Origin of the sequence: Rhizobium sp. AB2/73 (assembly GCF_020871915.1) — a bacterium.
Taxonomy (GTDB): Bacteria; Pseudomonadota; Alphaproteobacteria; order Rhizobiales; family Rhizobiaceae; genus Rhizobium; species Rhizobium dioscoreae.
The window spans coordinates 115,344-173,014 of sequence record NZ_CP067074.1 but is presented as its reverse complement, the minus strand read 5'-3'; the positions used below and the strand labels follow the sequence as shown (position 1 = coordinate 173,014).

The window sequence follows — 57,671 nt, the reverse complement described above, 5'->3', positions numbered from 1 at the left end:
TCGGCAAAGCCCCCGTGTTGCATGAAGCCAAGGCTACGGCTACCTATTGCACAAATATTGTCACGACCGTTGAGGCAATCGTTGCATTTCCCACAACCAAGCCATGGGTAGACAATTACCTGATCGCCTATCTTTACGCCCTGTGCGTCCGGTCCAAGGGCGGAAACCTTGCCCACGATTTCATGGCCCATGGCAATAGGGGTTTCAGGCTGCGGTCGCTGCAGAACGCCACGGCTTCCGTAGTCAGTCACTCCTTGCCAAGTATGGAGGTCCGAATGGCAAACTGCGCAGTGCGTCACATCAACGACGACCTGTGTCCCGGTCGCGTCAGGGGTTGCGATCTCGACGGCTTCCAACCTGCTGTGATGCGTTTTGTTCAGCCAGGCCCTCATCTCTTCCTCCGTAGTTTCCTATGGTGATTGCCGCGTGTCGAACCTGGCGGCCTTCTCACGCAATACCTTTGCCCGACAGAGCGACCGGCCTGCGCAGACGGTTGAGTCAGCCGCTCAAGTCGAAAGAGCGACCTCACAGGAGGTCACCTCAGCGCCGAAATCCTCAAAATCCGCCGTCTCGGTGACAAGCGGGCAAAGAGAAATGGAGCCATTGAACTGAAAGCCCGGGTCGAGCTTGGTTCTGCGCGTCCTTACGCTGCGGTTTGATGTTCACGCGAGTTCCCTCGTATCCTCTAACTGGAGTGATGTGGAAATTTCGACAAGACTGTTGAACAACGGCTTGAAGCCTCTGACAGGCAGTTGATCAAGTGCTACCAGGATCCGGGCGCGCCGCTCTTCGTCCAGCACCTGCGAACCGAGCTGTTCGAATTTCTCTTTCACCTGCTCGTAGGACATTGGATTGGCAACATCACCGAGCGGGTGGAGAACAGTGAGTGCTTCTTTGCCATGGCCCTGATCCATGATGACTCGACAAGGCGTTCCTTTGGGAAAGCTTGACGCGAAATCCGGATGGGCCTGCAAAACAGTACGTGCTGATAGCTCAAGAACGGCCTGGTCCGTGAGATAAACGGGATCGACCGGCTGCAGAGCGCGTCCACCGTGGATCGCTGCAAGGGCACAACTAAAGTGATAGCTATACTGCGCACCTTCCAGGCCCGCGGGGTTACGCTCGTTCGACAGTTTCAGCCCTTCAGCGAATGTCTCGATGCGAAGGCTTACTATAGGAGCACTTGGACGGCGTAGTTCAAGTATGGCGTCGATGGCCGCGTGCATGTAGCGGCAGCATGCGTAGGGCTTCAGATAACAATCTTCGAGCCACCAATGAATGCCGAGATCGCCGGTAAGAACCGCGCGCGTGTAGCGCGTCCCATCGTCCAGGAGGTCAAGCGGACCGGTCGCTCCAGCCTGAGCACGGAAGGCCGCCGTCAGCCCGGTCACGACAGCTGGCGGAATGCATTCCTTGACGGTGTTGCCGTCGGCCTTAGAGACCGCTTCGTTGATACCTATCGGGCCTTCGGCACCGGCGATCCCAATTGCATGGGCCATCTGGGAAGTGGTCAGTTTCAAAAGACGCCCTGCGCCTGCCGCGACACCGAAATTCACCCAGCGACCGCTGATATAGGTGTCGATCGTCGCCGTCGGGCGAGCCGTGGCAACGCGCAATGCGATGTCATAGCCAACCGCAATTGCCTCGAAGATCTCCTCGTCGCTCGCGCCTATCTGTTGTGCGACGGCCAGAACAGCCGGAATAATCCCAGCCCCGGGATGCCCGGCTGCGCCACGGTGACCGTCATCGAGATCGAGAGCACTTGCTGCTGCGGAATTCGCCATGGCAGCACCAACGATAGAGAGGCTTCGATCGGTCAACCAGACATCGGCCGTACCTTGGCCATAGGCGGCGTAAGCGGCCTTTCTGGCGGCGATAGCCAGGTCTGAGTTGAATCCCGCCGCACTCGCTGCGAGAAGGTCTGTGATGAGTACCGCGCAAGCTTGCCGTGCGGATTGTGGAAGGCTACCAGCCGGATGGGTAGCCGCGAAATTAGCAAGTTCCTGAATAGCGTGCATGAATGGCATCACCTTTGGCTGAGCGATGGCGCGGGGCGGCGGACGAAATGCCCGTCGCTCTTCATGTTCCAGAGCGCTGGTTCCGGCACGAAACCGATGGGCTTCATCGGGCTGCGTGGTGGTAGCGCCTCTCGCCTTGCCTCTGGTCGAACCAGCCGTTGATCCGGATGGGTAATCGGAATGGCGGAAAGCAAGCGCTGGGTATAGTCATGGCCAGGGCGCCCGATTACGTCGTCCCTGCTGCCGATCTCAACCAGTTCACCAAAGTACATAACGGCAACCCGGTCACAGATTTTCTCCACGGCCGCCATATCGTGGCTGATGAACAGATACGAAATGTCGAATTCCCGTTGAAGGCTCATCATCAGTTCGATGATCTGCGCCTTGACGGCGACATCGAGGGCAGAAACGGCTTCATCGGCGATAATCAACTTCGGCGCCATTGCCAACGCACGCGCGATGCAGATGCGCTGGCGCTGGCCGCCGGAGAATTCATGGGGCAGGCTGTCGGCGCGGTTGGGAGGGATTCCAACCTTGTCGAGCAACCACTCCATTTTCTCGATCAGCGCTTTACCGGATGCGATCCGATGGACTTTCATAGGCTCGATGATCGCCGAGCCGATGGTCTGGCGACTGTCGAGCGACCCAAATGGATCTTGGAAGATCATCTGGATGTCACGGCGCATGCGAGCCAGACTTTTAGGATCGGAATAGTCAATTACGTTGCCATCGACCGTGATCGTGCCACCATGCCGCGATACGAGATCGATGATCGCCTTGCCAATCGTTGACTTACCGGAGCCCGACTCCCCGACAAGGCCGAGCGTCTCGCCCTTACCGATCGCGAATGAGACACCTTCCACAGCATGGACGTGGCCCAGTCTCCGGCCGAGCAACCCGCCGGTATGAACAAATCTAACCGAGAGATCGCGCACCTCAAGAAGGGGCTTGTCACCTTTGCAGCTAAGCGGAAGGGCGTCGAGTTCTGTCGCTGACGCACTCCCGATATCGGTTTTGCCGGCTATCGAGGGAGCTGCTTCGATCAGGATCCGAGTATAGTCGCTTTCCGGCTCGCTGAAAATTTTGTTTACAGTGCCTGCTTCGATCTGGTGACCGCTGCGCATGACCAAGACTTCGTCCGCGACTTCGGCGACCACGCCCATATCATGCGTGATGAATAGGACGGCCGTCTTTGTATCCTGCTGAAGATCTTTCAGAAGTCGAAGGATTTGCGCCTGGACTGTGACATCGAGTGCGGTGGTCGGCTCGTCGGCAATGATAAGTACAGGATTGCAAGCAAGGGCCATGGCGATCATGACACGCTGGCGCATTCCGCCCGAGAACATATGCGGATAATTGTCGATCCGGCGCCCGGGGTCAGGGATCCCGACCTTCTGGAGCATTTCAAGAACAGCGTCGCGGAGAGCCCTGCCCTTCAATCCACGGTGGATCCGGATGGCTTCGGCGATTTGGTCTCCGACGCGCTGGACAGGATTGAGCGATGTCATTGGCTCCTGGAAGATCATACTGATCTTGCCGCCCCGGATCCGGCGCATCTCTGCTTCGGGCAGGTCGAGCAGTTCCTTGCCATTGAGGCGAATGGACCCGCTCACTTTCGCGGTACCCTCCGGCAGAAGGCCCATAATCGCCAGCGAGGTGACGCTCTTTCCCGATCCGGATTCACCGACGACCGCCAATGTCGAGCCGGCGGCAATATCGAAGCTAAGATCGTGGACGATCGGCTTGCTACCGAATGAGATCTTGAGATTTTTGACTGAAAGTACAGGGTATTCGGACATCAGGAAGCATCCTTCAAACGCGGATCGATAATGTCGCGAAGACCATCGCCGATGAGGTTGAAAGCCAGGACGAGGAGAAGGATGCCAAGGCTCGGAAACAGGGCAAGGTGCGGCGAGCTGAGAATGTTTTCAAAGCCATCACGGACCATTCCGCCCCATGTCGGAGCCGGCGGAGCTATTCCAAGACCGACAAAGGCCAAAGAGGCTTCCGTTCTGACAGCGTTTGCCATCCAGAGTGACGCCATAACCATGATTTCGGGAAGAATTGCCGGCAGGATGTGCCGATAGAGGGTTCGATTTGAAGAAAAGCCCATAGCACGGCAGGCCTGCACGTATTCACGGTCGCGCTGGGTGATAACGGCAGCGCGGGCAACGCGGGCGAAGGCCGGTATCGACGTGAAGGCAATCGCGGCAACGATATTGGTCGTCGTCGCCCCCATAAGGGCAACGAGTGCAATGCCCAGAATGAGCGAAGGGAATGCCAGAACGACGTCCATGATCTGCATCAAGACGATGTCGAGACGGCCGCCCCTGAAACCTGCAATCATTCCGATGAACGTGCCAATGACCATGGCAACCACAACGGCCAGGAAGCCGATGATCAGCGAGTAGCGCGCTCCGTAGAGCATGCGGGTCCAGATATCTCGGCCGAATTGGTCGGTACCAAAGATGTGGGCAGCACTCGGCAAAGCGAGCTGGTCGACGATGTTCTGTTTGGCGGCCGGATAAGGAGACAGTTGCGGAGCGAATATCGCGCCCAAAACGAGAAGAACGACGATGAGCAAACCTGCCCAGGTGGAGAAGTTGATCCGGCGAATGACGGCCTGGGTCTTTTCGAGCCGGCTGCCGGAGCTCTTTAGCGTTACATCTGAGCTTGTCATTTGTATTGAACCCTGGGATCGAGGAAGCCATAGGTAAGGTCGGTCGCAAGGTTCACGACAACCACGATGAAGGTATAGACAACGATCATCCCCTGCAGCAGCGTATAGTCGCGCTGGCTCAAAGCCGTCAGAATGAGTTTTCCAAGGCCTGGCCGGGAGAAGACGATTTCGGTCAGAACCGAATTACCAATCAGAATGCCCAGATAAAGGCCGACAATAGTCGTGATCGGAACAAGGCAGTTACCGAGACCATGGCGCCAGATGACGGCGCTGTGGTGCACCCCCTTGGCTCGGGCCGTTCTCACGAAATCCTGACTCAACACTTCCAGCATCGCCGAACGCGTAACGCGCGTGACATAGGCCATCATGATCAAAGCAAGAGATACGGCCGGTAGCACCATCTGCCAGAGACGGTCGCCAATCCCTTCGCCTGTCCCTGCACTGATGACAGGGAACCATCGGAGCTTAATTGCAAATGCGATCAGCAGAATGATCGCCGATACGAACCCGGGAAGCGACAGGCCAAGCAGCGAAACGAAGCGGAGAACGTAATCCACGGCTCTGTTGCGATGCACCGCTGCCCATACGCCCGCGGGAACACCGAAGACGACGCCGAGCAGCAATCCAGCAAATGTCAGCTCTAGAGTATACGGCAAGACCGACATGACTTCTTCAGTCACGGGGCGTCCTGAGGCCATCGATGTGCCAAGGTCACCCTTGAGCGCATTGAGCAGGAAATGGCCGTACTGAACGAGTACCGGTTGATCGAGCCCGAGTCGCGTGCGCATTGCGGCAATGCTCTCGGGGCTGGCCTGATCGCCGAGGATCATCTGGACCGGATCGCCGGGTAGCACTCGGACCATGAGAAAGACGAGCGTCAGAACGCTTATCAACGTGAAGACGGCAAAGCACATTCGCTTTGCGAGATACAATAACATTGAGACCTGCTCCCCTGACGCGCTTTAGGCAATTGGCCTGTGCGAGTTCTGATACGCATCTAGCTTTAGCTGCTGCGAGCGGGATCAGAATTAACAAGATTCAAGTCGCTGTCAACAAATTCTCTTATTTAATATTTTTTTCTATTCAATATTACGATATTTAGAATTTAACGCTGAGACCCGATCAACGGTATGAGACGCGCGGGTGCGGGACCAGACGTTCAGCTTCGAACGATCTTCTCGATGCTGTCCACCTCGGCTTTCAACAATTCGACGATGTGCGTCCTGCGCGAGACGGTCAGGAAGTCCGTCGGCAGGTTCACACTTAACGCTGTTGTGGAGACGCCGTTGAAGTTTCTGACAGGAATGGAAAGAGCGGAAAGACCGGCAATCAGAGTTGACTGGGTCTCGGCATAACCACGCTCTCTGGCATCGGACACTGTGGCAGCGATCACGGCTCGCGTGAGGTCGTAGCGCTCGTAGGAAGGTTCGTTCGCGCTTGTGAGCGCTTCAACGTCGTCTTGGTCCAGTGTGGACATGATCGCGATAGAGGCCGCGCCTACCCCCATGGGCACCATGCTCCCGACGTTATCTGTGAGTGTGGAGATATTCTGGCCGGCCCACACGCGATCAACCACGATGACATGATGATCGTTGCGGCACATCAGGAAGACGGTGGCACCCACCTCCTCGCTAATGCGAACTAGCGCAGGACGGGCAATAGAGCGGATGCCTGCGGCGTCTGCGGCTTTGACGCCGAGCGCGAAGAGTTCAATGCCGAGTCTGAGACTCATCTTATGATCGAGCCGCTCAAGCCATCCGTTTTTCTCGAATGCTCTCGCGAGGCGGTAGATCGTCGGCACGCTCATGTTCAAGGCGGCTGCGATGTCTTTCACCTTGGCGCCGTCCGATCCCGCGGCAGAAATGAACTTCAGCAACGCGATCGACTTGCCGATAACCTGTGCACCCTCGACGCTCTTTTCACTCATAAATCACTCTCCCTGCCACCACATCATATCATTTATCACAATATGATACGATTTTTATTTTCCAAATCATATTGTAATTCTGATTTTCGATGATAGCTTCATTTGCAAGTAAGAAAAAACAAATCTCTGTCTGAGGGGATAGAGCTGGTCGGCACAGTTTTTGTCGAGGATTTCGTTGCGACATGATCGAGCTGCGTGGGCAGGTCACAGAGCGCCATCGAAGGCAATCCGTGAGTTCCTACAGCTTGAGAATGACGGCGGTAACGTAGTGACCGCTAGAGAACCCCAATCCGCGGCGCCGAACTACGCTTTCCCCTTAGCCAATACACCGTTCGGGCTGGGTCGATGTGACCACTGGTCCAGCCGGAACATTTACGAGGTTGGGCCACACCAGCCTCCCCCGACAGCAGACTGGGGGCTTCAAGCCGCCAACAACAAGCGTCAACGGAGAAGTAGATGGGCATTCGTATAGGTTCCGATACTGGCGGCACGCACACAGACCTTGTGCTGCTCGACGATGATCAGGCGAAGATCGTTACATTGAAGGTTCCGACCACACCGGAAGACCTGAGCAATGGTATTGCCAAAGGGATCGAAACGATTGTCGAGCGCGCCGGCCGCCAGATGAGCGAGGTCGATCGCTTCGTCTACGGCACAACGCTGGTCACCAACCTTATCGTCGAAGAGCAGCAAGTCGATATCGGCCTCATAACGACGGGCGGTTTCCGCGATGTCTTGGAAATTGGCCGGGCATCGCGTCGCCCGAATGTCTACGATATTCATTGGCGTCCGCCGACCGCGCTGATCTCGCGCGATCTTCGCGTCACCGTCAGTGAGCGCATTGCAGCCGACGGTTCGGTTGTCACCCCGATCGACGATGCAGATATTGCTGAGCGGCTATCCGAACTGAAGTCTAAAGGCGTGCGCTGCGTCGCGGTCTGCCTTATGAACTCCTACGCCAACCCGGAACACGAACAGCGAATCGGCAAGGTCGCGGCTGAGAAGTTTCCCGATCTCGCGATCTCGCTGTCTTGCGAGGTAGCGCGCGAGTTCCGGGAGTACGAGCGGACCAGCACAACGGCGATCAACGCATTCGTTGGCGGCCCATTGACACGCCACCTCGATGGCCTGGCTGACGCACTCGCCGCGAAGGGTATCACACCGGCTCCCTACATCATCCGGGGCAATGGCGGCGTAATGTCTTTCACCTCTGCCAAGAAGCTTCCCGCGGCACTGACGCATTCCGGTCCGATGGGCGGCATAATTGGCGGCGCCGCTCTGGCGGAAAAGGCTGGTGTCAACAAGATTATCACGCTCGACATGGGCGGCACGAGCGCTGACGTATCCCTGCTTACCGATGGCAAGGCAGAGATGACGACCCGATCGAGCGTCGGCCGTCACCCGCTCCTTCTCCCTATGCTCGACCTCATCACGATTGGTGCAGGCGGTGGCTCGATCGCCTGGGTGGATCAGGGCGGCGCGCTGCGCCTCGGGCCGCGCAGTGCGGGATCGGTTCCCGGTCCGGCATGTTATGGCCAGGGCGGTGAAAATCCGACTGTCACTGACTCCAACCTCTATGGCGGCCGCCTCAATCCGGAATACTTCCTCGCGGGCGCGCGCAAACTTCATCCGGAGAAGTCTCTTGAAGCCATCTTGCGCAAGGTCGCAGAGCCTTGCGGTATTTCTGTCGATGCCGCAGCGAGCGGGATCATGGCCCTTGCTGAAGCGCATATGGTCAACGCCATCAAGCTCATCACCGTTCAGCGCGGGCTTGATCCACGAGACTATACGCTTGTCGGCTTCGGCGGCGCCGGCCCCCTCCACACCCTCCGCCTGGCCGAAGAGCTCGGGATCCGCTCAGCTCTCATCCCCCCCGCCCCGGGCAATCTCTCTGCACTCGGCATGTTGACTGCTCAGGTTCGTCACGATCTTGTTCGCACCAAACTTGCCTATCTCGGCGAAGTCGATGCCGCGGAACTGTCGGCAGGTTTTGACGAACTGATCGAGCAAGGTGAAAAGGCTCTCGCTGACGAAGACATCCCGGCCGGCACCTCTCAATACGTGACGAGCCTTGATCTTCGCTACAAGGGACAGAATTTCGAGCTCAATCTCGAACTTCCCGCAGGCGATATGCAGGCAGCACTCGACGCACTCCAGTCCCGTTTCGCCGAACGTCACAAGCAGATGTACGGGTACGACAACCCTGGCAAGCCGATCCAGATCGTCAACATGCGCGTCGCTGCGATGTCGACCAAGCCCGACTTCGTATGGCCGACTTTCCCGGGCGAAGCCGGCGGCAAGGCCACGGTCATTAGCCGTCGCAAAGCGCTGATCGACGCCAATCGCTGGGAAGAGCTGCCGATCTATCGGTTGGACGACCTGCGCGAAGGCTACACCTTCACCGGCGCTTCGATCGTCGAATATCCCGGTTCCACGCTTTTCGTTCCGCCCGGCTGGACTGCCCGGTGCGATGCTTACCGCATCCTCCATCTGGAACGCTGAGGAGACACTATCGTGAACACCAATATCCAGACCACATCCGCCGCAACCATCGATCCGGTAACGCTCGAAATCGTTCGCAATGCTCTGACCTCGATTGCCGAACGCAATGCCCATCGCATGATTCGCGCGTCGACGTCGATCATCGTCAAGGAAATGGAAGATTGCTCGGCGGCCGTCTTCGACGGACAGGGGCGCCTTCTGGCGGAATCGGCGACCATTCCGATCCACCTGAATTGCACCGGCGTTTGCCTGCGGACCATTCTCGAACAGTATCATGCGCCGGAAACCTGGCGCCCCGGGGACATCGTCATCACCAACGACCCCTATGCGGGCGGTGCGTCGATGTCGACGGCCCATACAAACGACTATGTCGTCTTCATGCCCGTCTTCTTCGAAGAGGTATTGGTCGGCTTCACCGGTCTGATGGTCCATCATCAGGAAATCGGCGCCATGAACATGGCGACCCGCGGCTGGAACCTGGAAATCTGGCAGGAGGGCCTGCGCGTTCCCCCCATGAAGATCGGCGAGAACGGGATCGTCGACGAACGATGCATGCGTATCATCCTCAACAACACCCGCCTTCCCGACAACATGGAAAACGACCTTTTCGCGCAGGTCGCCTCGGTTGCGGCGGCTGCCGAAGACATGAAGGCGATGTTCGACCGCTACGGCCGCGAAACGCTCTTCCATTGCTTCGAAGCGCTGATCAACTATTCCGAGCAACGCACGCGCGCGGAAATCTCACAGATCCCGGACGGTGTCTACGAACACGAGGAACTTATCCTTGACGATGGTGCGAAGGGTGGACCTTACAAGCTGAAGCTCGCGATCCACAAAACCGGTTCCGACATCCTCTTCGACTTCACTGGTACTGACCCGCAGATCCGCGGGCCGATCAACGCACCGCTCGCCACGACCTGGGCCGCTATCTTCTACGCGATGCGTTGTGTGACCGACCCCTCAATCCCGTCGACGGAAGGAAACAAGCGCCCGTTCAAGGTCATCGCACCGGAAGGCACGCTGGTAAATGCCAAGAAACCGGCAGCTGTCTACCAGCGCATGGTCGTATGCCACAGCCTTGTGGATCTCGTGATGGGTGCGCTTTCGCAGATCGTGCCGGAACGCGTCATGGGCGACTCTTGCGGATGCCTTTATAACTTCACCTCAGCCAGGGAGCGCGACACGGGCAATCCGAGCGTTTTTGGCGAAGTGGTACCGGGCGGACTTGGTGCAACGTCCAAGGCTGACGGCATCGACGTCATGTCTTGCCACGTCACCAATTGCCCGATCCCGCCGATCGAAGCGACCGAAGCCGAATGCCCGGTTCTTTATGTCCAGCGCGAGCTTCAATCCGGAACCGGTGGCGCCGGCAAGTGGCGCGGCGGCGTCGGTCAGGTCCTGGCCTATAAGGTGCTGGGCGACCTCGCGGAACTCCAGCACACTTCCCAGAAATCCGTCACCCTCCCGCAGGGTGTGGCCGGCGGTTTGCCGGGTGGCGGCGGGCGTTGGGTGATCAACGAAGGAACGTCGAAGGCTCGTGTGCTCGAGCATTCGATCGGCGAACTCGAAATGCTCGATTACGGCGACGTCGTAACCCACTACACGCCAGGTGGCGGTGGTTTCGGCAATCCGCTCGAGCGCGACCCGGCTCTGGTCCTCCGCGACGTCCGTCATGGTCTCGTAACCCGCGAACAGGCCGAGAAAATTTATGGCGTGAAGGTCGGCACCGATCTCAATGAATGGATCCCGACAAACGATCGAGCAGCTTGATTTCTAGCCCGAACCACAAGGAGAATTGAAATGGCCTTTGCATTGCCGAAATACTTGGCAGCCATCGCTGCTGTGCTGAGCGTGTCCTCTCCCTGTTTGGCTGATGTCCAAATCATTGGATATCAGAGCGTCTTTGCGGACAATTACCGCAAGGCTGTGATCGAGCCCTTCGAAAAGAAGACGGGCATCAAGGTCATCTACAACGAAATCAACCTTTCGGCGCAAAATCTCGGCCGTATCCGCGCCGAGAAGAACAACCCGACCCTCGACCTTTCGATCATGGACGCTATGGTCTCGCGTGCCGGAAACACGGAAGGTATTTTCGATCAGGTCGATCTGACCAAGCTTTCCAACGGCCAGAATCTCTTCGACGAAGCCTATATCAATAAGGGTTTCGGTCCGGGTATTACCTTTGACTACCCCGTATTGATGTACAGCAACTCGCTTGCCAATCCTCCCAAGGCGCTGGCTGATCTGGCCAAGCCTGACCTGAAGGGGCAGGTCGCCATGTGGCCTGCCCCTGAAATCGCCGCCTTGATGAACACGATCCTGCTCACCCGGGCAGCCGGCGGCGACGAGAAGAAGTCCATCGATCAGGGTATCGAGAAGTTCGCGGAGATCGCCAAGAACGTCCAGACCTGGGCACCGGCGCCGGACGCTTACGAGCTGGTATCCAACGGTACGGTCAAGGCGGGCGCAGGCTGGAACGCGCGCGCCCAATTCTTTGCAAAGGATCCGAAGAGCAAGATGAGTGTCGTCATCCCGACGGAAGGCTCGATGTTCCAAATCAACACGATGAACCTCGTTAAGGGCGCACCAAACAAGGAAGAAGCGCTGAAGTTCATTGACTATGCGCTGAGCCCCGAAGCGCAGGCAGCCTTCGCCAATCTGATGTTCTACTCGCCGACCAACAAGAACGCGAAGCCGTCGCAGGATGCCCTGTCGAAGACTGCCTCGACCCCGGAAATTCGTGAAAAACTGAAGCCGCTCGATTGGGCGTTCTTCGTCTCCAAGCGCGAATCCTGGCTGCAGGAATGGCGCCGCAAAGTCATCACTGCGAACTGAGGGACCGATGTAAATGAAAATTGGTGCCGAACTCAGTCTCCAAGACCTCTCGAAGTCGTATGACGATAAGAAGCTTGTGCTCAACAAGCTGAATATCACTGCTGCACCTGGCGAAATAGTATCGCTTCTCGGGCCATCGGGTTGCGGCAAATCAACAGCTTTGAGGATCGTCGCAGGGTTGGTTGGAGCGACCTCCGGCCGTGTGATGCTGGCCGGCAAGGATGTGACATCCTTGCCGACCTACAAACGAAATATCGGCCTCGTCTTCCAGAACTACGCGTTGTTTCCGCATATGACAGTGCTGGACAATGTAGCGTTCGGCCTTGAAATGCGAAACGTCAACCGAAAGGACGCCAGATCCAGGGCGGGAGAAATCCTGGAAATGGTCAGACTCGGATCGCTTGGGCAACGCCGCCCGCGCCAGCTGTCCGGTGGCCAACAGCAGCGCGTTGCGCTCGCCCGCGCTCTCGTCATCCATCCCGATCTCCTCCTTCTCGACGAGCCACTTTCAAACCTGGATGCCAAACTGCGCGAGCAGATGCAGGACGAAATTCGTGACCTCCAGCAACGCCTGGGAACGACCACCATTTTCGTAACGCATGATCAGTCCGAAGCGATGGCGATCTCCGATCATGTGGCAATTATGAACGAAGGCGTGATCGTCCAGTACGGTCGGCCCACAGAAATATACGAGAACCCTGCAAGCAGCTTCGTCGCCAATTTCATTGGCCGCGTGAACAGTATTGTTGGCATTAGCAACGCGGACGGCGATGCAAGCCAGCAGATCAAGACCGACTCCGGCCTGTCCATCAAGCTTGCCAAGCCCTCGCTTGAGGGACCCGTTCAGTTCCTGATCCGCCCAAGTTCGATTGACGTTCTGCCAGGCTCCTCCCCGAGCGAGACTGGGCGAAACCGCGTTCCCGCCTCCGTCCGCAAGGTGACCTATGCTGGTGACATCGTTTCCGTCGCTTGCGATGCCCAAGGGATCGCGATGACAGCGGAAGTACCGGGATCGTCCCCTGCTTGGCGAGGCTTGGAAAGCGGGCAGCAGGTCACTTTGGATTGGCCGGTCGCCAGCGGCTTTGTCTTTGAACGGAAGGTGAATTGATGGCTCACAACGACGAAACAACGTCGGCTGGCGCCGCGGTCGGATGGCTGCTCAGCCTCCCGATGCTCCTTGTGATCGGCTTTTTCTTTGTCTTGCCAATCCTTTCAGTTGCCCTGATCTCGTTTTACGGCTCCGCTGAAGGCGGCGTGCTGATCCCTGAACTCGGGATTTCCGCATACGAGAAGTTCTTCACAGACCCCTTCTCGCGAGAGATCGTCATCCGATCGATCGTATTGAGCCTGCTGGTCACGCTTCTCGCATGCTTTTTGACCTACCCTATTGCGCTTTACCTGTACCGCACCACATCAAAGTGGAAAGGGACGCTTGTTTTGCTGACGGTCTCCCCTCTCCTCCTCAGCGCTGTCGTGAGAACCTACAGCTGGATGCTAATTTTGCGCCCGCTGGAGGATTTCATCCATTGGATCGGCTTCGGCAATGTGCGCCTTGTCAACGACTATCCAGGCGTCGTGATCGGCCTGACCCATATCATGATGCCCTACATGGCCCTTTGCTTGCTGTCTGGCTTCGGCAAGATCGACCCGAATGTCGAGGATGCCGCAAGTTCGCTCGGCGCGACGCCGGCGCGCCGGTTTTTCCGGGTCACTTTGCCGCTCAGCTTGCCGGGCGTTACGCTTGGCTGCCTTCTGACATTCGTGTTGGCAATCTCGGCTTTTGTGACGCCTGCACTGCTTGGCGGGGGTCGCGTTTTCCTGCTGCCGACCGAGATCTTCACCCAGGCCCTGGAAATTCTGGACTGGCCGCTGGCATCTGCGATGTCGATGGTTCTCCTCGGGCTGTTCATTCTCACCATGGGACCTATTCGCGTCTGGGATATGCGGACGCGCGCTAAATCGGGGGGGACGTCTTGACCCATATTGTGAACCGCACCCTTCTGATCCTCCTGTTCGGGCTGCTTTTGGCGCCGCTCCTGCCGGCGATCGTGATGTCGTTCAGCGCGGACAACAATCTGGCGTTTCCACCTTCCGGCTGGAGCTTTCGGTGGTACTCGGCAGTTCTGAGCAATGAACGATTTCTCGCCGGTCTGAAACTTAGCGTGACGCTGGCGATCGCAGCGACAATTATGTCGCTGGCGTTCGGGGTTGCGGCTTCCTACGCGCTGGTCCGTTCGAAGATGCCGTTCGCGAATTCGCTGATCGCGCTCTTCACGGCGCCGCTAATCGTACCTTCGATCATCCTCGGCCTTGGCCTTCTTCTGGTCTTCGTGCAGCTCAAGCTCAACGGGTCGTTCTTCGGACTCGTCTTTACCCATACGATGATCGTGACACCGTTCGTTATCCGGATATTGATTACCGGCCTGCAGACGATGCCCGCCGACATCGAGTCGGCCGCTGCGAGCTTAGGCGCGAGGCCGCTCACGGTGTTTCGGCGGATAACCTTGCCAGCGCTGACCCCCTCTATCACGGGAGCGGCGCTGCTGTCGTTCCTCATCTCGTTCGACGAGGTAGCGATTACCTTATTCCTGGCTGGACAATCTTTGTCGACACTGCCTGTGGCAATCTATCGTTACACCACCGAGCGAACCGACCCACAGATCGCTGCCCTGTCGGTTCTCCTCATCCTCTTGAGCGTCTTCCTCATGTTCCTGCTCGAACGGGTTATCGGCCTTGCTCGCGCGATCGGAAAATAACGGAGCCAGATCGTGCCTGGACGAAGGCATGTGAACCATCGGTTCGAAGGTGCTCGGGTCTTCCTCGCCTCCCCCAGACGAAGAAACCGGCGCGAAATGGCTCAAAGCTCCCGGCACGATCAGTGCTTCCAAAACAAATGGTGTCGTCTAAATCATGCACGCAATAGAACAACTCGCTACCTTCGCAGCTACGCATCCCGCTCGTAGCCTTCCGCAAACCACCAAGGATGTTTGTGCGATCCTAATCACCGATCTCCTTGCCGCGACCGCGGCAGGATTGCATTCGGACCTTGCTGTCGCAGCCCGCCGCGCTGCAATCGCGAGCTATGGCAGGGGACCTTGCACCGTCTGGATGACTGAGCAATCCCTGTCGATAGCGGGCGCGGCAATGGCGAATGCTGCGGCCGCGAGCGCGCTTGACATCGACGACGGACATCGGGGGGCCGCTGGCCACCCCGGTGCAGGTGTTATTCCTGCAGCCATCGCGGTCGCTCAGGCAATCGGCTCGTCCGACGAAGATATCTTTGAGGCGATTGTGATAGGATACGATATCGCACTACGTGTCGCGACTGCCCGCCCGACGGAAACCATTGACAGCTACGCAAGCGGCCGTTGGGTCAATTTCGGTGTTGCTGCAGCCGCCGGCAGGCTTTTAAAGCTTTCGCCGTCGCAGATGGCGAACGCAATCGGGATCGCGGGAGCCGAAGGTCCGATCGGATACAAAAGGGGCACCTCGCGCTACCAGGGTAGCACCGTCAAGGAGCTCATTCCTCCAGCCGTTGTCGCCGGGCTGACCGCAGCGTTCCGCGCTCAGGCGGGTGCGACAGGTCCGCTCGATCTCCTCGACAACGAGGCACTGTATATCCGCTCCATTTTGACCGGCGACCTCGGGGTTCATTGGTGGATCGGCGATTGTTACCTGAAGCCTTATGCGTGCTGCCGCTACATGCATGGTGCCGTCGACGCGATCCTCGAGATGCGCCAACCAGAAGCACCGATCAAGAACCTTCGGATTGAAACCTTCCAGCGCGGAACAGAGCTATCAAACGAGCGTGCACCACGATCGCTCGAAGGCGCGCAGTACAGCTATTACTTCAGTTGCGCACTTGCGGCGTTGCGGGGACGTCAGGCGCTTCAGCCGATGGACCCTGCAAGCCTTCGGGATCCGGAGATCCTCGAATTGTCGTCGCGCATCGAGATGGTCGCCCACGCGGACTTCGATGATAGCTTTCCAAAGGGAACGCCGTCCCGTGTCATCATTGACCAGGGCAACGGACCGGAGAGCCGCACCATCCTCTTCCCACTCGGCGATGTCGCAAACCCGATGAGCGCCGAACAGGTCATGGAGAAGTTCCGCCTGATCGGTGCTGAAAGTCTGACTGAGTACGGACAAAACAGCATTCTCGCTGCGACCTCGAAACTGACAACGAATGGGTTTGGTCCACTGCTTTACGCCCTCGCGGACCATGGCGGCCAAGTGTCAAGCCCAAGCGCCAACGAGGTCGCTTAACGACTGATCCCACTGGAAACTGACGCAAAGCAAGCGCGGTGCACGGCCAAGAATCCGCACCGCGTTTCGTCGTGAAAGAATATTGGCTCACGCCACACTGGAGAACTTTAAATGCTTATGGATGTCAAATCGGGAGTGTTCACGCGCATCGACCCCACGGTCCCTGCCGCACCTGTCCTGTTCGAAACGCCGAGAAGCGGAGGAAATTATCCTCACGATTTTCGCACGATTGCTCTTCTGAAGGATCTGCAGCGCTCCATCTCGATGTATGTCGAAGAATGCTACCTGAATGTCGTTGATAGTGGCGCAACCTGGCTCTTTGCGGAATTCCCGAACATCTATATCGATCTCAACAGGCACGAACTCGATATCGATCCGGGCCAGCTGACCGGCGAATGGCCTGTGGATCTGCAGCCTGGTCCCAAGACCAAGACCGGCATTGGTCTCATCCCAACGGTCTGCGCAGGGACAAAGCCGGTCTACGATGCACCTCTCTCGGTCGCCGAAGTCGCAAGCCGTCTCGACAATTACTATTGGCCCTACCACAATGAGGTAACCCGGCTTCTGAGGAAGTTCAAAGCCGAGCATGGTATCGTCTATCATCTAAGCTGCCATTCGATGCCTGCCATGCCCTCGCCGAGCGCACCGGACGCAGGCCAGCGCCGATCGGACTTCGATCTGGGTGATCGCAATGGCCAGACTTGCGACAGGGATCTTCTTGAACTCGCAACCGAAGTCTTGCGGGGCTTCGGGTACCGGGTCACGCACAACGCGCACTTCATCGGTGCGGAAGCTGTCCGCAAGCACGGCAATCCAGCCGAAAACATTCATAGCCTGCAGATCGAGATGAACCGCAGCCTTTACATGGACGAAGCAACGTCTTTGCGCGGAAAAAAGCTTCCCGAGATCCAGAGCCATCTTAAGACGCTGGCGTCTCGAATTGCCGACCATGCACGTGCGAAGGGCTGATCTGATGGACGCTCTATCACGCGATATCCCATTCAAACTCGTTCGGGTAGACAGCAATGACAAGCTGCCCGAGCAAGCCGATGTCGTTGTCATTGGCGGCGGCATCGCCGGCATTTCGGCCGCCTACTATCTTGCCAAGAAAGGTCACAGCGTCGCCGTCATCGAAAAGGGTGCCGTTGCGGCCGAGCAATCCAGCAGAAACTGGGGCTGGGTGCGACAGCAGAATCGCGACGAGCGCGAGCTTCCCTTGGCGAAGTGGTCGCTCGCAGCATGGCAGGAACTTTCCGATGAAATCGGTCCGGATCTAAGCTTTGTCCGCAAGGGCCTGATGTATGTTACGAGCAGCGAGAAAGAGCTCGCCGGTTGGGAAAAATGGGTGAAGATGGCGGGCGGCTATGGCGTTCAAAGCCGCATGGTGTCGAGTGCCGAAATCAAGGCTGCCGCTACCGGCTCCACCACGCAATGGATCGGCGGCGTTCATTCTCCGACCGATGGGTTTGCCGAACCGACAATGGCGTGCTCGGCTATTGCCAAAGCGGCTCAGAGGCATGGGGCGACGATGCACCAAAACTGCGCCGCCAGAGGTATCGAAACTCAGGCCGGCAAAATACACAGCGTCGTCACCGAGAAAGGAAGCATCCGCACGTCACGCGTACTATGCGCGGCGGGAGCCTGGACCTCGATGTTCTTCCGTTGGCATGGGATCATCTTCCCGCAGGTTGGTGTAAGGGCAACGGCTTTCGCGACTAAGCCAGGCGCGAAGGTGATCGAAGGTGGTTTCTCCACCCCATCATTCACCTTCAGACCGCGCGCAGAGGGCGGCTATACCGTCTCCATCCGCGGGCGAGCAAAGGTCGAATTGACACCTCAGGCCTTCCGGTATGCGCAGCAGTTCATGCCAATGTTCAAGGCGCGCTGGTCAACGAGCCTGTCGCTCGGAATCAGCCGCTTCGCGGTAACCGGGCCCGAGGCTCTGGCCCGGTGGACTTTGAATAGCATTTCGCCTTTCGAGAAAATGCGGGTGCTCAACCCAGCACCGGACGCGAAGACGGTAAAGCTCGCCATGGACGCGTTGATGGAAAGCTTTCCGGAGCTTTCCGGAATCGGTGTGTCCCACGCTTGGGGAAGCTGGATCGACTCGACGCCCGATGCAGTCGCTACAATCGGTCCAGTTCCGCAATTGCCCGGCCTTTATGTGGCGTCCGGGTTTAGCGGGCACGGATTTGGCGTCGGACCTGGCGCAGGTCGGCTCGCAGCCGATCTGATCACAAACGAGGATCCAATCGTTGATCCCACCCCGTTGCGGTTCACCCGCTTCTCCGAGCATGACGTGGGCGCTCCGGCGGCCATGTAAGAACACCTCCCGCCTTCGGGTGGTGAATTCCAAGCCCATCTCATATAGTGGCACTGTACCGCAATTCGCGTGATGCCCAGCCGCATATGAGATGGGCTTTTTGCGTGGGGGAGCCCCGTAGCACGACTGCGCCTTTCCACCGCTAGGATTACTCGCCGTTTGGCCACCCACCACTTCAAGCAAATATGTGGGTCGGAATCCTTCTATTGTTTGACAGGATTGCGTGTTTGGACGAAGTATTAACACATCGCCTCGCGCAAATTCTGATAGTTGTCATGATGAAGCGCAAATCGTTCTCTTAACTGGAATTTTCGGTCGATGAAATTTTCCGCGTCTTCTTCAAATGCCGAACGCGCACTCGACATATTGCTGTTGCTTGGAGAGGTGGGGCCAGAGGGCTATAGCCTTGCCGAGATTGCGAGCCGGATAGGTACTGCGAAACCCGCGGCGCACCGCACTTTAGCGGCTATGGTGTCAAAAGGTTTTGCGGAGCCGACCGAGCGTTATGGACACTATCGCCTGGGCACCGCTGTACCGATGCTTGCGCGCCGGCAGGAACGACTTGAGCCTCTGGTCCAGCGATATCGTCCCGGCATGACCGAATTCGCCCGCAGAACCGGGTTCAATGTCTATCTCCTCGTTCAATCGGGTATCGACGCGATCTGCGCTGAGATGATCAGCCGCTCCTCGCGGCACCAGTTTGCCATGGGCCTCGGCGCTCGGGTGCCAATGGGCGTCGGAGCCGGCAGCCTCGCATTGATGTCGCTGCTGTCAGAGAATGTCGTTGAGCAGATCCTCGATGCAAACGCCGAGCGATATCAGGCACATCCTTCGATACGCCCCGTGGACCGCGACATTATTCGAAACCAGGTGCTTGAAGCAAAGCAGCGCGGATACGCCATCAATCAGGGCTTTTTCTTTTTCGGAGAAGGCGGCGTGGGCCTGCCACGAATGGCTTCAGGCATGTACGAGGTCAACATGGCCTTTTCCTTCAACGCACCGCTCGACATGATGAACGACACCTGGGTCGAGGATCAGGTTGGTCAGTTGCGGGAATGCCTGCCCTAACGCAGCCCGAGCCAGCTGATCAAACCGCGCCTGTAGCGCACTGACAGATCTTTTGCGTTCTAAACATTGAGAGGCCGGACAGTGGAAGCTGTTCCGGCCTCAAGGCCCTCGTGCCCTGCATTTGCTGGAGCGGGTCTAGATCGTAAGCGTCATCTTGACCCCACCTTCCGGATCACCTGGTGATTGACGATGTTGAGCCTGAACAGAGGGCTTGGACATATGTCGATTTCAGAGCTTACGCTTAAAACTAAGGATGAAGAGCCGGTTCGTCGGTTCGAGGTATTTACTGGAAGTGGTCGCCGCCGCGAATGGAGTGACGAACAGAAGGCGCGGATCATCGCGGAAAGTTATGAGCCCGGCGTGACCGTGTGCTCGGTGGCACGGCATCACGGGCTAACATCGCAACAGTTGTTCACCTGGCGACGGCTTGCCCGCAGGCCGCTCGATACAGCGCCGGACGAGGCATTGATGTTTGCGCCTGCCATTGTCGCCCCACAAGACATACCCCCGGCGAAAAAGGTACGGCGAGCACGGTCACCGAGGAAGGCTCATGGTGAGGCTGTGATTGAGCTGGAGTTTGGTGGTGCAATACTGAGGATTGCATCTGGCGCTGACGCCACGACGATTGCAGCCGTCATTGCGGCCATGAAGGCATCATCGTGATTGGTCCGTCCGGCGCGGTGAAAGTCATGATCGCCACCAAGCCTGTCGACTTCCGCAAGGGTGCAGAGGGGTTGGCGGCACTGGTGAAGGCAGAGATGGGAGCCGACCCGTTCTCCGGCACGATCTATGTGTTCCGGGCCAAGCGAACCGACCGCATCAAGTTGATCTTCTGGGACGGTAGCGGCGTGTGCCTGGTCGCCAAGCGGCTTGAGGATGGCGAGTTCCACTGGCCCCGGATGCAGGATGGTGCGATGCATCTGACATCCGCCCAGTTCTCGGCTCTATTTGAGGGGCTGGATTGGAAACGCGTCCATGTGCCAACCGAAACACGCACCCCCGTTATGGCAGGATAACGGCCGCGACAAATTGAATCAGCCGCATTCAATATCTCGTTTTGTGGGGCAAAATATGCTGTTCTTGCCCCATGACGATAAGGGCGGACGATCTTCCCAATGACCTGAACGCGCTGAAAGCGATGGTGCTTTCGCGCGAGGCGGAGAATGCCCGCCTGCGTCAGATCATCAAGGAATTGCAGCGCCACCGGTTCGGTCGCCGAGCCGAAACGCTTCCCGAGGATCAGCTTCTCTTAGGCTTGGAAGAAGCTGAACAGGTCGAGGCGGATGGTCTGGAAGCGAAAGAAGAAGCCTCTGCCGCTGTGCGCCAGGAACGTGTTGCCAAACGGCGAACGAACCGGGGTTCTTTGCCAGCTCACCTGCCACGCATCGAGATGATCGTCGATATCGATGACCATGCCTGCCCAGGCTGCCGCCATGATTTGCATCGGATCGGCGAGGATGTCAGCGAAAAGCTCGACATCGTTCCCGCTCAGTTCCGTGTGTTGGTCGTGCGCCGCCCGAAGTATGCCTGCCGGGCCTGTGAGGATGTCGTGGTTCAGGCTCCGGCTCCCGCCCGGCTGATCGAAGGCGGCATTCCGACCGAAGCAACCGTCGCCCAGGTTCTGGTCTCCAAGTATGCCGATCACCTGCCGCTCTATCGTCAGACGCAAATCTACAAGCGGCAAGGGATCGACCTCGACCGCTCGACACTCGCGGATTGGGTAGGCCGCGCCGCCTGGCATTTGCGTCCTGTTCATCAACGGTTGCTCGACGTTTTGAAGACATCTTCAAAGCTCTTTGCCGATGAAACGACTGCCCCGGTTCTCGATCCCGGACGGGGCAAGACCAAGACCGGGCAACTCTGGGCCTATGCTCGCGACGACAGGCCGTGGCGGGGAGACGATCCGCCCGGAGTTGCCTATGTCTATGCACCGGATCGCAAGGCCGAACGCCCGATGACCCATCTCGACGGTTTTGTCGGCATTCTCCAGGTAGATGGCTACAGCGGTTATCGCCCGTTAGCTGCCAAGAACACCGTATCGCTGGCATTTTGCTGGGCACATGTTCGTCGGCGCTTTTACGAACTGGCCGCTGCCGGTCCCGCACCTATTGCCACCGAGGCGCTACGGCGCATTGCCGAACTCTACAGAAACGAAGACGAGATACGTGGCCGCACGCAGGAAGAGCGCAGCATCGCGCGTCAGGAAAAGAGTCGTCCGATCACCGACAGTCTAGCGCCCTGGCTCACACAACAGCTCGGGCTCATCAGCCAGAAGACAAAGCTGGCCGAAGCGATCCGATACACCTTGTCGCGCTGGGATGGGCTGACCAGGTTCATCGATGACGGCCGCATCGAGATCGACTCCAACACAGTCGAGCGATCCATAAGACCAATTGCCCTCAATCGGAAAAATGCACTCTTCGCGGGTTCCGATGCAGGAGCCGAACACTGGGCGACCATCGCATCACTCATCGAGACCGCCAAGCTCAACGATGTCGAGCCGCTTGGCTATCTCGCCGACGTGCTTATCAGGATCGTCAACGGTCACCCCAACAGCCAGATCGACGAGCTGTTGCCCTGGTCATACAGGAGCGATAAAATCCTCCCGACAAAAGAATAGGCGTGGAGTGTGCCGTGACAGAGCAGAGCATCTCGTGGGAGCAGGATGGAATCGACTCCGGCTGGTTCTTCGCCGCGAATGTCGGCTCCGTGAGAAGCAGTTCCAGCTATCGTCCTGGAGGCTGGTGGTTCCTTCCAAAGTGGTTACCTGACACGGAAGAAAACGATGTCGGCCCCTTCAAAACCAAAACTGCCGCGTTGGCAGAAGCAGAGCGTCTGGCTGCCCACGAACGCACAAAATAGCAGTATCAGCCTCCACCCGCCGTGGCCCCAGAACAGCGCTTACTCTAGATCGCTCTAGTCTTCAAAGTGGGTCGCTTCGGTGACCAACGGTCCGAGCGACATCGATCCCTTGAGGTCAAAACCCCATTTGAGTTTTTGATTGTGGACCCACACCTGGCTTGTTTCGGTGATCGGAATCGCACATACGTTTTTCAGGATCAGTCTTTGAGCTTCTTGCCATAGGGCAATCTGCTTGGCCGGGTCGATCTCGGTTCGAGCTTCTCTGATCTGCTTGTCCGCAACGTTGCAATGACTGAAGTTCGTTACAGCACCTGGCTGGCCGACAATCGAAGCGGAATCGTAAAACTGGGTGAGAAAGATGTCGGCGATCGGGAAACGTGCCGCTCCGTAAAGCACGACCGGGCTCAGATCCTTGCGGATCATCTGGTGCCAGCTCGCGTGCTCGACGGGTTGCAACTGCATGTGGATGCCTGAATCCTCAACCTGACCCTGGAGGACCTGGGCAGTGGTCTCGTATTCCGGCAGCTGGCTCGACAGCATCGTGAACGTCAGGCCGTCCCCGAAGCCGGCCTCCTTGAGGAGGGCCTTTGCTTTTTCCGGATCATAGGGGAAGACGCCTGCATCCTTGAGATAACCCAAATTGTTCGATGGGATGACGGATGTCGGCCGGGTTGTGAACCGAGCGCCCTTGAATTCGGCGACTGCTCGCGGGTTGACCGCGTAGGCGAGAGCCTCGCGTACGCGGATATCGTCAAACGGAGGTTTTGTGATGTTGATATGGAGTAGGCCGACTTCCGCGGGATAGAACACATCGATCACCGCGCCCGGAAGCGGTTCGGTCCGCTGAAGCCAGTTCTTGTTGGCAAGACCTGCAGCGGCCTCGATTTCACCGGCGACGAAGGCAAGATCACGTGACGCATTGTTGTTGATGAAGCGGTAGTTGAGGGCGCTCAGCTTGGGGGCGCCCCGGAAGTAATCCTTGTTGGCAACGAAGGTGACGTTCTGACCGGCGACGATCGACTTGACTTCGAACGGACCAAACCCAACCGGCGCGCGAGCAAAACCTTCCTTTCGCTCTTCGAAAGCCTTCTTTGAGATGATGAAGCCGCCGGCGTAGTTCGTCACGAGGCCAAGCAGGTTCGGAACGCGCCGCGAAAGCGTGATGCGGACGGTGTGAGGATCGACCGCCTCAACCTTGTCGAAAGCCGCGAAATCGGCAGAAAATGCGGAGCGCTTCGGATCGCGAGCCTTGTCGAGGCTGAACACCACGTCATCAGCGGTGACTTCACCATAGCCAGCCTGCCATTTGACACCCGAACGCAACTTGAATGTCCAAACGAGCTTGTCGTCGCTGGATTGCCAGCTCTCTGCCAGATCAGGTTCGAGCGTTGCCGGATCGGTGGATCCCGGGGCAAACCGGACAAGCGCGCCGTAAATCCACGCGACCAGAGTTCTGTCTGATGTACTCGTCGCGTAGTGCGGATCGAGGGTGCCGACATCATTTGCCGCCGCACCCAATGTCAGTGTTGTCTTGGCGGCGAATGCGGGCGAAGGCCCCACCACACCACCGGCAAGGAGGCTGGCAAGAACCAGCGCGCCGAAACCCGTTTTCAAGTTGCTCATGAGCTCCCACTCCATCAAACGAAAGTGCATTCGAAGGCGCAGCCGAAACCACGGACAAACGTCCGTCGTTCACGACCTAGACCTCTTCAGGTTGGTTATAATTTAGAGGTAAGACTCGAGTGCGGATGCACCCCGGCTGCACCTCTCACCCTGGAACAGCTGGTTCATTGCCAAGCGCTCAGGGGCAGTTCCCACTTTTCTTGCCATTGTCCAAAACTGACCAGAGAATATAGATGGTGTCAACGAAATTCTTTTATTCGATATTATAAATCGAAAATGTTCTATTATTTAGAATTTAGACTGTGGGTGACTGGGATCTTTGTACTCTGTAAGAGGGATCGCTCGGGACACGTGCAGAAAATACGATGTCCGACCAGAAAGGCCGGCCTGGCAGGTCAGCCAAGCTCTCAAAGACTATGTCGTCAAAACAGGAAAAGCGGGCGAAACTTTCGCCCGCCACTTCTAAAATTCGGGAGCTTTTTCGAGTTCGCGTCGGTGGATTTCAATCACGAGCTCGGGACTGCTGGGAGGTCAGTCTCCGATACTTAAGCAAAGATATTTGATCTCGACGTAGTCATCGGTCCCATATTTCGACCCTTCCCTACCCTGCCCCGACTGTTTGATACCGCCGAAGGGCGCAACCTCTGTGGAAATCAGCCCTGTATTGATCCCTACCATCCCGTATTCCAGGGCCTCCGCGACGCGAAATACCCGCGAGAGATCCTTGGCATAGAAATAGGAGGCTAGACCGAACTCGGTATCGTTGGCCATCTCGACGACATCGTCTTCAGTCTCGAAGCGGAACAACGGTGCGACGGGACCGAAGGTCTCCTCCTTCGCCACTTTCATTGCCGCAGTCACGCCCGTGAGAACGGTCGGCTGGAAAAACAGACCACCACGCGCGTCGCGCGAACCGCCTACCGCGATCGCGCCACCCTTTTCGAGTGCGTCGGCGATGTGCTCCTCGACTTTGGCGACGGCTTTTTCAGTAATGAGCGGACCGGCCATGACGCCGTCCTCAAACCCATCGCCAACCTTTATGGCCGAAACACGAGCAGCGAGCTTTTGCGCAAACGCGTCATACACACCGGCCTGCACGTAGAGTCGATTGGCGCATACGCAGGTCTGACCATTATTCCGATACTTCGAGATCATCGCGCCGTCGACAGCCGCATCGAGATCGGCGTCGTCGAAGACAATGAATGGTGCATTGCCGCCAAGCTCCAGCCCGAGCTTCATGATCTGTTCGGCACCCTGACGCATCAGGATCTTGCCGACACCAGTGGAGCCTGTGAAAGTCAGCTTTCTGACCTTGTCATTCTCGGTGAATTCTCGACCGACGTCAGCCGATTTCGTCGAGGTCACGACGTTAAACAGGCCAGCCGGCAGCCCGGCGCGCTCTGCAAGAACAGCAAGCGCAAGAGCTGAAAGTGGGGTCTCCGATGCCGGCTTCGCCACGACAGAGCAACCGGCCGCGATGGCAGGGGCAAACTTTCGCGCCAGCATGGCATTGGGGAAGTTCCACGGTGTGATCGAGGCAACAACACCGATCGGCTGCTTCAATACGATGATTCGCTTGTCCTGCTGATGTCCAGGGATCGTGTCACCGTAGATGCGCTTTGCTTCCTCGCCGAACCATTCCACGTAAGACGCACCATACAGGATTTCACCTTTGGCCTCGGTGAGCGGCTTTCCCATTTCCGTGGTTACAATGACAGCCAGGTCGTCCGCATTCGCGACCAAGAGGTCAAACAGCTTTCGTAGGATGGTAGCTCGCTCTTTCCCTGTCTTTTTTGCCCAAAGCTTCTGCGCCTTGAAAGCTGCGTCGATGGCCACTGCGGCGTCTGCGCGCGTCATGTCGGGCAGGACGGCAATCACGTCTCCGGTGGACGGATTGGTAACCTCGAAACTGGCACCCGTTTCACCTCTCGCCTGCCACTGCCCTGCGATCAGTGCCTTGTCGGTCGCAAGCGTTGGGTCATTGAGTCTGGACAGAAGCGAATTTGAAATAGCCATCAATCAAACCTTTCATGGCATGAGAATGATAAGCGCTAATGGGGAGTCGATTGTCAGAGCTTCCCTGCAACAGCTGCCTTCCATAGCGCAGGGCTGTTCATTTTTTTTCTTGATCGGAAAGGAGATGAATCGCCGAAGACGGGCAAAACATATTGACCGTCTCGCCGGCGCGTAGAACACTCTCGCCCCGCGTATTACGGACGCGCACGACCATTGCCGCGCCCCCTTTGAGACGAACAGAATAGAGACGGTCGGCTCCGACATAGACGTCGCTCTCGATTTGACCCGTGAAGACCACGTCGTTGACGTCCCTACGCGTGAAGGTCAACGCTTCCGGCCGCATCGCGATGGTACAATCCGCGTCCACGACCAATCCAGCGATAGAGTTCAGTTTGAATCGGGATCCTGCTGCCAGAACTTCAACGACGTCATTTTGACGCTCCAGGACTTTCGCAGGAAGCATGTTCATATCGCCGATGAAACTGGCGGTGAACCTATCGCCGGGGCGCTCATAGATACCGACGGGGTCATCGACCTGTTGAATTACCCCGGCGCTCATCACGGCAATCCGATCCGACATCGTCAGCGCTTCTTCCTGGTCGTGCGTGACGAAGATGAACGTGATCCCTAGCCGGCGCTGCATCTCCTTAACCTCGATCTGCATTTCTCGCCGAAGCTTGAGATCAAGGGCGCCGAAGGGCTCATCAAGCAGGAGAACAGAGGGTTCATTGACGAGAGCGCGCGCCAGCGCGATGCGTTGCTGCTGGCCACCGGACAATTGCGACGGCTTTCTGCCGGCTGCATGACGCATGCGCACCAAATCGAGCGCTGCTGCAACGCGGTCACTCCGCTCGCTGCGGGGAACTCGCTTAACCGACAGCCCGAACGCGACGTTGTCTTCGACCGAAAGATGCGGAAACAGCGCATAGCTTTGAAAAACTGTGTTGGTGTTCCGCAGATGGGCAGGCTGCCCCGAAACGTCGCGGCCGTCTAGAAGGATTTGTCCCGCAGACGGGCTTTCGAAGCCCGCAATCATCCGCAGCGTCGTGGTCTTGCCGCAACCCGAAGGACCGAGGAAGGTGAAGAATTCACCCGAAGCTATCTTCAGGCTGAGATGGTCTACGGCATAGGCCGGAGGCGCAACCGACGTGTCAAACACCTTACAGACATCGACCAGTTCCACGGCCGTCCGCCCCGGGGTGACCGGTTTGCTCATTTCATCGTTGGACATTGAGAACACTCACCCTGTCGAGAGGCAAAGCAAATCCGTGACAGGCCAGTTGACCCGTCACGGAATGAACTATCGGCTTGGGATTACTGGGCAGTTTTCAGCTTCGTCCAACCGTCCTGATAGAGCTTCATGGCATCCCCGACATCAAGGATGAAATCAACCTTCTTCAGCTTGTCGGCCGGCGGGTAGATTGCCTGGTTCTCGGCCACTTCTTTTGGCAGCAGCGCCTTCGCTGCGTCGATCACTGTCGCTGCTTTGCTGAGGGTTGCTGCCTTGGCAGCGACCTCAGGCTTCATGATATAATCCATGAATTTGTAAGCTGCCTCAACATTCTTGGCGTTCTTGGGAATGGCAAAACCATCGATCCACATCGATCCGCCCTCGTCCGGAATGACGTAGTGAACCTTCGGATTTTCGGTGAGGACCTGGCTGACGTTGTTGTTCCAGGCTTGGACGATGCATGCTTCTCCGGAGGAAACAAGTTCGGGGAAGCTGCTGCTGTTGTATCCGCCGAGAACCTTCTTCTGCTCGATCAACGACTGCGTCGCCTTTTCGATTTCCTCGGGTTTGCTTGTTCCGGCATGGAAGCCGTTGACCTGAAGGGCGACGATATAGGCCGAAAGCATGTTGTCGAGCATGAATATCCGGCCCTGGTATTGCGGGTCCCACAGCGCTTTCCAACTCGTTACCGGTTGTTTGACGCAGTCCTCATTATAGGCGAGCCCCGTGGTCCCCCAGACATAAGGCACGCTGAATTTCAAGCCGGGATCATAGGAGACGTCCTTGAAGGTGGCACCCAAATTGCCAAGGTTTGATAGCTTGGAATGGTCGAGTTCCAGCAGCAGGCCCTGTTTGGCGAGAACCTGCACTGCGTTCTGAGTGGGCTCGACGAGGTCGTAGCCGGAAGCGCCAGCCGACAACTTCGCCAGCATGGTCTCGTTGGAATCATAGGTATCCATGGTGACGTCGATGCCGGTTTCCTTGGCAAAGTCATCCACAATTTCCTGCGGCACCTCGCCGCCACCCCAGGCGTAGATGTGAAGCTCCTCGGCAGTAGCGCTAAGCGCAGTTCCCGTAAGAAGCAGGCTCGTAGTCGCAAGAAGAATTCCGTATTTCAGCATTGCAGTTCCCCTTTTCTTTTTTGGGTGTGTTGAAAGTCGTTATCCAGTGCCCCGAATTGTCTTCAGGTAGCGTCCCATGACGAGCAGAATGGCCAGGACGTTAATGGCGATCAGCATTGTGCCGAGCGCGTTGATCTTGGGTGTCAGTCCGGTCTTCAGCATCGAGTAGATCTGGATCGGAAGCGGCGTAGTGCCGACGCCTGAGACGAAGGTCGACATCACGAAATTGTCGAAGGAAATGACGGACGAAAGAAGCGTTGCCGAAAGGATGGCGGGCATCAGAAGCGGCAGCGTGACACGCATGAAAGTCTGAGCGCCATTGGCGCCGAGATCGGCTGCCGCCTCGTCGAGCCGAGGGTCGAGACCCGCGGCGGCGGCACGGACGATCAGAAATGCGAAGGGCACGGAAACAAGCACATGACCGGCTACGAGCGTCACATAGCCGAGTGTGATACCTGACCAAACGGTCGTCACCAGAAGACCAACCGCCAGCACGATTTCCGGCAGTACGAGCGGCGCGATCAGAATGGTCGAAAAAAGGTTCTTCGCGGGAAAGGATCGCTTGATGACGGCAAGCGCAGCGCTTGTCCCTATTGCTGTGCTGATGACTGCAGAGAGCACCGCGACAATCGCACTGACCTGAAGCCCGCGCTGGAGGCCGCGGTCGTTCAGCGCTTGTGCGTACCAGTCCATCGAGAAACCTGCCCACACGACGGTCGAGCGGCCGGCGTTGAAGGAATAGACGATCAGCACGACAAGCGGCGCGAACAGGAACACGTAGCCGAAGATTGTGACAACCGGGACATAGAATCCGGCGAGGCGGGAGAGCTTCATGCGTGCGCCTCCTCGACCCTACGCAGAATGCGCATGTAAAAGACGATGATGACCGAAGACACCACGAGCATGACGACCGAAACCGCGGCCCCCAGCGGAATGTTGCGAAAATCCAAAAAGAGTTGGACGATCAGGTTACCGAGGATGATGCTTTTACCGCCCCCAAGGAGCACGGGAATGGCATAGACGCCCATTGCCGGCACGAAGACGAAGAGCATCGCCGCCATTACGCCTGGGAGCGAAAGCGGAAACGTCACCCGCCAGAAAGCTTCGATCGGTCCGGCCCCGAGATCGTCGGCAGCCTCGAGCAAACGTTTGTTGATGCCAGAGAGCGCGGCATAGATCGGTAGCACAGTCGTCGGCAGGAACGCGTAGAGCATGCCAACCGTCACTGCCGGATAGGTCCCGATCATCCTGATCGGCTCATCGATCATCCCCATTCCGGTGAGAATGCCGTTAATCGTGCCGTTGCGTCCCATCAGGACCATCCAGCTCGACATGCGGATCATGAAGTCGATCCAGAACGGGATGAGCAGCAGTGCGAGCAGGAGCCCGGAATGCCTATCAGCACGAAATGCTATGAAATAGGCGATCGGATAGCCGATAAGAAGGCAAACAGCGGTCGATACCGCCGCAATCTGCAACGAGTTTACGAAGATCGGCAGATAAGTTGGCTGAAAAAGTTCGATATAGCTTGCGAGGGTAAAGCCGGTGACCGCGCCGCCATAGGCATCCCGGCCAGCAAAGCTATAGGCAGTCACCACCAGCAGGGGTACCGCAAGTAATAGCACTGACATGACGAGCGAAGGCGCCAGCAAAAAGAGTGTGACCAGTTCCTGCCGCCGATTTAACATTTTTTTCGCGCACTCCCTGTTTGAAGTAAGTCGGACCTGATGGCTCGACTTTGGCGACTAATGTCGCGTTCAGGCCTCTATCGAAAACGGTTACCTGACTAGCGATCATGTTGAATCCGGCAGGTACATTTTCTTCCAACCACACCGCTCATTCGATGTCCTGAGCCCGGAACGGCCCTAGACGACAATTCCCTCGATCAAGCCGATCAAAAGCGGGAGGAGTGAACCGGCACGCTGGATCGATGCATTTATTTCTGACCTAGTGAGGCTCGAACATTACGCGTGTGCAGACGAGGTGCGGCAATTGCCGCAGCGCAGCCCTCAGCGTCACATTCCCCTATTCGACTTATTTTTTGTTTCTATGAGAAAGGACAAAAAACGCACCAAAGTCAACTAATTCTTTTAATTGACACATTATTCCTATAATAATTCTGATTATAGAAATTTACGCGCACTGGGACGAGCTCTAAGTCAGCACGACTTTGAACCCATCACCCGCGAAATTGAAAAAATCTCGAGCGATTTTACCGCGAGCTGGCAAGTTTCCGGCTCGCGATATAGGCGCTGTCAATCGATCACAAGCTGGACAAGCCCTTGTCCATCGCATCGACGATCTCATCGATCTGCGACGCCTCGATGGTCAAAGGAGGCGACAGGATGATCATGTGACCGCCTTGGCGCACCAACACACCATTGTCTGCGGTTGCCTTGACGAAACGCTTCATCATCTCGGCGCCGAGCGGCGTCTTGGCGGACCGATCGGAGACGAGTTCGACCGCTGCCATAAGACCCCGACCGCGCACGTCACCAACCAGCTCGCGCTTGTCTTTCATGCGCTGAAGTCCGGCCATAAGGCGCTCACCGAGACGGCCGGCATTTTCGACCACGCCAAGCTCGCGGGTGAGCTTCAGCGTAGCGAGACCTGCGGCACATCCTGCAGGATGACCGGAGTTCGTGTATCCGTGGCCGACATTCGCGACCGGACCCTTGGTGTTCTCGAAGGCCTGCGCGACCTTTTCGCCGATCATCGTTGCACCGAATGGGAAGTATCCGGAAGTGATCGCCTTCGCCAGGATCATCATATCCGGCTTCACGCCCCAGCCTCTCACGCCGGAATCGAACCCGGTACGACCAAAACCTGTCACGACCTCGTCGGCGATCAGCAGCACGCCATACTTGTCGCAAACCTCGCGCACCATCGGCCAGAAGCTCTCGTGCGGGACGATGATCCCACCAGCACCCTGAACCGGTTCAGCGATAAACGCAGCGACGGTCTCGGGCCCCTGGAAGATAATCTCCTCCTCGAGCAGACGCACGCAAATCTGCGCGAGACGTTCCGGAGAAGTTTCGTCAAAAGCGTTGCGGTAGGTAATCGGCGCGGGAATGTGGAAGCAACCCGGCATTAATGGCTCGTAGTTGCGGCGCAGATGAGCGCCTCCGCTAACGGAGGAGCCGCCGAAATGGGTGCCGTGATACGAACGCTTAAGGGAGATGAACTTGTAGCGGTCGTTCTGCCCCAGGATTTTCCAATACTGGCGTGCAAGACGTAGAGCGGTTTCGACGGAGTCTGACCCGCCGGACGTGAAAAATACTCTTGCCATTCCGTCAGCGCCGAACCAGTCGTCGACGAGGGTCTGGGCAAGTTCTTCCGCCACGCCAGTGGTGTTGCCTTTGAACACTGACGTATAGGCCAGTTCTTCGAGTTGCTTCGTGATCGCCTGAGTGATTGATGGCTGGCTGTAGCCGAGATTGACGTTCCAGAGCCCACCGACAGCATCCAGCAGTCTGCCGCCATCGTCGGTGACATAGACGCCGTCGCCGGATGCGACGCGGCGCGGTGGGTCCATCAAGATTTCGGATGGCGTATCGAAGGGACGCCAAAAGGATTGGACAGAATTACTGTTCGCGATTTCGTTAGCCATTTTTCTTCCTCACTCTGCAGGTGACAGTTATTGGGACCGACGCCATCAGAAGCTTCGCATCGGCTATTTCGTTGAAGTAGGCGCAAGCCGGAGACTTCGGACCGGCTTGCGCGATGGCGGCTAGAGCCGCCTTTGCGACCGGATTCGGAAGAAGGCGATACCCAGCAGCGGCAGCCCGATCGTGATCGCGACCATCACCGTTCCCAGCGCATTGATCTCAGGGCTCACCGAGTCCCGGAGCATGCTGTAGATTTCAGTGGGAAGCGTTTCCGTGCCGATCGGCCGCCAAAAGATCGAGGCGGTGACGTTGTCGAACGACAGGGTGAATGACAACAGCAACCCTGCGACAACTGCTGGCATGAGCAGCGGAAGGGTGACTTCGCGGAAAACCTGCAACCGGTTGGCACCCAGCGTCGCAGCCGCTTCCTCAAAGGTCTTCTGGATTGTGATCAGGCGCGCATGAACGACCAGAACCACATAGGGCAGCGCCAGCATGATGTGGCCCATCAACAGCAGGCTGAAGTTGCGCGGCTGCTTGAACAACTGCATGAACAATAGAAGCCCCACGGCGAGAACCGTCTCGGGAACGAGAAGCGGTGTCAGCAGAAAGACGTTCATGAGGCGCTTGCCCCGAAATTCATATCGGGCAAGCGCGATAGCGGCCAATACGCCCACGACACCGCAGATGCCGGCGGTCAAAAAACCGAGCACCAGCGACGTCTTAAGAGCCCGCATGACACTCTCGTTCTGAAAAAGCTCGGCGAACCAGCGGAGCCCGACCCCTTGCATGGGGAAGGAAGCAAAGTCGGCGGTGTTGAACGAAAGCAGGACTACCGCGGCGACGGGTCCAAAGAGAAACATGTAGACTAGCGCCGTGAAGATTTTTAGCGGCCAGCCAACACCGGGTTGATCAGCGTTCATCGCGTCAATCCTTTCGTGATGGAGCCGATGCCAAGGAAGCGGCTGTAAATGGCGGTGAGAAGCAGGAGCAGGAATGTCAATGCGAGCGACAAAACCGCGCCCATCGGCCAATTCAGCTCAAGGCTGATCGTGTCGGCGATGATGTTGCCGAACATGAAATTGTCCGGACCACCCAACAGGGCGGGCGTGATGTAGGTGCCGGCAGCCAGGACGAGCGACAGGAGGACGCCAGAGCATAGTCCTGGAAAGGACAACGGAAGCGTTATTTCCAGGAATGCCTGCCATGATGTGCAACCCAGCGTTCGAGCAGCGTGAAGCAAGTTCCGGTCGATGCCATCGAGGCTCACATAGATGTTCAGGATGATGTAGGGCAGCACAAAACTCAGTATGCCAAGGATCACCGAGAATTCAGTGTATAGAAGCTTGAGCGGGCTATCGGTCAGGCCAAGCCCCATCAGCAACGCATTTATGGCGCCGCGCTCTCCCAGAATATTGATCCAGGCAAGGTTTCTGATGATGAAGCTGATCCAGAAGGGAAGCACGAGCAAGATCAACAGGAACGGGCGCCAAACCCGGGAGCTGAAAGCGATCGTATAGGCCACCGGATAGGCGATAAAGACCGCGATCACCGTTGCCTCAACAGCGATGCGCATCGTCTTCCAGAGCCCAAGGTAGTAATAGGGATCCGAGAAGAACATTTTCCAGTTCTCGAGACTGAAGCCCGAAGCGTCCCGGCCACCACCGATATAGGTGTTGAAGCTGTAGCGGATCATGGTCGCTGTCGGAACGACGATCAGCAGAAGAAGCAGGATGATTGCAGGCGCCAAGAGTAGGAGGATGCGCAGCCTATCATTTTTTTGAGAATGAGCCGCCGCCATCTCAGCTCCTTCCTTCTATCGGAAGATATTGACCGTCAGCATCGAGGAGAGTAATCCGCGCCGGGTCGAAATTCAGTTCGGCAAGATCCCCGACATGAAGGGGATGGCTATTGTCACCAGCAGATGCAGCGACGCGTGTCCCTTCAAGATCGATGACATACGCTGTCTTGTCCCCAAGAAACGTCCGCTCGATAACCTTTCCGAGATGAAGCGCAGGGTTCGCCGATTGCTGAGCGGCGCTGACCTTAATATGCGCCGAGCGAACAACCGCCTCGATCGTATCGCCGACCTTAGCACCAACATTTCCGGATAGACGCGTTTGCACGCCGCCGATATCGATGAGGAAAGATCTTTCGGCGCTCTCAACGACCTTGGCTTTCAAAAGGTTCGCATGACCGATGAATTCAGCAACAAAACGGGACTTTGGCGTGCGGTATATTTCCTCAGGCGCACCTGTCTGAACGATGCACCCGTCCTTCATCACGACGACGAGGTCGGCCATTGCCAGAGCCTCTTCCTGATCGTGAGTAACGAATACCGTGGTGATGCCGGTGGCCTGCTGGAGGGCGCGGATCTCGCTTCGCATATCCGCGCGAAGATTTGCGTCCAGCGCCGAGAGAGGTTCGTCCAGGAGCAGAACGTCCGGTTTAGTGACGATCGCGCGCGCAATGGCGATGCGCTGCTGCTGACCGCCGGACAGCTGGAAAGGATAGCGATTTGCCGTATGCGGAAGCCGGACCATTTCGAGGGCTTCGGTAACCTGCCGCTTGATGTCGGCTTTTGAAAGGCCGCGATATTTCAGGCCGAAAGCGATGTTGTCGAAAACGGTCTTGTGCGGGAAGAGGGCGTAGTTTTGAAAGACGAGGCCGACATTGCGCTTGTGGACCGGGACGTCTGTGACCGGGCGACCGTTGATGAGGATCTCGCCGGTCGTGTTGCCGGCGAGGCCGGCGACCGAGCGCAGTAAGGTCGTCTTGCCGCAGCCAGAGGGTCCAAGCAGCGCGACGAACGCGCCGGTTTCAACGACGAGATTGATGTCGTTGACCGCAACGATTGGGCCGTAGCGGAGTGTGGTAGATCGAAATTCAAGCATGATAGTGTCTTAATCCTGTCGCGGAGCGGGGGCTGAGGTTCGCATTTGGCCGCCTCTGACGCGGCCATCTGCGCGAAAAGCTCATGCACCCCTGGCGACACGCCGCCACTGCGGCTCAAGCTTGTCGATCTGTTCTGCCCAGTAGGCTCCGTCGGGGATATTAAAGCCCTCGAACGTTCCACTGGGATCGAAGCCAGGCTGGTTCTTCAGCTGATCCGGGAAGTTCGTCTTTCTGGGATCAAGCGCAGAGCCGTTATTGGTGCGCATGCAATATTCGAAGTTGATCTCCGGCTTGAGCATGAGATCGAGGAGCTTTTCGCATGGCTCCATCGGTGCGCCTTTCAGGACGAACAAGTTCTGGACCCAGGCCTGGCACTGTTCGGGTTCGAGATATTCGATTGGATAGTTGTCCTTCTTCAGCGCAGCTGCCCGCGTCGACCAGGTCTCGGCGACGACAACCTCTTCCTTTGCGAGCAGGTCCATGACTTCCGAGCCGGACTCCCAGTATTTCTTGACGAGCGGCCGCTGTTCGCGAAGAGCCGCGAAAATCGCATTGGTGTCGCTGAGCTTGTTCGGGTCTTGGCCCGTGTAAAGCGCCGCCGACCAGATGCGGTCGAGTGCGTAGTTGCTCAATGCGATCTTGCCGGAGAAGCGCTTGTCCCACAGGAGCTTGTAGCCGAGCTTTTTAGCCTCCTCGCGCGAGACGTGTTTTGTGTTGTAAGCGATGCCGGTGGTACCGTAGAGGTAGGGAATCGCTGAGAGCTTGCCATTCGGCGTGAGCTTGCGCAGCTGCTCGATCAGCACCGGAGAAACAAGCTTGAGGTTCGGAATGTTGTCTTCATTGAGCTCAGAGTTGGCTCCCAGGTCTACATAGCGCTTGTACATATCGAAGCCAGCATTCGAGAAGACGCTGAGATCCCCGGCACCACCGGATTTCAGGCGAGTGATGATTTCGGTTTCGTCGCCAAACGTTCCTTCAACTACTTCAATGCCGGTGGCCTGGGTGAAGGGCGTGAAGACGACTTCATGCATGTTCTTCTTGCTCTGGCCGCCATAGCCGTAGAAAGTAATCTTCTCGCCGGCAGCCCAGCTTGGACCCGCACGCATTGCAACAAGCGCAACGGCCGACCCCAATCCGAGAAGATTGAAATTACGGCGGCTGATACGCGCTTCCATTGTGCCTTTATTCTCAGACATTGAGTTCCCCTTTTTGCTTTTGCAGTGGTCGACCGTCCGGAGCACCCGAACTGACTGGAATTCAGTGCCAATTAACGAATTCTTACAATCAGGCATCTTGCGATATTGACGCAAATCTGCAATTTTCTTCCAGAATACGGAAGAAATGATAACTCAATAACGGATTATCGCCAAATTATGGAAAATATCGACACGTCTCAATCAAGTCTGGGCAAGGCGGTCTTGCTATTGAAAGCTATAGCCAGGTCGGGGGCGGCTGGTGCCCGTCTTAAGGATATCGCCCAAGGTATGGATGTAAGCCTGCCGACGGTACATCGGCTGTTGAAGACCTTGATCAGTGAGGGGCTCGTCGAGCACTCGGACAAGAATTACCGCCTCTCGTATGAATTCTTCTGTATGGCCGCCAGATCCAGACAGATGAACAGCATTTCCGAAACCGCCAGACCATCTTTGTTGCGCGTGTTCGGTATGTTGAAAGAAGCCGTCATATTGATCGAAAGGTCTAAGTTTGACGCGATTTGCACCGATTGCTTCTGGGGAAGTCATCCTATCCGAACGTTCTATGGCGGTGTCGGAGGGCGCGTTCCATTGGGTGTCGGCCAAGGCGCACTGGCCATCCTTGCGTTCCAGCCTGACGAAGAGCGTGAACAGATCATTCGCTTCAACATGCCGCGTATCGCTGCCGAATACCCGATTGATGAGCTAGATCTGCGTACGATGATCAATGAAATCAGGGAAATGCGAGCTGCTGTGTTCGACTTCAACATCAACGACGGAATTTCTGCGATAGCGGTCCCGATTTTCGACCAACTGGGGATCGCGGTCGCGTCACTCAGCATTGCAGCTCCCCTGGTAAGGCTTTCGGGTTCGCGTCAGAAGACGGTAATTGACCTTCTGACGAAAGAGGCACGTCTGATTTCCCAGTCGTTGAACCCTCTTGGTCAGATCGAAGAACCGGTCATCTGGGGTGAAGCAGCATCCAAGCTGACTTGACGGTCATGATCCCCTGACCAAACACATCACTCTCTTTCTTGCTGCCTTCGCTCAAACCTAAAGTAACCAGGTTTTTTTCGTGGAAGGCACCAAGGCCTTCGGGAGCCAACGTCCGAGACATGGACACAATCGTTCGCTAAAATGCGCTCATGACGACCTGTCCTCAACGCTTTGTGTCTTGGCCATCCGTCAGCAAACGACGTCCAGTCCGCTGATTCAAACAAGCATATTAAACCGAGCGTCGCGAGCACCTCATCGTGCACTGGACAATGCATGTCTGCGACATCTCGCATTTTCCATCATTCAGTGATTTGGCACATCAGTCACACAAATTGTTCCGTATGCTGGAAATTTTCAACGTTCGTTCGGAATTTCGCGGCACGCCCGATTGTTGGAAAACCCATTTCGCTCTGAATTCCTGCCTGATCCGCCGACTGAATTTCACCACTCGTGCAAAAGTGCGATGTGTGAGTATTGCCGACGGAAGCACCGGATCAAGCGATGCGCGCAAATTTAGGCGCGCGCCAACAAAGCCGGCAGATTAGGATCGGAGAATGCAGGCGAACAGCTTCGCCGGCCCTCAGTGCTTGCGAGCTGTGCTCGAAAAATTCAATAGAATTGAAGTCCTTCAAAAATATTGCCGCAGTTGAAAGGGAATAATCCCGTTGACCCCGCTAATTTCAGTATCAGTGGCGTAAGAGGTATTTATGAAACAGCCGATGATACATGTTGCTGACCTCATAGTCTTCTGGATGAGGCTCCGCAGGCTTTATCTGGAAGAGGTCGGTGCCAACGGCGCGTCCAACCTGCTGCGCAACGACCTCAGAATTTCAGGTCCTCTTATCGTGACACTTTGCCGGCAGAGGGTCCGCAGGCCCCTGAGCTTCCGAATGGTTGAAGCCAATCGGCTACAAGTTCAGCTACATAGGATTCGACGCCATTGTAAAAGTGATCGCAGTTTGGAACGATGACGATGTCGACCTTCCCCCCGCATCGCTCCGCGAATTGTTCCGCCGGGTAAAGTTCCTGCGGCTCGCGATCTCCGCGGATGTAAAGGACAGGGCAAGTGATGAGCGAGGCAAGATCAAGTACATCCGGCAGATTGTCCACCTGATCGCAAAACACCTTGGCAGTCATGACGTGCCACCAGCCAGGAAAGAGCATTAGTTCCTCTCCCTTGCCCTCGGCCACCATTCGTCGCGCGGTTAAAAGCATTTCCTCGTAGCGATCACAAGCCATCAATCCGTTACGGCTGGCACGTTCGATCATCGTCTTTCCTCCTCGATGTGCGGACATCAGAACAAGCGCGGGAGTGTCCGGATGATCGGCCACATGACGAACGCCCAGCATGCCGCCATTGCTGTGCCCGATCACGATCGGTGAAAAAAATCCACGATCTTCGAGGAACGATCGGGCAAGAACATTGTCTTCGAGAGACATTTCCACAGTCGCGAACGCGTTGCCTTCAGGGTTCCTGCTATTGCGTGTTGTTAGCGTTCCATGTCCGCGCCGGTTGTATGCGAGACAAGTGAAGCCGATCGCCGTCAGCGCCGGAGGTAAAAAGCGGGAATGCCCCACATAGAAATTCATGGCATTGCCATGAAGGAGTTGAATAGCACCGCGGCTCTCTGCTGCATCGTAGAAAGCACCGTCCAAGGGTTGTCCAGTAGGGGTCGGGATCGAGATCAATTCCATTCTCATTTTGATAGTCCTTTTTATCGATCATAGATTTGAGGTTGGGCCAGCTCGCTCGTTTCGATAGAGCCCCTCAAGCCTTCGCCGCTGCCGACACGACATGGTCCGTCGGTCGGGCGTCATCGCGTTCCTTCGAAACCAGTATTGCGACCGCGCCGATAAGCGGAACAAAGCTGAGTTGAATGGCAGCGGCGTTACCCCAGCCGTACGCGCCGACAAGAGAGCCGAGAACGTATCCAGAGATCGAAGCTGGCAGGTAGACTGTGGTCACGAATATCCCGGAGGCCTTGGCAATATACGAAGGAGGAACGCGTCGCTGCATAAGTGAGGAGATATTGGCTATAACCGCTGTACCCGCGAACCCGACCAAGAAGCTCAAAATCGCATGCTGTGTTGGCGTCGATGCTACGTTAAACAGCATATAGCCGGCAAAAGCACAGCAAACCAATGCGATGAAGATGATCCATTTCTGGCTTAGCCTGTCTCCAAGATACGCTGCTGGTACGGCAAGAATTGCTCCCGCACCGAACATACTCATTGTAAACCCCACAGTGCCGGGCGCATGTTGAAGCTGCTTGGCGAGATAAGTAGGGTAAAGAGCAATATAGCCATATTGATAGACGCCAAAAGTCCCAGCCGCGATCGCGGCGAGCACCAAATTGATGCTCCAGACCCTCTCGGGGACGATGGCTGAGCTTGAGGAGACCTCTCGCGCCTGTTCTCGATGTTCCGTAAAGTCTTTGGGGACAAACGAGACCAGGATGGTGAAAGCGATACCTGCGAGACCGAAAACGATCAGTGGTACCTGCCAGTTATCATAACTCTGGAGAAGGCTTCCCGCGACCAGTGGTCCAATAAAGTTGCCAGCGCCAAAAAGGGCACTGAGGATGCCGAACATGAGGGCGCGGTGTTTTCGAAAATAGGCACCGGTGGCAGCGTACAGTGCTGCAATCTGCATGCCTTCGCCGACCCCGGTCAGAGCTCTGTAAATGAGCATGTCGGTGAAGCCGTGAGCGTACGCTGTCATGATCGTGAAGACCGAAAAAACCGCTATTGAGGTGATCATGACCGCTCGCCGCGACAGACGCTCCATCAGATAGGCGGCCGGGATTCCCGCTAGACCGATCCCCAGTGTGAAAATTGTTACGAGTAGCCCCCCTGTGTTCAGAGGAAAGCCATATGTCTGCATAACTGTTGGGAGGAGCAGCGAGAAGACCTGCCGGTCCATGGCATTCACGATGTAAGAGCATCCTAAAACGCCGAAGCAGATCAGCGCGAGCGGCAGTGGTAGATTCCTAGCGGCATAACGCGGTTGGCTATTGATATTCATATGGATCCCTCCTCCAGGGTTGTATTATCGAGAATTTCACTCGATTCCTCGCGGCTGCTCGCGTCGCGGACCTGCTTCCCGTTGTCAGCCGACCACTCGCATTGCGCGATGGCCCAGCTTATCGGACCGCTTAGCTTCGACACGCGGACAACCATAGCTGCTACTTTGAGGCTGCCTGATAGTAGCTCATGTCGTAATACTTTTCGGGGCCACCGAGTTGCTTTTTCGGCTCGGCGAATTCGCTACGCAGCTCCAAAACCTTAGCAACGCCCGCCCTATCAATCGCAGCGTCCTTGAAGAAGCCTGAACTTGAATCAAGCAGAACATTATAGGTCGTCTGCGCCAGCGGCTCGGACATGTCCGGCAGGTTTTTTCGCAGGATACCAATCGCGGCTTGCTTATTGTTGGGATCGTACAGCCAGTTCAACGCCTGACGATAGGCGCGGACATATTGTTTCACCTTCCCCTCGTTCGCCTTGGTCCAATCCCGACGGGCAGCCGCGACGACACCCTGATACGCACCGAGCGAGGTTGAAGTCGCACCGAGCACCGTGAACCCCTGCTGCGAGGCTGCGGCTTCGAAAGGAGACACGAGGAGGGTCGCCGCGATCTCCTTCTTCATCAGCGCTTCGAAGCGCTTAGACACACCGCCGGCTTGCACAAACTCGATATCCGAGGGCTCAATTCCCTTGTCGATCAGCATCTTGCGAAGCGCAAATGCGTATCCCGTCGTCAGCGCATCCACCCCGATCTTTTTACCTTTGAGATCAGAATAGGTCTTGACCTCCGGAACCGCCACAACGCTGAGAAAGCCGCTATCGCTGCCCATGAACGCGAAGATGTCGGGTATCTTTTGAGTAGGAGCTGCGCCCTGCCCTTCCGAATAAGCGATCACGTTATCGATGGCAGTCATTGCAATGTCGAACTTCCCATCGATCAGTCCGACCATTTGTGTCTTGGAATCTGGCGTCGGGGTGATGTTTACTGATATACCTTCAGCAGCAAATAGTTCTTGCTTCTGCGCCACAAAGATTGGCCAGTTGAAACCGCCTGGAAAGACGACTACCTCCAATGGCCTGTCCTCCTGCGCATTCGCCATTTTCGCTATGGGCAGGCCAGCTACACACAGAGACAGCGTCAACAAAAGATTTGTCGAAATATTCATATAGGTATCCTCCAATCGACTGGCAGTTTTAGATGCAGGCGTGAGCGGCAGGCCTAGACTCCGCCGCAGCGTGATCAATCCAGGAACCCATCCGGCGGCATTGACCCCCACATATTGGCGGCAAGCGGCACATCGGTCCACACCTTGCCGCGTTGAGGGAACTCTTGGTGAGTGCGCCTCGGCTCGTAGATTTCCAGCTCTTCGTTCACCCTATCGAGTTCGCAGAACAGTTCGATGATCTGACCGTCGGCATTACGATGGTAGGTGGAGATGTTGTGTCCGATACCGTGGCGAACGGGACCCCAGACGAGCGGTATGCGATCTGTCGCGAGCAAATCGCAGGCGTCGCGGATATGCGTCCAGTCCCGCAGTTCGAAGGCGATGTGATGCATCTTGTCAGTTTTGCCGGTGACCAGATTGATAGAATGATGGTCCGGCCCGCAGCGCAGAAAGGCGAAGAAATCGCCCATCCAGTCGCTGACCTTGAAACCAAGCACATCGCAGTAGAATTTTACGGCTGCCTGAATGTCGGTGACGTTGAAGGCGACGTGGCCGAGCCTGTTCGGCACGATCCCGCGATCGCGCGGTGCGACCCCGGCCGGCTCTGCCGCCACGAAGACCTCGACGCGAGTGCCCTTGCTGTCCTCGAAAGCGATCAGGTCGGAGATGTTCGGCTGGCTGTCGGAAAGCCTTCTGGTCTTGATGCCCAGCGCCTCGACCTGACTGGCGTAATCTCCAAGGTCCGCTCCGCCCGGAAGCTGGAAGCCGAGCGCGTCGCATGTCGACGTGCTTCCCGCTTTCAGCACCACCGTGTGGTGATCGCCCCCCGTCGACAGGTAGGCAGCATCCTTCTCTTCGCCGACAAGCGTCAGTCCCATGACCCGTGTGTAGTGGTCGACCTGGCCCTTGAGGTCGGCGGACGTAAATGTTGCATGCGTAATTCTGTTCGCCTTGATCATTTTACTCTCTCATGGCTCCAATTAGACGAAGTTGTTTTCCAGTCGGCCCAGTCCCTGCACCGAGACGGTGACTACATCCCCTGCCGTGATGAATTCGGGGGGCCTTTTTCCAAATCCGACGCCGGCCGGCGTACCCGTCGCAATTAGGTCGCCTGGTTCCAGTGTCATGATCGACAGCAGGTGCCTTACGACATCGGCGACGCCGAAAATCATGTTGCAGGTATTGGACTGCTGCTTGACGATCCCGTTCACCATCAGTTCAATCGGCAGGTCCTGAGGATTTGCCACAAACCGGGCTGGTGTGATCCAAGGGCCTGTCGGCTGGAATTTGTCCCAGGCCTTCTGCATGACCCAATCGATCCCAACATGAGGCCGGGTCGCGATCCAGTCGCGTGCCGAAATGTCGTTGATGACCGTATAGCCCGCCACGAGCTCCATGGGATCGGGCGAACTGCCTTGTTCCGCCCGCTTTCCGATCACGAAGCCGAGTTCGGCCTCCCAGTCGACCATCCTCGGAAGGCTGGGGAGCTTGATCGTCTCGCCATGAGCGGCAAGTGACGTATTCGGGCGCAGAAAGGCATAGGGAAAGTCGGGAAGTGTCGTCACCTTCATCTCGGCAAGATGGTCCTTGTAGTTGGTGCCGATGCAGATGAGCTTCGGAGGATTGCCAAGCGGAGTGCTGAAGGTGATGGAAGACGGATCGCGGGCACCCTGCGGGAGGCCCGAAACGGCGCCTGCCAATTCACCGTCGAGACGCTGCCAGTCCCTGAAAACATCGAGCAAATCCGAAGGTGCGCCGTCGCCAAGAACCTCACTCAGAAGCCACACCCGGCCGTCCACCAGAACGAGGGGAGTGGGCTGGCCGTCTATCAGGCCCGTCGCCAATTTATAGTCTCTCATACTCAATCCTCCAATGCGGTTGCATGATAAAACGGTACTGTTAGGCCGGCCTTGCGGGCGGTTGCCGCATAGATGGAGGCAACATCGTGATTGCCGTGCCCCTGTTCCAAGGCGTCCTGGTAAATTCCCGAAATCGCGGAGAGGAGCGACAGGTGGAAGTCCACCTCCTTGCCCTTGGCCTGGATGAGGTCGATATCCTTGGCTAGCGTGGCGGTGCTTCCCATGACCTTGTGCCAGTTTCCGGTCGCCATCCGCTCCGCGCGCGCGGAGAACTGGACCGACCCCCCTGCCCCTTCCCTCAACGCGGCGACCAGCATCAGCGGATCGATGCCGGCCTTGCGACCGAACGCGATCGTTTCGGCCGTGGCCGCGATATTGATTGCGACCAGCATATTGGCGCAGAGTTTCGTCGCGAGCGCCGCTCCGAACTCCCCCATGAAGAACACTTTGTTTGAGAGCGCAGGGAGAATGTCTTCTATCCGGGCAAAGACGCCCTTGTCGCCGCTGAGGAAGAAGACAGCCGATTTTGCGGAGACCATGGCAGGCAGCCCGCTGATCGCCCCATCAAGCATCCGCCCCCCGGCCCTTTGCAGCGCCTCGGCCTGCCGAAGCTTGTCGGCGGTGGCCAACGTCGACAGTTCGACCAAGATCTTCCCGGTGCAATCGACCGCGATTATTCCCTCCGGACCACATACGATCTCTTCCAGCGCCACCGCATCTGGAATGCAGCTGAAAACAATGTCGCACTGCTCGGCGACATCCTTTGCAGATGCCGCCAACCCCCCCCCGAGCGCTACAAAATCGGAAGAGTCGCCTCGTCTGTAGCCGATCACTTTATAACCGGCCTGGATCAGGTTTGCGCTCATCGGCAAACCCATTTGTCCAAGGCCGATTACGCCAATCTTTTTCACAGTCATCATCATCCCGCCAGCTTACTTGAGTTTGCATTCGGCTTGGTGGGCGTCGGCCTTGTCCTTCAGGACCGTCGCGACCAGTTCGTTGTGCAAGCCACCACCCGGCGCATCAGTGACGCGGCTCAGATAGAAATCCTGGATAGGAAAATTGTTGTTCCCGAAGGTGAATGTCCCTCTGATTGAGTCGAACTTCACGTTCTTCAACGCGGTGCGGAAGGCGTCGGCATCGCCGACCTCACCCTTGGCGTCCTTGACCGCCTTGTCGAGAAGCATGGCCGTATCGTAGGACATCGCAGCTAGGATGGACGGGTTGCGGCCGTATTTCGCCTTGAACTCGTTGACGAATTTCTTGTTCGCCTCGTTTTCGAGGTACGGGTTCCAAGGGCCCGCGTTCATTAGGCCCTTGGCCGACTCCCCGAGTGCGTTGAAGGTCGTCTCGTCCGCCTGGAAGGTCGCTGCGTAAGGCTTGACTGACGACTGCAGACCGCTCTGGTGGAACTGCCGCATGAAGGCGATTCCCGATCCACCCGGCAGGAAGACAACGACCGCATTCGCACCGGACGACCGAATCTGGCTGAGCTCCGCCCCGAAATCCGATTGGTCGAGTTTCACCAGAACTTCGGCGGCGAGAACCTTCTGGAAACCCTTCTTGAGGCCTTCGACGGCATCCCAGCCGGCCTGGTAGTTCGTGGCCACAACGGCGACCTTGCCCACCTGGTCCGCTGCGAGCTTCGCGCCGATTGCTTCGAACATGGTGTCAGTATTCCACGACACCATGAAGAAGTTCTCGTTGCACTTTACCCCCGCCATGGCCGATGAGCCGCCCACCGACGCGACTACGAGTTTACCGGCCGGCAGCACGACGGAATTGACCGCATCGACCACATGGCTGAACAACAGGCCGGAGAAGAAGTCGACATTGTCGCGCTGCATCATCTGGCGCGCGAGCTGCACGGCCGTCTGCGGCTTGGCCTGGTCGTCTCCGGTGATCAGGGTCACCGGAATGCCCCCCAGTTTGCCGTCCGTATGTTCCAGAGCAAGCTTGAAGGCGTTGAGCATCTCCTCTCCGAGGCTGCCGGCCGGACCCGACAGTGTGCCGATATATCCGATCTTGATGTTGTCCGGCGCCCCGTAGGACGGTGCAATGCCTGTGCTGGAGAGAGCCAGCGCGATCGCCAAGGTCTTCACGATATTCATAGTGTTCCTCCCTTAAACTCCCAGATGAAGCTGGTGTACCTCCGGGGCCACCGCGAATGCAGAAGCCGAACCTTCCCAAACTGTCTTCCCCTTCGCGACCACCACCACCCGCGTGGCGATCCTGGAAAGAGCTGCGATATCCTTGTCGACGACCAAGACCGACAGGCCTTCATGCGCAATGGTTTCGAGGCAGACCCAGATTTCTTTCCGCACCAGCGGTGCAAGACCTTCCGTCGCTTCGTCGAGAATGAGGAGGCGCGGCGCAGTGACAAGCGCCCGCCCAATGGCCAGCATTTGTTGTTCTCCGCCCGAGAGCGTGTTGGCGAGCTGCGCGCGCCTTTCCTGCAGTCTTGGAAAGAGCCTGTAAATCCGCTCCCGCGTCCAGAGAGATGCGCCGGCGCCGCTGCGCTGAGCGAGGATCAGGTGTTCCTCGACGGTGAGATTGTGAAAGATCTGTCGCCCCTCCGGCACCAATCCCATCCCCAACCGCGAAATCCGGAAGTCGGCCAAGCCTTCCAGCGACCGGCCGGCGAATTCGATCGTGCCCCCGCCGAGCGGCAGGGCTCCCGTCAGCATGCGGACTGTGGTCGTCTTGCCCATTCCGTTGCGACCAACCAGAGCCACGACTTCGCTCTCCCCCACCGAAATATTGATGTCGTGCAAGACCTTGACCGGGCCATATCCGCCTGCCAGCGATTCGGCATGAAGCAACATGGTCACGCATCCTCCATTCCGAAATAGGCTCGCTGCACCTCCGGATCGTTACGGATTTTGTCGGGAACATCGCAAGCAACCAAGGCTCCCGAGACGAGCACCGAAATCTTGCTGGCCAGTGAAAAAACCACGTCCATATCGTGCTCGACGAGAACGATCGCGCATTCCCGTCCCACCGTCTTGAGCAGGTCGGTCAGCGCGCTGCTTTCGCTCGGTCCCACGCCCGCCATTGGCTCGTCCATGAGGAGAAGCTTTGGAGAAAGAGCGAGCGCCATCGCGATTTCCAGATGCCGCCGCTCGCCATACGAGAGCTTCCCGGCGATCATGTTGGTGCGATATTCGAGTCCGACGCGCCGCAAAGCGGTTTCGGCCTCAACGGCCGCCATCTCGAAGCTCTCCACAGCTCGGACGCTCTGGGCAATCCCAAGAGACGGACCAAGCGCCGCGAGCCGTACATTGTCGGCGACCGACAGTTCCGGTAGTATACTCGATATCTGGAACGTGCGAACCATCCCGCGCCGGACGCGTTGATGCGGCGGGATGCCGCCGAGATCCTCGCCATTCCAGCGGATTGTACCGCTGTCCGGCTTGATGTCTCCTACGATCTGGCCGATCAGCGTCGATTTGCCTGCCCCGTTCGGCCCGATCAGGGCATGGATTTCGTTCGGCACGACGTCGAGGTCGACATTGCTCGTCACCAACAGGCCGCCATAGGCCTTGCGCAGATTGCGGATGGACAGGATCGGATCAGTCATATCGCCCTCCCGCCAGCCGCCGGATCGACGGTTCCAGCCCCTGCTTAAAGAAGAGCACCGAGAGGATAACCATGGGTCCGAGGAAGAGCCGCCAGTAGGTGGTATATTCCGATACCGCGGCTTCCACGCCGATCAGCAGCGCGCTTCCGAAGAGGCCGCCAGCGATTGGCCCCAATCCCCCGAGGGCCGCCATCACCAGCAATTCGCCGGAGAGCAGCCAGCTCAGGAAAACCGGACTGACGAAGAGATAGAAGTTTGCCGCCAAAGCTCCGGCCAGTCCCGTCAGCGCCGCGGAGAAAATGAAAGCGGCCAACTGGATGCGATAGGTATCGAAGCCGAGCGAGATGACGCGACGTTCGTTCTGACGAATGCTGCGAAGCGCCAGACCGAAGGGAGAGCGGCTCAGCATCTTCATGAAGATCACGCAAACGGCCACGATCGTCACCACGACGAAATGGAAGCTAAGGTCCGCGGCGAGCGAATATCCCGCCAGGACATTTCTCTCGGTCAGGCCCATGCCGTCGGAAGAACCGATGGGCGGCAGGCTCGACAGAACGAAGAAAATCATCTGCGAAAAGCCGAGCGTGATCATGATGAACGCCACGCCACGCGTTTTCAGCGACATCCCCCCGATCACGAAGCCGGCAGCTGCCGCGATCAAAGCCGCAAGCGGCCAGACGATCAACGCCTCGTTCAATCCGGAAAGCTGTGCCACCAGCACCGTGTACCCGCCAATTCCGAAGAAGGCCGCATGCCCGAAGCTGACAAGTCCGCCATGGTAAATGAGGAAGCCGACCGCGCCAGCGGCAAGCCCGTAGACCAGTATCCGCGTCAGGCCAGAAACGAGATAGCTCTCCACGAAAAGAGGAAGCAGAACGGCGATCAGGAACAGGCACACAGTCGGCGCCTCGCCGAGAACCAATCGTCCCGACATCCCAGTGTTGCGTGCGTTGGACGTCATCGATTGTTCGTTCATCGTGTGCCCAGCCCCTGCGGACGCGTCATCAGCACGACCGCCATCAGAACGTAAACGAGGGTCGCCGAGATCGCCGGAGCTAGGCTGGACACCGTTCTTGCACTGAAAGCGCCGCTTAGCAGATAGGGCATGTAGGCCCTGCCGAGCGTATCGAGAATGCCGATGGACAAAGCGGCCCAGAAACTGCCCTTCATCGAGCCGAGGCCGCCGATAACCACGATCACGAAAGCCAAGATCAGGACCTGTTCCCCCATGCCGACCTCGATGGACACGAGCGGCCCCGTCAATGCGCCGGCGAACGCCGCAAGTGCGCCGCCCATTGCGAACACCAGCATTGCGACGACCCGCACGTCATAGCCGATGTGGCGTACCATGGACGGATTGGAGGCGGAGGCTCGTATTAGCATGCCGATCCGTGTCCGGGCGAGAACGAGCCACATGCCCGCGGCAACCAGCGCGGCGGTCACGGTGACGGCCAGCCGGTAGGACGAGTACTCCAGACCCGGCCACAGGCCGACTGCACCGTCGAGAGCGGATGGCATGGCGAGGAAGACCGGGGCGCCGCCGGAAAGCCAGCGTATCGCCTCGTTGAAGAACAGGATCAAGCCAAACGTCGCCAGTACCTGATCCAGATGGCTGCGTCCGTAGAGATGCCGGATAATCACACGTTCGACAACCATCGAGATGACGAAGCAGCCAGGCAACGAGAGCAACAGCGCCAGAAAGAACGAGCCGGTCAACGTGGCGCAGGCAGCGGCAGCGAAGGCGCCCAACATGAAGAAGGAGCCATGCGCCAAGTTGATGAGGTGCATCACCCCGAAGACAAGGGATAACCCGGCCGCGATTAAAAATAGAAGCAGCCCGTAGTTCAGACCGTTGAACAACTGCTCTAAGAACATAGGGCATTTTCCTGGGTACCCGCCCGCGAACCCGAAAGTCTGGCAGAATACGATGTGACGAAAGCTAAATATGAGGGCGAACAGCCAAAGCCACGCGGCACCAGAATTTCCTCCCCTGAGCACGCCTTGTGCAATATTTTGGAAACCAGCCAACAATTTCCAAAATTACCGTAGATCTCGAAGGCAATTCATGTCAAGGAAGACTTCATGAAAAGATCAGCTTTATCCGACACCAACCCGTCCTATTCGAACGACGCTCCGAGGACGATCACCGAAATCGTCTACCGGCGCCTTCGGCTTGACATAGTCTGGGGCGTGCTGGCGCCCGGCTCGGCGCTCCGGTCGGATGACCTTCGCGAGCGGTACGGCGTGGGCGTCAGCCCGCTGCGCGAGGCGCTGACACGGTTGATGGCCGAGCGATTAGTCACATCGGTCGGACAGAGGGGCTTTCGTGTTGCTGACATCAGCAACCATGATGTGATCGACGTGATGGAAACGCGACTGGTTATCGAAAAGGCCGCATTGAAGGCCTCGTTGGAAAAGGGCGATATCGCGTGGGAAAGCCGGTTGGTGGCGGCGTTTCATGCCCTGAGCCGTATCCCGATCCCCCGTTCTCAAGACGACGGGTCGGCGGAAGAATGGGCCGAATGCCATCGGAACTTCCACATGTGCCTGTTGTCCGCATGCGGTTCGTCTTGGCAAATGAATCTCGCCTCGCTCCTCTTCGATCAGGCCGAACGGTTTCGCCTGGTCAGGGTGCGTCGGATCGACAAGCCGAAACTGACGCGCGATACGATGGAAGAACACAAGCAGATCGTCGATGCCGCTCTCGGCCGCGACTTTGAGAGTTCCTTCGCCGCTCTGGAACAACACTACAGAGCGACGAGCAACGAAGTTCTCGCATCGATTGAGCATGGGAAGCCGCTCGAAGATGTCTGATAGCAAGTCCCTGACCGCCGACGAACTCATGTCCCGGATGATGAAGAAAGAGTTGTTCGTCATCCTCAACACCGCGGCTGTTCCAGCCGCAGAACTTCGGGGAAACCTCAAGGCTCACCTCGACTACCTAATCGCGCTGGAGAAGCAGGGCGTGCTTTTCGCGTCCGGGCCCCTATTCGCCTCCGGTGGCGAGATGACGGGTGAAGGCCTGACCATCATCCGGGCCGGCTCGTACGAAGAGGCGAAGAAGATCGCCGCCGCGGATCCTTTCGTCGTCGCCGGCCAACGGACACCGGTGGTGAAACGTTGGATCGTCAATGAAGGACGCATCTCCGTCACGGTCGATATTTCCGATTGCACGGTCAGCCTTGTGTGATGGCTCCTGCCAATGACCGAGGACTGTCTCGGTCTAATGTCTCTATCCGCACCAGGGCATCCAAGGCCATCACACCGGTCGCCGTCACACGCAACGGATTGATCTCGATCTCAACGATTTCCGGATGCTCCGACAGGATCCGGCCGATCGTCACGACTGCTGCCGCAATTGCCTGCTTGTCGCATTTCGGAAGGTCGCGAAAACCGTCCAGAACTCTTTTGCCGCGGAGGCTCTCGATCATATTCTCGGCAGTCAGGGTCGCGAGCGGCGCGATGCCCACGGCGGAATCGGCCAGCACCTCGGCCATGACACCGCCCAGGCCAACGACGACAGTCGGACCCCACGATCTATCCCGTAATCCGCCGACGATCATTTCGACGCCGACCGGCGCCATTTCCTCCAGAAGGACGCGACCGGGATCATTCGTGGGGATGCGTTCGATGCGGTTGAGCGCCTCCTCCAGTTGCTGCGTGTCCCCTACATTGACAATGACGCCACCGACCTCCGTCTTGTGGGCGATATCGTTCGCCGCGATCTTCACCACGACGGGATGGGCAAGCCGTGCGAAAGCCGCGCGCGCTTCTTCCCGGCTCAGGCAAAGCACGCTTTCCGGCACGCGAATGCCGTAGCTGCGCAGCAGGCTCTTCGCGCGGCTTTCATCGAACGGGCCGGAGAGCGCCTCCGCCGACGTCGCCGTATCTTGCGCACCGGCGGTCTGCAAAAGCCACTGGCCGCGGGCGTCCGCAACCAGGGTTTGAGCAGCGAGCGCCAGGCGCTCGGGTCCGACCGCGGCGCGAAGACCCTGCGAACGCAATTCCGCCAACACTGGCCGAACCTCATCTGCCAGTCCCAATGTTCCGAAGATGACTGGTTTGCCGTGGGCGGAAGCTGGCGGACCGAGCACCCTGGCAGGGTCCAGAACCGAAGGCTCATTGAGGCCGAAGACGAGAAGCCCGTCTATGAGAGGATCAGCAGCAACCGCATCGAGGATCTGTGGGAACGTCAGCCCGGGGCGCCCCGTATCTACCGGATTCTTGATATAGGTCATCGGCGGCAGGAGCGAGGACACGGTCTCCAGCGTCTTATCGGACAATTGCGGGAGAGCGACGCCGCAAATTCCCAAGCTGTCGGCAATCAACAAACCCGGACCGGCCTGTCCCGTCACCAATGCGAAGCTGCCGGATTTCTTGGCAGGCATCCGGCCGTAGCTTAGGAAGACCGCAGCCTGCGCGAGTTCCTCGGTCGTGTCCACGACGATCGCTCCGGCCTGCGTCAGAGCCGCCACGGTGCGATCGCGCGACCCCATCAGGTTGCCCGTATGGGACACCGCGAAATCGCCAATTTCGGCCCTGCCGGCAACCATGGCGACCACTGGCTTGCGGGGTGTGACGGTTTTGAGGACGTCGTAGAGGCGACGGCCGTCCGCGACACCTTCCAGATGCAATGCGATCGCCGAAGTGGCCGTATCGTCAGCCAGCATGGAAAGAACATCGGCGGTATCGACATCGACCGCATTGCCAAGTCCGACGGCAACCGAAATCCCCTCTCCCAGGGCAGCGATCAGGAAGGCAAGGCTCAGGTTCACGCCACCGGACTGGGCGACGACCGCAACCTTGCCAGATAAAAGCCGGTCCACTCCGGGGACAAAGCTCGCGACGCATTGATGGTGCGTGTTGATGAAACCGGATGTATTTGGCCCAAGCAGCCGCAGGCCCGTGGAGCGGCAGACCTCGGCAAGCTCCTCCTGGTAGCGCAATCCGTCTCCGCCCGCCTCGCCGAAGCCGCCGGAGATGATAAACACACCGCCCACACCCCGTTCCGCCGCTTCCGCCGCGGCTGCGGCGCAATGCTGGGCCGGAATGGCTAGAATGGCCAAATCGACCGCGTCTGGCAGATCCTCAAATTTTGGGTAGGCGGGGACCCCGTTGATCTCTCTTTCTCTCGGGTGCACGAGGGACAGCGCACCTGGAAAGCCTCGCAGCGATTGCAGCGCCTGCGAGCCGGCCTTCGAGGGATCCTTCGACGCGCCGACGATGGCGATCGACCTCGGATTGAGCAGTCGCTTAAGATTGCTATCCCGTTTTTGCCGCAGATGCGCATGCATGTCGGCCGAGGATACTGAACGTGTCATAAGAGTCCTCCGTCATTTATTCGGTTCACGTTCCCCGCCCGGACCTCCGCCCTGCGGCAAGGCAGCACGCTGCCGCCTTCCGGCGCTATTCAGCGTCGGGTTGGCGCTCGGGCTCGGCGCGTTGGAATGCCGGCAGCTTCGCGGCATTCGCGGCCACCCGGCAGACCTCGCTGAACGACGTCGCGTCGAACCCGAAGCGTTTTGCGCTTGCCATCTGAGGCGCCAGGCAGATATCCACCATGCTTGGCTCGTCCCCATGGCAATAAAGCCCCGTCTGGCCTGATTTGAGCATCTGCTCCAGCGCGGGAAAGCTGTCCTGGAACCAACGGTGACACCAGGCCTTCGTCTGGTTCTCGTCCGCGCCCAGCTTGTCCTGAAGGTAAGCGAGGACGCGTAGATTGTTCAGCGGATGCGTGTCGCATGCGATGACGCCCGACATCGCCCGTACCCGGGCCCTGCCTGCGATATCGCGGGGCAGCAGGCGGGCCGTCTCAGGATAGGATTCGTCGAGATATTCGATGATCGCCATCGATTGGGTGATGATGTGATCCCCATCGACCAGCGACGGAACCAGCCCCTGCGGATTGATCGTCATATAATCCGGAGCACGTTGTTCGCCCTTGCGCAGATGATGGGAAACCTGCTGGTACACCAACCCCTTTAAATTAAGGGCAATCCGTGTCCTATGCGAAGCGCCGCTCCGGAAATAGTCGTGCAATGTCAACATGCGGATAACCTTTGCAAACGGTTCCGATATAGATCGTCATTCGGCAGGGCCGATCGACAGCTTGATCGGCTCCAGCCCCTCGATCGTGCCTTCGATTACATCTCCGGCCACCACCGCGCCCACTCCGGCGGGAGTGCCGGTGAAGATCAGATCACCCGGCATGAGGTGGTAGTATCCCGACAGATGCGCGATGATTTCCTCGACCTTCCAAACCAGGTCATCGAGCAAGGCCGATTGCTTGACGACACCATTGACCGACAGCTGGATCTTCCGTCCTTCAAGAGAGGAAATGCTCTCTGCCCTGGTCATCGGCGAGAGAATGGCGGACTGCTCGAAAGCCTTGCCGAGGTCCCACGGGCGCCCCTTGGCGCGGGCATCGAGCTGCAGGTCGCGTCGCGTCATATCCAGACCACAGCCATAGGCGAAGACGGCTGCGGCAGCCTGCTCCTCGGTGACCTTGAAGGCAGGCTTTCCCACGGCGATGACCAATTCCATCTCGTAATGGTAGTTCGCAGTTCCCGGCGGATAAGGGATGGTGCTGCCCGTCACCACTGCAGCCGAGGCGGGCTTCAGGAAGTAGAAGGGTGCCTCGCGATCCACCTCGACGCCCATTTCCTTGGCGTGCTCGGCATAGTTCCGGCCGACACAGAATATCCGGCTGATCGGATAGGGCCGCTCCAAGCCCAGGATATCGACCGTTGCCGGCGGCGCGACCGGAAACAAATATTCTTGTGCCAACTCAGCCATTCATACATCCTCATTCCATTTAGGGGTGAATTCAACCTGCACGGTCCTAGATCTCAGAGGCCGCGCTGCTTCAAGGCCTGTCTGTCGATCTTGTCGGTCCCCGTTTTGGGCAACGCTTCCATGTATTCGACGGCGCGCGGATATTTGTAGGGCAGAAGGCGACCTTTCACGAAGGACTGCAGGTCCTTGGTCATAGCCTCGTTCGCGGTCAGGCCCGGCTCCAGCACCACGAAGGCCTTGAGTGTCATCCGTCGATCAGGCATTTCCATTCCGAGGACTGCGCATTCGCGCACGGATTCGTGCTCGAACAAGGTCAGTTCGATCTCGAGGGGGTAGACCCACTGTCCGCTGACCTTGATGAGGTCGTCGACCCGACCGGAGAACGTATAGAAACCGTCCTCGTCCTCGATCAGGAGATCACCTGTCCAGATCCAGCCTTCCCGCATGGTCTGCTCAGTCTTGTCCGGCCTGTTCCAGTAGGTCGGCGCATTGGAGCCACCGCGAACCCACATGACACCTGCCTCGCCGCGCGGCACGATCTGACCGTCGGGATAGGTCAGCTTGATCTCGTAGCCGGGAACGGCCTTGCCAGCCCTGCCGACCTTTTTGTGATCCACACTGTTCGAAAGGTAAATATGAAGAACCTCGGTTGATCCCAATCCTTCGATGATTTCCAGACCGTACCGTTCTTTCCAATCGTCGAACAATTCCTGCGACAGGACTTCTGCAGCTGAAAGGCACAGCCGTACGCTGCTGAAATCTGCTTCTTTCGATCGCGGATGTCCGAGCACGGCGTTGTAGAGCGTCGGCAAGCCAAAGAAGAGCGTCGGCTTGAAAAATTCGACGCACTCGATCACCGCAAGCGGGTCGGGGCGTCCCGGGTGCAGAACGGCGCTAGCGCCTACAGAAAACGGGAAGGTGATCGAATTGCCGAACCCATAGGCGAAGAAGATCTTCGGAACCGAGAAGCAGATATCGTCTTCCCGGATCCCCAGCACCCGCCGGCCATAGCTTTCCATCGTATAGGCCATGTCGTGATGGAGGTGGATGATTCCCTTTGGCTTTCCGGTGCTTCCGGAGCTGTACATCCAGAACGCCATGTCATCCCGATGGGTATCGGCGGCGGCAAGCTCGCTGCCGAATTCGCCTTTCCATTCCGACCAGTCACGCACGTCGACGCCGCTGACCGGTTCCTTCGGCTGCGTCGCGAACACCAGCGTCCGGAGCGTCGTCCCGGAGAGCGTTTCGGCGGAGAACAATCGGGCATATTCGCCGTCCGACACCGCAATGGTGGCGTCGGAATCCTCAATGTAGAACCGGACGAGCTCGGGCGTGGACAGGGTATTGCACAAGATTGGCACAAAACCGGCGCGCACGGCGCCGAAATAGGCGGCGGGATAGAAGCTGGTGTCGTTGAGGAGTAGCACTACGCGATCCCCCCGCGCGAGACCAAGTGAGATCAGTGCATTGCCGAAACGCGCGGCTTCGGCACAAAGCTCGCCATAGGTGGTGTTACCGGCCCGGCAGTATATCGCGGTCTTGCCAGATCGGCCCGCCACGAGATTGTCGAACAGGATCGCGCTCGCATTGTATCGGTCGGGAACGGAAAAGCCGATTTCACCGCAGCAATCCATGTCGTCCGAAACGAAGTCGTTGAGCCTAATGTTCAATGGTTCCTCCCCGTCTGGATTGGCTGGCATCCGCCAAAAGGCCGCGCCGCTGCACCTCCTCGGCAAATTGCGGCGCGATCTGACGAAGCCGATGGAAATCAAGTCTGCCGGACCTCATGATGTAGCTGAGCGCGAACTCCCAGGGCTCCAGCTCCATATGGTCCGCGAAATTCTCGTACCAATCGGCGCTGGCATTCGCTGCCCTGACGAGCTTGTCGACGATCGGCCGGCGCGCGGCCTCGTAGCTCTTCAATGCGCCCGGAATATCGTCCGGGCTGGCCTTGAGCGCCTTGATGAGGGCGATAACGTCTTCCAACGCCAACCGGGTTCCCGAACCAATCGAGAAATGCGCGGTCCGCAACGCATCGCCGACCAGAACCTTGTTGCCCGAGGACCAGCGTTCGTTGCTGATCCTCGGAAACTGCCGCCAGACCGACTTGTTCGTCACGAATTCGTGGCCGCCCAGTTCGGGCGCAAAGACGCTCTCTAGATAAGACTTGGCCCTGTCGTCACTCATCGCGTCGAAGCCCGCGCGGAAGAAAGTCTCCTCATCCACCTCGACGATGAACGTGCTCATGTCCGGCGAGTAGCGATAGTGATGCGCGGTGAAATGGCCGTCGGCGGTCTCGCGGAAGGTCTGGGTCAGCGTGTCGAACCGTTGGCGGGTGCCGTACCAGACGAACCGATTATCCAGCAATTCCTGCTTGAACCCGAAGTCCTCGGAGCGCCGCACGAGCGAATTGACGCCGTCGGAGCCGATCAAGAGATCGTATTCGCCCAGCTCCGACAGATCGTGAACGACCTTTTCGTATTCGGGCTCAATGCCCAGTTCCCTCACCCGCCCCTGTAACAGCTCGAGCAAGTGAAGGCGCCCCACCGCGGAAAAGCCTACCCCATCGAGGCGGATGATCTCGCCCTTGTGGGTGATCGTGATGTCGCGCCAGTGTTCGAGCACAGACGAAATCAGCGCGTGGGTTTCGGCATCATCTTCGCGGAGGAATTCCAGCGCTCGATCGGAAAATACCACCCCGAAGCCGAATGTAGCATCGGAAGCGTTCTGCTCGACGATGCGGATATCGTCAGCAATTCCATTCCTTTTCAGAAGATAGGCGGCATACAGCCCCGCCGGCCCCGCGCCCAAAATAGCGACTTTCATCCCATTTCTCCTCCAGAATAGTTCCACTATATAAAAGTGATTTCATAATGCGCAATAGCAAAAACGCTTGCGCTCGTCGGTTTTTTTCGTTTTCTGGGAAAAAAGGGAGTTGGACCATGGATGACGTTCAGAAGACCGACGAGGGCGAGGCATCACGCGCAGGGATACAGTCGCTGGATTCCGCGCTTGTTGTTCTGCAGTCGATCGTGCGGCTGCGCGCCGGTGCATCTCTCACCGAGATCGCGCGAAGATCGAATATGCCGATGAGCAAGGTGCACCGCTACCTGGCCAGTTTCGCCAAGGCGGGCCTAGTCCGGCAAAAGCAGCGGGCCGGCGTTTACGAACTGGCTCAGGGCGCCATCGAACTGGGGCTTGCGGCTATGGCACAAATGGATCTCGTCAATGAAGCGGCCGAACATCTGGAGGATCTCGTGCTGGGGACGGGTGCGGCCGGTCTCATTGCGGTTTGGGGACCCCACGGGCCGACTGTGGTTCGCTGGCAGCGTTCCGGCAGCTTCGTCGTTACCTCCATGGGTCTGGGCACGACTTTGCCGCTTCTGAACTCGGCAACCGGTCGAATCTTTCTGGCATTCTCACAACCGGCATTGCTGAGCGAACTTCTACAGCAAGAGATCGCACGCGCCAGAAGCCTCGGGCTCATATGGCCGGATTTCGATCCGTCGAAACCGGATGATCTTCAGCGCCTTCAGGAAACCACGCGCGAGCGGGGTTACGCAACGGTCGATGGTCGGTTCATTCCGGGTTTGAACGCAATCAGCGTTCCGGTGTTGAACTGGCAGGGGGAGGCCGAGGCGGCCATCACACTCAATTCCGGGGACCCGGCCATCCTGCGACCAGACTCCCATGCAGCGGTCCTCCTGCGCGAGGTTTGCAAGAAGATATCCGTCTTCTTTCCCAAATAATCGCGCAGGCAACGCTTGCGGACTAGCAGTGCGCTTCAGGCCGGTATATCGCCAGCATGCAGCCGATCTCTGACGGGTGCGGGAAAATCGAGGACGGAAGCGCCGTTGGCGAGATCGACCGAGCGCAGCCATATTTCCCTCACTCGCAACCAGGGCGTATCGCGCATATGGACGACCTCTCCGGACAGGGTTGTCACGGAAGCGCTCCATGCCGTTTCGTCCATGTCGCGCCACTCGACGTTGAGATGCACCTCGGAATGCCTGAAGAGATAGCGCAGGGCATGTGCCGGCAGCGTGGCGCCGAATTCCACGTCTTCGTTTTGCGCCTCCGCTT

General features: G+C 57.7%; 52 protein-coding genes (2 of these 52 cut by a window edge). 18 read left to right on the top strand and 34 right to left on the bottom strand.

The features are described 5' to 3' along the window. The 6 genes from I8E17_RS31825 to I8E17_RS31800 all read right to left on the bottom strand — a co-directional run. Window positions 1-392 carry the 5' portion of an alcohol dehydrogenase gene (locus I8E17_RS31825; protein ID WP_209160219.1) on the bottom strand. 658 nt of this gene lie to the left of the window's left edge, so only the first 392 of its 1,050 coding nucleotides appear in the window; its start codon is at window positions 390-392; its stop codon lies off the left edge, out of view. 270 nt (window positions 393-662) lie between these two features. Further along, window positions 663-2,018 (bottom strand): MmgE/PrpD family protein, encoded by a 1,356-nt coding sequence (locus I8E17_RS31820; protein ID WP_209160218.1) that lies wholly within the window; start codon window positions 2,016-2,018, stop codon window positions 663-665. Window positions 2,019-2,026: 8 nt separating this feature from the next. Then, a complete protein-coding gene (locus I8E17_RS31815) occupies window positions 2,027-3,817 on the bottom strand; it encodes an ABC transporter ATP-binding protein (protein ID WP_209160217.1) in 1,791 nt (596 codons plus the stop codon). After that, complete coding sequence (locus tag I8E17_RS31810) at window positions 3,817-4,698, bottom strand: ABC transporter permease (RefSeq protein ID WP_209160216.1); 882 nt, start codon at window positions 4,696-4,698, stop codon at window positions 3,817-3,819. The genes I8E17_RS31815 and I8E17_RS31810 overlap by 1 nt, the downstream gene beginning before the upstream one ends. Further along, a complete protein-coding gene (locus I8E17_RS31805; protein WP_209160215.1) occupies window positions 4,695-5,636 on the bottom strand; it encodes an ABC transporter permease in 942 nt (313 codons plus the stop codon). The genes I8E17_RS31810 and I8E17_RS31805 overlap by 4 nt, the downstream gene beginning before the upstream one ends. 221 nt (window positions 5,637-5,857) lie before the next feature. After that, window positions 5,858-6,625: an IclR family transcriptional regulator gene (locus I8E17_RS31800; RefSeq protein WP_209160214.1), complete on the bottom strand. Its 768-nt coding sequence runs from the start codon at window positions 6,623-6,625 to the stop codon at window positions 5,858-5,860. 456 nt (window positions 6,626-7,081) lie between these two features. On the opposite strand from I8E17_RS31800, the gene I8E17_RS31795 reads away from it, so the two are divergent. The 14 genes from I8E17_RS31795 (at window position 7,082) to I8E17_RS31730 (ending at window position 22,481) form a co-directional block, all read left to right on the top strand. Continuing rightward, window positions 7,082-9,127 (top strand): hydantoinase/oxoprolinase family protein, encoded by a 2,046-nt coding sequence (locus I8E17_RS31795; RefSeq protein ID WP_209160213.1) that lies wholly within the window; start codon window positions 7,082-7,084, stop codon window positions 9,125-9,127. A 12-nt stretch (window positions 9,128-9,139) separates the two neighbouring features. After that, complete coding sequence (locus tag I8E17_RS31790; protein WP_209160212.1) at window positions 9,140-10,897, top strand: hydantoinase B/oxoprolinase family protein; 1,758 nt, start codon at window positions 9,140-9,142, stop codon at window positions 10,895-10,897. 30 nt (window positions 10,898-10,927) lie between these two features. Beyond that, window positions 10,928-11,962, top strand: a complete 1,035-nt coding sequence (locus I8E17_RS31785; RefSeq protein WP_209160211.1) for an extracellular solute-binding protein — start codon at window positions 10,928-10,930, stop codon at window positions 11,960-11,962. Between the two features lie 13 nt (window positions 11,963-11,975). Then, window positions 11,976-13,070, top strand: coding sequence for an ABC transporter ATP-binding protein (locus tag I8E17_RS31780; protein WP_209160210.1), 1,095 nt, complete (start codon window positions 11,976-11,978; stop codon window positions 13,068-13,070). Then, complete coding sequence (locus I8E17_RS31775; protein WP_209160209.1) at window positions 13,070-13,939, top strand: ABC transporter permease; 870 nt, start codon at window positions 13,070-13,072, stop codon at window positions 13,937-13,939. The genes I8E17_RS31780 and I8E17_RS31775 overlap by 1 nt, the downstream gene beginning before the upstream one ends. Beyond that, window positions 13,936-14,718: an ABC transporter permease gene (locus tag I8E17_RS31770; RefSeq protein ID WP_209160208.1), complete on the top strand. Its 783-nt coding sequence runs from the start codon at window positions 13,936-13,938 to the stop codon at window positions 14,716-14,718. The genes I8E17_RS31775 and I8E17_RS31770 overlap by 4 nt, the downstream gene beginning before the upstream one ends. A 154-nt stretch (window positions 14,719-14,872) precedes the next feature. Continuing rightward, window positions 14,873-16,228, top strand: coding sequence for an MmgE/PrpD family protein (locus I8E17_RS31765; RefSeq protein WP_209160207.1), 1,356 nt, complete (start codon window positions 14,873-14,875; stop codon window positions 16,226-16,228). 111 nt (window positions 16,229-16,339) lie between these two features. Continuing rightward, window positions 16,340-17,197, top strand: coding sequence for an N-formylglutamate amidohydrolase (locus I8E17_RS31760; protein WP_209160206.1), 858 nt, complete (start codon window positions 16,340-16,342; stop codon window positions 17,195-17,197). Window positions 17,198-17,201: 4 nt separating this feature from the next. Continuing rightward, window positions 17,202-18,551, top strand: a complete 1,350-nt coding sequence (locus tag I8E17_RS31755) for an FAD-binding oxidoreductase (protein ID WP_229002312.1) — start codon at window positions 17,202-17,204, stop codon at window positions 18,549-18,551. Window positions 18,552-18,869: 318 nt separating this feature from the next. Then, a complete protein-coding gene (locus I8E17_RS31750) occupies window positions 18,870-19,619 on the top strand; it encodes a helix-turn-helix domain-containing protein (RefSeq protein WP_209160205.1) in 750 nt (249 codons plus the stop codon). 189 nt (window positions 19,620-19,808) lie between these two features. Continuing rightward, window positions 19,809-20,282 carry a transposase gene (locus tag I8E17_RS31745; RefSeq protein ID WP_229002291.1) on the top strand — a complete coding sequence of 158 codons (474 nt, stop codon included), beginning with the start codon at window positions 19,809-19,811 and terminating at the stop codon, window positions 20,280-20,282. Continuing rightward, on the top strand, window positions 20,279-20,635 hold the full coding sequence (tnpB, locus tag I8E17_RS31740) for an IS66 family insertion sequence element accessory protein TnpB (protein ID WP_209160203.1): 357 nt from the start codon (window positions 20,279-20,281) through the stop codon (window positions 20,633-20,635). The genes I8E17_RS31745 and tnpB overlap by 4 nt, the downstream gene beginning before the upstream one ends. A gap of 71 nt (window positions 20,636-20,706) precedes the next feature. Beyond that, window positions 20,707-22,239 (top strand): IS66 family transposase, encoded by a 1,533-nt coding sequence (locus tag I8E17_RS31735; RefSeq protein ID WP_209160202.1) that lies wholly within the window; start codon window positions 20,707-20,709, stop codon window positions 22,237-22,239. Window positions 22,240-22,253: 14 nt separating this feature from the next. Continuing rightward, entirely contained in the window at window positions 22,254-22,481 is a 228-nt protein-coding gene (locus I8E17_RS31730) for a hypothetical protein (protein WP_209160201.1), read from the top strand. Between the two features lie 54 nt (window positions 22,482-22,535). On the opposite strand, the gene I8E17_RS31725 is transcribed toward I8E17_RS31730, so the two are convergent. From I8E17_RS31725 to I8E17_RS31675, 11 genes are all read right to left on the bottom strand, one after another. After that, window positions 22,536-24,104 (bottom strand): ABC transporter substrate-binding protein, encoded by a 1,569-nt coding sequence (locus I8E17_RS31725; protein ID WP_209160195.1) that lies wholly within the window; start codon window positions 24,102-24,104, stop codon window positions 22,536-22,538. A 531-nt stretch (window positions 24,105-24,635) separates the two neighbouring features. Then, a complete protein-coding gene (locus tag I8E17_RS31720) occupies window positions 24,636-26,120 on the bottom strand; it encodes an NAD-dependent succinate-semialdehyde dehydrogenase (protein ID WP_209160194.1) in 1,485 nt (494 codons plus the stop codon). Window positions 26,121-26,217: 97 nt separating this feature from the next. Further along, window positions 26,218-27,351, bottom strand: coding sequence for an ABC transporter ATP-binding protein (locus tag I8E17_RS31715; protein ID WP_209160193.1), 1,134 nt, complete (start codon window positions 27,349-27,351; stop codon window positions 26,218-26,220). Between the two features lie 83 nt (window positions 27,352-27,434). After that, window positions 27,435-28,472 (bottom strand): spermidine/putrescine ABC transporter substrate-binding protein, encoded by a 1,038-nt coding sequence (locus tag I8E17_RS31710; RefSeq protein ID WP_209160192.1) that lies wholly within the window; start codon window positions 28,470-28,472, stop codon window positions 27,435-27,437. Window positions 28,473-28,511: 39 nt separating this feature from the next. Next, window positions 28,512-29,306 carry an ABC transporter permease gene (locus I8E17_RS31705; protein ID WP_209160191.1) on the bottom strand — a complete coding sequence of 265 codons (795 nt, stop codon included), beginning with the start codon at window positions 29,304-29,306 and terminating at the stop codon, window positions 28,512-28,514. After that, on the bottom strand, window positions 29,303-30,160 hold the full coding sequence (locus I8E17_RS31700; RefSeq protein ID WP_209160190.1) for an ABC transporter permease: 858 nt from the start codon (window positions 30,158-30,160) through the stop codon (window positions 29,303-29,305). The genes I8E17_RS31705 and I8E17_RS31700 overlap by 4 nt, the downstream gene beginning before the upstream one ends. Before the next feature lie 575 nt (window positions 30,161-30,735). Beyond that, entirely contained in the window at window positions 30,736-32,082 is a 1,347-nt protein-coding gene (locus I8E17_RS31695; RefSeq protein ID WP_209160189.1) for an aspartate aminotransferase family protein, read from the bottom strand. 120 nt (window positions 32,083-32,202) lie between these two features. Further along, complete coding sequence (locus I8E17_RS31690) at window positions 32,203-33,003, bottom strand: ABC transporter permease (RefSeq protein ID WP_209160188.1); 801 nt, start codon at window positions 33,001-33,003, stop codon at window positions 32,203-32,205. Next, window positions 33,000-33,830: an ABC transporter permease gene (locus I8E17_RS31685; protein ID WP_247750043.1), complete on the bottom strand. Its 831-nt coding sequence runs from the start codon at window positions 33,828-33,830 to the stop codon at window positions 33,000-33,002. Before I8E17_RS31685 ends, I8E17_RS31690 begins: the two co-directional genes overlap by 4 nt. A gap of 52 nt (window positions 33,831-33,882) precedes the next feature. Continuing rightward, window positions 33,883-34,974, bottom strand: coding sequence for an ABC transporter ATP-binding protein (locus tag I8E17_RS31680; protein ID WP_209160186.1), 1,092 nt, complete (start codon window positions 34,972-34,974; stop codon window positions 33,883-33,885). 81 nt (window positions 34,975-35,055) lie between these two features. After that, on the bottom strand, window positions 35,056-36,285 hold the full coding sequence (locus I8E17_RS31675; protein ID WP_229002311.1) for an ABC transporter substrate-binding protein: 1,230 nt from the start codon (window positions 36,283-36,285) through the stop codon (window positions 35,056-35,058). Between the two features lie 63 nt (window positions 36,286-36,348). Here I8E17_RS31675 and I8E17_RS31670 point away from each other — a divergent pair, with 63 nt between their 5' ends. Beyond that, window positions 36,349-37,164 (top strand): IclR family transcriptional regulator, encoded by an 816-nt coding sequence (locus tag I8E17_RS31670; protein ID WP_209160184.1) that lies wholly within the window; start codon window positions 36,349-36,351, stop codon window positions 37,162-37,164. 840 nt (window positions 37,165-38,004) lie between these two features. On the opposite strand, the gene I8E17_RS31665 is transcribed toward I8E17_RS31670, so the two are convergent. The 11 genes from I8E17_RS31665 to I8E17_RS31615 all read right to left on the bottom strand — a co-directional run bounded on the left by I8E17_RS31665 (window position 38,005) and on the right by I8E17_RS31615 (window position 48,668). After that, window positions 38,005-38,865, bottom strand: a complete 861-nt coding sequence (locus I8E17_RS31665) for an alpha/beta hydrolase (RefSeq protein ID WP_209160183.1) — start codon at window positions 38,863-38,865, stop codon at window positions 38,005-38,007. Window positions 38,866-38,932: 67 nt separating this feature from the next. Beyond that, a complete protein-coding gene (locus I8E17_RS31660; RefSeq protein ID WP_209160182.1) occupies window positions 38,933-40,189 on the bottom strand; it encodes an MFS transporter in 1,257 nt (418 codons plus the stop codon). A gap of 160 nt (window positions 40,190-40,349) precedes the next feature. Continuing rightward, window positions 40,350-41,354 carry an ABC transporter substrate-binding protein gene (locus I8E17_RS31655; RefSeq protein ID WP_209160181.1) on the bottom strand — a complete coding sequence of 335 codons (1,005 nt, stop codon included), beginning with the start codon at window positions 41,352-41,354 and terminating at the stop codon, window positions 40,350-40,352. A 74-nt stretch (window positions 41,355-41,428) separates the two neighbouring features. Beyond that, complete coding sequence (locus I8E17_RS31650; RefSeq protein WP_209160180.1) at window positions 41,429-42,313, bottom strand: VOC family protein; 885 nt, start codon at window positions 42,311-42,313, stop codon at window positions 41,429-41,431. 21 nt (window positions 42,314-42,334) lie between these two features. Then, window positions 42,335-43,213, bottom strand: a complete 879-nt coding sequence (locus tag I8E17_RS31645; protein WP_209160179.1) for a fumarylacetoacetate hydrolase family protein — start codon at window positions 43,211-43,213, stop codon at window positions 42,335-42,337. Between the two features lie 2 nt (window positions 43,214-43,215). Beyond that, complete coding sequence (locus I8E17_RS31640) at window positions 43,216-44,136, bottom strand: NAD(P)-dependent oxidoreductase (protein WP_209160178.1); 921 nt, start codon at window positions 44,134-44,136, stop codon at window positions 43,216-43,218. 9 nt (window positions 44,137-44,145) lie between these two features. Continuing rightward, complete coding sequence (locus tag I8E17_RS31635; RefSeq protein ID WP_209160177.1) at window positions 44,146-45,324, bottom strand: ABC transporter substrate-binding protein; 1,179 nt, start codon at window positions 45,322-45,324, stop codon at window positions 44,146-44,148. Window positions 45,325-45,336: 12 nt separating this feature from the next. Then, the gene (locus I8E17_RS31630; RefSeq protein WP_219256771.1) at window positions 45,337-46,035 is read right to left on the bottom strand and encodes an ABC transporter ATP-binding protein; all 699 of its coding nucleotides are present in this window, start codon (window positions 46,033-46,035) and stop codon (window positions 45,337-45,339) included. A 5-nt stretch (window positions 46,036-46,040) separates the two neighbouring features. After that, window positions 46,041-46,793 carry an ABC transporter ATP-binding protein gene (locus tag I8E17_RS31625; RefSeq protein ID WP_209160176.1) on the bottom strand — a complete coding sequence of 251 codons (753 nt, stop codon included), beginning with the start codon at window positions 46,791-46,793 and terminating at the stop codon, window positions 46,041-46,043. Then, window positions 46,786-47,754, bottom strand: a complete 969-nt coding sequence (locus I8E17_RS31620) for a branched-chain amino acid ABC transporter permease (RefSeq protein ID WP_209160175.1) — start codon at window positions 47,752-47,754, stop codon at window positions 46,786-46,788. The genes I8E17_RS31625 and I8E17_RS31620 overlap by 8 nt, the downstream gene beginning before the upstream one ends. Window positions 47,755-47,765: 11 nt before the next feature. After that, window positions 47,766-48,668: a branched-chain amino acid ABC transporter permease gene (locus I8E17_RS31615; RefSeq protein ID WP_209160174.1), complete on the bottom strand. Its 903-nt coding sequence runs from the start codon at window positions 48,666-48,668 to the stop codon at window positions 47,766-47,768. A 207-nt stretch (window positions 48,669-48,875) separates the two neighbouring features. Here I8E17_RS31615 and I8E17_RS31610 point away from each other — a divergent pair, with 207 nt between their 5' ends. Together I8E17_RS31610 and I8E17_RS31605 are read left to right on the top strand one after the other, a co-directional pair. After that, entirely contained in the window at window positions 48,876-49,607 is a 732-nt protein-coding gene (locus I8E17_RS31610; RefSeq protein WP_209160173.1) for an FCD domain-containing protein, read from the top strand. Further along, window positions 49,600-49,983, top strand: coding sequence for a YciI family protein (locus I8E17_RS31605; protein ID WP_209160172.1), 384 nt, complete (start codon window positions 49,600-49,602; stop codon window positions 49,981-49,983). Before I8E17_RS31610 ends, I8E17_RS31605 begins: the two co-directional genes overlap by 8 nt. Here I8E17_RS31605 and I8E17_RS31600 read toward each other — a convergent pair. The 5 genes from I8E17_RS31600 to I8E17_RS31580 form a co-directional block, all read right to left on the bottom strand. Further along, window positions 49,970-52,114, bottom strand: coding sequence for an acetate--CoA ligase family protein (locus I8E17_RS31600; RefSeq protein ID WP_209160171.1), 2,145 nt, complete (start codon window positions 52,112-52,114; stop codon window positions 49,970-49,972). The two genes, I8E17_RS31605 and I8E17_RS31600, sit on opposite strands and share 14 nt — an antisense overlap. An 85-nt stretch (window positions 52,115-52,199) precedes the next feature. After that, complete coding sequence (gene maiA, locus I8E17_RS31595; RefSeq protein WP_219256770.1) at window positions 52,200-52,838, bottom strand: maleylacetoacetate isomerase; 639 nt, start codon at window positions 52,836-52,838, stop codon at window positions 52,200-52,202. 39 nt (window positions 52,839-52,877) lie between these two features. Beyond that, window positions 52,878-53,588, bottom strand: a complete 711-nt coding sequence (locus I8E17_RS31590) for a fumarylacetoacetate hydrolase family protein (protein WP_209160169.1) — start codon at window positions 53,586-53,588, stop codon at window positions 52,878-52,880. Window positions 53,589-53,641: 53 nt separating this feature from the next. After that, window positions 53,642-55,222 (bottom strand): benzoate-CoA ligase family protein, encoded by a 1,581-nt coding sequence (locus tag I8E17_RS31585; RefSeq protein ID WP_209160199.1) that lies wholly within the window; start codon window positions 55,220-55,222, stop codon window positions 53,642-53,644. A 25-nt stretch (window positions 55,223-55,247) separates the two neighbouring features. Continuing rightward, on the bottom strand, window positions 55,248-56,399 hold the full coding sequence (locus tag I8E17_RS31580; RefSeq protein ID WP_307777827.1) for an FAD-dependent monooxygenase: 1,152 nt from the start codon (window positions 56,397-56,399) through the stop codon (window positions 55,248-55,250). Between the two features lie 131 nt (window positions 56,400-56,530). On the opposite strand from I8E17_RS31580, the gene I8E17_RS31575 reads away from it, so the two are divergent. After that, window positions 56,531-57,337 (top strand): IclR family transcriptional regulator, encoded by an 807-nt coding sequence (locus tag I8E17_RS31575; protein WP_209160167.1) that lies wholly within the window; start codon window positions 56,531-56,533, stop codon window positions 57,335-57,337. Between the two features lie 35 nt (window positions 57,338-57,372). On the opposite strand, the gene I8E17_RS31570 is transcribed toward I8E17_RS31575, so the two are convergent. Beyond that, window positions 57,373-57,671, bottom strand: the 3' portion of a protein-coding gene (locus I8E17_RS31570) for a maleylpyruvate isomerase N-terminal domain-containing protein (RefSeq protein ID WP_209160166.1). 286 nt of this gene lie beyond the right edge of the window; 299 of the gene's 585 nt are visible here — the last part of the coding sequence; the start codon falls outside the window, past its right edge; it ends in the stop codon at window positions 57,373-57,375.

Coding starts and splice junctions, on each gene's coding strand:
- I8E17_RS31820 (WP_209160218.1), bottom strand. CDS start 2,018: ATGCACGCTATTCAGGAACTTGCTAATTTCGCGGCTACCCATCCGGCT.
- I8E17_RS31815 (WP_209160217.1), bottom strand. CDS start 3,817: ATGTCCGAATACCCTGTACTTTCAGTCAAAAATCTCAAGATCTCATTC.
- I8E17_RS31810 (WP_209160216.1), bottom strand. CDS start 4,698: ATGACAAGCTCAGATGTAACGCTAAAGAGCTCCGGCAGCCGGCTCGAA.
- I8E17_RS31805 (WP_209160215.1), bottom strand. CDS start 5,636: ATGTTATTGTATCTCGCAAAGCGAATGTGCTTTGCCGTCTTCACGTTG.
- I8E17_RS31800 (WP_209160214.1), bottom strand. CDS start 6,625: ATGAGTGAAAAGAGCGTCGAGGGTGCACAGGTTATCGGCAAGTCGATC.
- I8E17_RS31795 (WP_209160213.1), top strand. CDS start 7,082: ATGGGCATTCGTATAGGTTCCGATACTGGCGGCACGCACACAGACCTT.
- I8E17_RS31785 (WP_209160211.1), top strand. CDS start 10,928: ATGGCCTTTGCATTGCCGAAATACTTGGCAGCCATCGCTGCTGTGCTG.
- I8E17_RS31780 (WP_209160210.1), top strand. CDS start 11,976: ATGAAAATTGGTGCCGAACTCAGTCTCCAAGACCTCTCGAAGTCGTAT.
- I8E17_RS31775 (WP_209160209.1), top strand. CDS start 13,070: ATGGCTCACAACGACGAAACAACGTCGGCTGGCGCCGCGGTCGGATGG.
- I8E17_RS31765 (WP_209160207.1), top strand. CDS start 14,873: ATGCACGCAATAGAACAACTCGCTACCTTCGCAGCTACGCATCCCGCT.
- I8E17_RS31760 (WP_209160206.1), top strand. CDS start 16,340: ATGCTTATGGATGTCAAATCGGGAGTGTTCACGCGCATCGACCCCACG.
- I8E17_RS31755 (WP_229002312.1), top strand. CDS start 17,202: ATGGACGCTCTATCACGCGATATCCCATTCAAACTCGTTCGGGTAGAC.
- I8E17_RS31750 (WP_209160205.1), top strand. CDS start 18,870: ATGAAATTTTCCGCGTCTTCTTCAAATGCCGAACGCGCACTCGACATA.
- I8E17_RS31745 (WP_229002291.1), top strand. CDS start 19,809: ATGTTGAGCCTGAACAGAGGGCTTGGACATATGTCGATTTCAGAGCTT.
- I8E17_RS31735 (WP_209160202.1), top strand. CDS start 20,707: ATGACGATAAGGGCGGACGATCTTCCCAATGACCTGAACGCGCTGAAA.
- I8E17_RS31725 (WP_209160195.1), bottom strand. CDS start 24,104: ATGAGCAACTTGAAAACGGGTTTCGGCGCGCTGGTTCTTGCCAGCCTC.
- I8E17_RS31720 (WP_209160194.1), bottom strand. CDS start 26,120: ATGGCTATTTCAAATTCGCTTCTGTCCAGACTCAATGACCCAACGCTT.
- I8E17_RS31715 (WP_209160193.1), bottom strand. CDS start 27,351: ATGTCCAACGATGAAATGAGCAAACCGGTCACCCCGGGGCGGACGGCC.
- I8E17_RS31710 (WP_209160192.1), bottom strand. CDS start 28,472: ATGCTGAAATACGGAATTCTTCTTGCGACTACGAGCCTGCTTCTTACG.
- I8E17_RS31705 (WP_209160191.1), bottom strand. CDS start 29,306: ATGAAGCTCTCCCGCCTCGCCGGATTCTATGTCCCGGTTGTCACAATC.
- I8E17_RS31700 (WP_209160190.1), bottom strand. CDS start 30,160: ATGTTAAATCGGCGGCAGGAACTGGTCACACTCTTTTTGCTGGCGCCT.
- I8E17_RS31695 (WP_209160189.1), bottom strand. CDS start 32,082: ATGGCTAACGAAATCGCGAACAGTAATTCTGTCCAATCCTTTTGGCGT.
- I8E17_RS31690 (WP_209160188.1), bottom strand. CDS start 33,003: ATGAACGCTGATCAACCCGGTGTTGGCTGGCCGCTAAAAATCTTCACG.
- I8E17_RS31680 (WP_209160186.1), bottom strand. CDS start 34,974: ATGCTTGAATTTCGATCTACCACACTCCGCTACGGCCCAATCGTTGCG.
- I8E17_RS31670 (WP_209160184.1), top strand. CDS start 36,349: ATGGAAAATATCGACACGTCTCAATCAAGTCTGGGCAAGGCGGTCTTG.
- I8E17_RS31665 (WP_209160183.1), bottom strand. CDS start 38,865: ATGAGAATGGAATTGATCTCGATCCCGACCCCTACTGGACAACCCTTG.
- I8E17_RS31660 (WP_209160182.1), bottom strand. CDS start 40,189: ATGAATATCAATAGCCAACCGCGTTATGCCGCTAGGAATCTACCACTG.
- I8E17_RS31655 (WP_209160181.1), bottom strand. CDS start 41,354: ATGAATATTTCGACAAATCTTTTGTTGACGCTGTCTCTGTGTGTAGCT.
- I8E17_RS31650 (WP_209160180.1), bottom strand. CDS start 42,313: ATGATCAAGGCGAACAGAATTACGCATGCAACATTTACGTCCGCCGAC.
- I8E17_RS31645 (WP_209160179.1), bottom strand. CDS start 43,213: ATGAGAGACTATAAATTGGCGACGGGCCTGATAGACGGCCAGCCCACT.
- I8E17_RS31640 (WP_209160178.1), bottom strand. CDS start 44,136: ATGATGATGACTGTGAAAAAGATTGGCGTAATCGGCCTTGGACAAATG.
- I8E17_RS31635 (WP_209160177.1), bottom strand. CDS start 45,324: ATGAATATCGTGAAGACCTTGGCGATCGCGCTGGCTCTCTCCAGCACA.
- I8E17_RS31625 (WP_209160176.1), bottom strand. CDS start 46,793: ATGACTGATCCGATCCTGTCCATCCGCAATCTGCGCAAGGCCTATGGC.
- I8E17_RS31620 (WP_209160175.1), bottom strand. CDS start 47,754: ATGACGTCCAACGCACGCAACACTGGGATGTCGGGACGATTGGTTCTC.
- I8E17_RS31615 (WP_209160174.1), bottom strand. CDS start 48,668: ATGTTCTTAGAGCAGTTGTTCAACGGTCTGAACTACGGGCTGCTTCTA.
- I8E17_RS31610 (WP_209160173.1), top strand. CDS start 48,876: ATGAAAAGATCAGCTTTATCCGACACCAACCCGTCCTATTCGAACGAC.
- I8E17_RS31605 (WP_209160172.1), top strand. CDS start 49,600: ATGTCTGATAGCAAGTCCCTGACCGCCGACGAACTCATGTCCCGGATG.
- I8E17_RS31600 (WP_209160171.1), bottom strand. CDS start 52,114: ATGACACGTTCAGTATCCTCGGCCGACATGCATGCGCATCTGCGGCAA.
- I8E17_RS31590 (WP_209160169.1), bottom strand. CDS start 53,588: ATGGCTGAGTTGGCACAAGAATATTTGTTTCCGGTCGCGCCGCCGGCA.
- I8E17_RS31585 (WP_209160199.1), bottom strand. CDS start 55,222: ATGGATTGCTGCGGTGAAATCGGCTTTTCCGTTCCCGACCGATACAAT.
- I8E17_RS31575 (WP_209160167.1), top strand. CDS start 56,531: ATGGATGACGTTCAGAAGACCGACGAGGGCGAGGCATCACGCGCAGGG.